The organism is Curvibacter gracilis ATCC BAA-807, assembly GCF_000518645.1.
In the GTDB taxonomy this organism is placed as follows: domain Bacteria; phylum Pseudomonadota; class Gammaproteobacteria; order Burkholderiales; family Burkholderiaceae_C; genus Curvibacter; species Curvibacter gracilis.
In genome coordinates, this window is sequence record NZ_JADZ01000015.1 from 57,672 (window position 1) to 113,458 (window position 55,787).

A 55,787-nucleotide genomic window follows, 5' to 3' on the forward strand; every position below is an offset into this window, starting at 1 on the left:
CGATGGAAGCCGCCGGAGATCATGTCGTGGCGCAGCGCTGCCAAGCGGCTTGTCGCCGCCACACCCGCCGAGCGCGCTGCCATGGCGCCTCGCCGGTTATTCGAGGACGGCCGCGCGCCCTTGGAGTCTCGAAAAACAGAGCCCATGGCCCCATGCGAAGGGGAGGAGACGGGCGCTTGAAGACCCAACCGCCATCCGGTCAGGACGCAGCCCGACACCGGACGTCAGATCCGGTGCGGCCGCCTGCGGATCGTGCTCACGCCGCCGGGTAGCTGCGCCCGCCAAAGATGGCCGTTCCCACGCGCACCATGGTGCTGCCGGCGTGGATGGCGGCCTCCAGGTCGCCGGTCATGCCCATGGACAGGGTGTCGAACTGATCCGCCCCCGGCAGGCCTGCGGCGCGCACCGCATCGAACAGGGCCCGGGCACGCAGGTGCACCTGCTTTTGCGCCTCGAAATCAGGCTGGGGTTCGGGGATGGTCATCAAACCGCGCAGGCACAGGCGCGGCAGCAGTGCCACCTCGCGGGCCAGGGCCAGCACCTCGTCGGGCGCCACACCCGATTTGCTGGGGCCGCCGTCGATGTTGACCTGCAGGCAGATCTGCAGCGGCGCCTGCTCGGCCCCGCGCTGCTCGCTCAGGCGTTGGGCGATCTTCAGCCGGTCCACCGAGTGCAGCCAGTCGAAATGGGCCGCCACCAGCCGGGTCTTGTTCGATTGCACCGGGCCGATGCAGTGCCATTCGGGGCGCGGGCGCAGGGGCTCGGGGGGGGCGTCCAGGGCCTCGATCTTGGCCACGCCTTCTTGCAGATAGTTCTCGCCAAAGGCGTGCTGGCCGGCCGCGGCGGCCTCGCGCACCGCCTCGGGGCCAAAGGTCTTGGACACGGCCAGCAGGCGCACACTGCCCGGTGCGCGCCCGGCTGCCTCGCAGGCGCGGCGGATGCGCTCCTGCACAGCTTGGAGGTTGTTACCAATCATCGTCATAATTACCCGGGAGCGTAGCAAACTATCAAAGAGGAAAGAGGGTTTCCGTGGATATCACCCAGCTGCTGGCATTCAGCGTCAAGAACAAGGCCTCCGACCTGCACCTGTCGGCGGGCTTGCCGCCGATGATCCGGGTCCACGGGGATGTGCGCCGCATCAATGTGGACGCGCTCGACCACAAGACCGTGCACGCCATGGTGTACGACATCATGAACGATTCGCAGCGCAAGGCCTACGAAGAGTTCCTGGAGGTCGACTTCTCGTTCGAAATCGAGGGTCTGGCGCGCTTCCGGGTCAATGCCTTCAACCACCAGCGCGGCTCGGGGGCGGTGTTCCGGACCATTCCGTCCAAGATCCTGACGCTGGAGCAGCTCAACGCGCCCAAGATCTTTGCCGACCTGTCGCTCAAGCCGCGGGGCCTGGTGCTGGTGACCGGGCCGACCGGCTCGGGCAAGTCGACCACGCTGGCGGCCATGGTCAACTTTCTCAACGAAAGCGAGTACGGCCACATCCTGACGGTGGAAGACCCGATCGAGTTCGTGCACGAATCCAAGAAATGCCTGGTCAACCAGCGCGAGGTGGGGCCGCACACCCTGAGCTTCAACGCGGCTCTGAAATCCGCCCTGCGCGAAGACCCGGACGCCATCCTGGTCGGTGAAATGCGCGACCTCGAAACCATCCGCCTGGCCATGACGGCGGCCGAGACGGGCCACCTGGTGTTCGGCACCCTGCACACCTCGAGTGCGGCCAAGACGATCGACCGGATCATCGACGTGTTTCCGGCCGAAGAGAAGGAAATGGTGCGCGCCATGCTGTCGGAATCGCTGCAGGCCGTGATTTCGCAGACCCTGTGCAAGACCAAGGACGGCCAGGGCCGGGTGGCGGCGCACGAGATCATGATCGGCACCAGCGCCATCCGCAACCTGATCCGCGAGGCCAAGGTGGCGCAGATGTACTCCGCCATCCAGACCGGCAACAGCGTGGGCATGCAGACCCTGGACCAATGCCTGACCGACCTGGTGCGCCGCAATGTGATCAGCGCCGCCGAGGCCCGCAGCAAGGCCAAGACGCCGGAGAACTTCCCGGGCTGAAATCGTTTGCGAACACCACAACAACACACAGGGAGTCACCCATGAAAGGCATCCTCGGACTGCTCAAACAGAAAGCCGCACAGCGACCGGAGGATCCCCAGGACTCGGTCCTGTTCTCGACCGCCTTTGCCGGCCAGGGCGTGGACTCGGCCATGCTGGTGCCCTGGGAGGCCCGCGCGGTCGAAGTGGGCGCCAAGCGGCTGTCGGCCGCCCAGGGCAGCAAGATGCTGCAGGCCCTGTGGGCACGCGACAAGTACATGGCGCAGCTGCCGACCGATGGCATCGAGCGCATGGAGCGCTTCTTCGACTTCGCCACCGTACCGGCCAACCGCGACCTGATCCTGCAGGACGAGTACGGCAACTTCATGGTGGTGCTGCTCAACGGCACCATTGCGGTGGACCGGGTGCAGCCCTGGGGCGAGCACCTGCGCCTGGCCGAGACCCGGCCCGGAGACATCCTGGGCGAGATGTCGCTGCTCGACAGCGGCATCCGCTTCTCGGCCTGCACCACGCTGACGCCCTGCGACGTGGCGGTGCTCAACGCCGATGCCCTCGACGAGATGATGACCCAGGCGCCCCAACTGGCCGCCAGTCTGGTGGCCTTGCTGGCCCGCAAGCTCTCACTGCGCCTGCGCGTGGTGAGCGCGCGGCTCAGCGACCACCAGAAATAGACACAGCCCCCACAGCAGGACTTCCCCACATGGAACGCGATCAGGCGAGCAAATTCATCAACGATCTGCTCAAGCTCATGGTGAGCAGGAACGGCAGCGACCTGTTCATCACGGCCGAGTTTCCGCCCGCCATCAAGGTGGATGGGCGCATCACCAAGGTCTCGCCCCAGCCGCTGACCTCGGTGCACACCGTGGCCCTGGCCCGCTCGATCATGAACGACAAGCAGGCGGCCGAGTTCGAGCGCACCAAGGAGTGCAATTTCGCGATTTCGCCGGCCGGCATCGGCCGCTTCCGCGTCAACGCCTTTTTGCAGCAAGGCAAGGTCGGCATGGTGCTGCGGGTGATCCCGATGACCCTGCCCACCATTGACGACCTGGGCCTGCCCCAGGTGCTCAAGGAGGTGGCCATGACCAAGCGCGGCCTGTGCATCATGGTGGGCGCCACCGGCTCGGGCAAGTCGACCACCCTGGCCTCGATGGTGGACTGGCGCAACGAGAATTCCTACGGCCACATCATCACGGTCGAAGACCCGGTCGAGTTCGTGCACCCGCACAAGAACTGCGTGGTCACCCACCGCGAGGTGGGCCTGGACACCGACAGTTGGGAGGCCGCGCTCAAGAACACGCTGCGCCAGGCCCCCGACGTGATCCTGATGGGCGAGATCCGCGACCGCGAGACCATGGAGCATGCCGTGGTGTTCGCCGAGACCGGCCACCTGTGCCTGGCCACGCTGCACGCCAACAGCGCCAACCAGGCGCTGGACCGCATCGTGAACTTCTTCCCCGAGGAGCGGCGCGATCAGCTGCTGATGGACCTGTCGCTGAACCTGCGCGGCATGATCTCGCAGCGCCTGATCCCCAAGCAGGACGGCAAGGGCCGGGCCGCCGCGGTCGAGGTGATGCTGAACACCCCGCTGATCTCCGACCTGATCTTCAAGGGCGAGGTCTCCGAGATCAAGGAGATCATGAAGAAGAGCCGCAACCTGGGCATGCAGACCTTCGACCAATCGCTGTTCGATCTGTACGAGAGCAACGTCATCACCTATGAAGACGCGCTGCGCAATGCCGACTCGCTGAACGACCTGCGCCTGCAGATCAAGCTCAACAGCCAGCGTGCCCGCAACCAGGACCTGTCGGCCGGCACCGAACACTTCGCCATCGTCTGAATCCGCGCCGCCGGCAGCTCCCAAGGGGGCGCCGGCGGCTTTTCTTTTTCGAAACCCCACCCACGCTTTCACACCACCATGTCCAGCACCAACGCACGCACTTACGAAGCCACCCCCTCCCTCAAGGTCGCCTTTCTCGGCCTGGGCGTGATGGGCTACCCCATGGCCGGCCACCTGGCCCTGGCCGGTCACCAGGTCACGGTCTACAACCGCACGCCGGCCAAGGCCGAGGCCTGGGTGAAGGAATTTGCCGCCGCCGCCGCCCCCCGCGCTGCGGCCACGCCCCGCCTGGCCGCCCAGGACGCCGACCTGGTGTTCTGCTGCGTGGGCAACGATGACGACCTGCGCTCGGTCACCCTGGGCGCTGACGGCGCCTTCGCCGGCATGAAACCCGGCGCCGTGTTTGTCGACCACACCACGGCCTCGGCCGAGGTGGCCCGCGAACTGGCCACCGCCGCGCGCCAGATCGGCCTGCGCTTTGTCGATGCCCCGGTGTCCGGTGGCCAGGCCGGGGCCCAGAACGGCCTGCTGACCGTGATGTGTGGCGGCGAAGCGGCCGCCTTCGAAGCGGCCCGCCCGGTGGGCATGGCGTTTTCACGCGCCTTCACCCTGCTGGGTGAAAGCGGCGCCGGCCAACTGGCCAAGATGGTCAACCAGATCTGCATCGCCGGTCTGGTGCAGGGCCTGTCCGAGGCCATTGCCTTCGGCCAGAAGGCCGGGCTGGACATGCCCCAGGTGCTGGACGTGATCGGCAAGGGGGCGGCCCAGAGCTGGCAGCTCGACAACCGCGGCAAGACCATGGTGGCCGACCAATTCGAGTTCGGCTTTGCCGTCGACTGGATGCGCAAGGACCTGGGCCTGGTGCTGGACGAGGCCAAGCGCAACGGCGCGCGCCTGCCGGTGACCGCGCTGGTGGATCAGTTCTACGCCGATGTGCAGCAGATGGGGGGCCGCCGCTGGGACACCTCCAGCCTGATCAAGCGCCTGCGCTGAAACAAGAAAGCCGGCCCCAGGCCCCTGGGGCCCGGCAGCCGGCCTGCTGGCCAGGGGCAGCGCGCCCCGGCCCCGATCAACCGCCCGTCTTGGCCGGCTCGGTGTTCTTCGGCGGGGTGGGCATCTGGGTCTTGAGCTCTTCTTCGGTGATGATCTCAAACAGACGAACCACCTTCTGCACCCCATCGACACCGCGGGCGATCTCGGTGGCCCGGTTGGCTTCGCGCTGGGTCACGCGGCCCATCAGGTAGACCACCTGACGCTCGGTCACCACCTTGAACGAGTTCGAGATCAGGTCACGCGCATCGACCAGGCTGGCCTTCACCTTGCCCGAGATCAGGGTGTCGCGCGAGCGGTCGCTCAAGGGGCTGGCAATGCCCACCACCAGTTCGTTGTAGACACCGCGCACATTCTCGACACGTTGCACGATCTGCTCGGCCTTCTGCTTGGCTTCGGCCGTGGTGGCCTCACCGGTCAACAGCACCCGTCGGTTGTAGCTGGTGACATTGACATGCAGACCATCGCCCAGCGCCTCGTGCAGGCGGTTCACCGAGCGCAGTTCGATGCCCTCGTCTTCCACCTGCGCGCCGGAAGTACGGCGGTCGGTCGCGACCATGCCGGTCATGACGGCACCGCCGGCCACCAGCGGGAAGCAGGCCGTGAGCTGACTCACCAGGGCGGCGCCCGCCAGGGCAGCCAAGGCCACCCGTGTCAAACGTTGATTCATGTTGGAAGCTCCTGTTCACCAAGTAATTGGGCGTCCACCCCGTCGCAGATGCAATGCAGCACCAGCAGGTGGACCTCCTGGATGCGCGCCACGCGATCGTGCGGGACGCAGATATGGACATCGGTTTCGCGCAGACCCGCGCCCAGCGCACCGCCGCTGCGCCCCGTCAGGGCCACCACGGTCATGTCGCGCTCATGGGCGGCCTCGACCGCCGCCTGCACGCTGGGCGACTGGCCGTCGGCCGACAAGGCCAGCAGCACGTCGCCGGCCAGGCCCAGGGCCCGCACCTGGCGCGCGAACACCTGGCGGTAGTCCTGTTCGGCCTGGGCGCTGAGGGCGGCCGCGTCCGTGCCCAGGGCCAAGGCAGCCAGTTCGGGGCGTTCGCGCTCGAACTGGCCCACAAAGCTGGCGGCCGCATGCTGGGCCAGGGCCGAGGAGGCGCCGTTGCCGCAGACCAGGACCTTGCAGCCACTGGTGACACAGGTCATGACCGCCTGCACGGCGTCGGCAATGGGCTTGCTGAGGATCTGGGCCGACTGGTATTTCAGGTCGGCACTGTCGATGAAGTGCTGTTGGATGCGTTGCTCGAGCATGGGCGCCGATGATACCCCCGCACCATGCCCGCTTGATGGCAGAAACCAGGGTTGTCGGGCGGGTCAAGCGGCCGCGCGCCCCCGAGGCCATCAAGAGGCATCGAACGCCGCCTGCAGCCAGTGCACCGTGCCTGGCGCATCGCCCTCGACCGAGACCACATCGAAACGGCAGGGCGGCGGCGTGGCCAGGCGCATCAGGTAGTGGCGTGCCGCCAGCACGATGCGGGCCTGCTTGGTGGCGCCCACGCTGGCGGCCGCACCGCCATGGGTGTCGGCACGCCTGCGCCGCACCTCGACAAAGACCAGCGTGCCGTCGCGCGCACGCATGATCAGGTCGATCTCACCGCCACCGCGCCCGGGCGTTCGATAATTGCGCTGCAGCAGGCGCAAGCCCGCCGCCTGCAGGTGCTGCAAGGCCTGCTGTTCGGCGAGTTCGCCCTGTGCCCGCGTGGTCGGGCGGGCCGGCCCAGCCGGCTTCTTTCCAAGGAATCCCATTGAGCGCCTCTTTTGTTTCCGCCCTGAATGCCGCCCGCGAGGCGGCCGCCCCGCAGCATTACCCCCAGGGTACCCTGTACGTGGTGGCAACGCCGATCGGCAATCTGGCCGACATGACCTTGCGTGCCCTGCACGTGCTGCAACTGGTGGATGCGGTGGCCTGTGAGGACACCCGCCACACCCAGGCCCTGCTGCGCGCCTATGGCATCGACCGGCCCGGCGCCCAGTTGCTGGCCGTGCACCAACACAACGAGGCCGAAGCGGCCCAGATGGTGATCGAGCGCCTGCAGCGCGGCGAGCGCATCGCCTACGCCAGCGATGCCGGCACCCCGGCGGTGAGCGACCCGGGCGCCCGCCTGGTGCAGGCGGTGCAGGCCGCCGGCCTGCGCACCGTGCCCCTGCCTGGGGCCAGCAGCGTGACCACCCTGCTGTCGGTGGCCGGCGTGGCGGCGCAGGCACAGCAGGCCAGCGGCTTTGTGTTTGCCGGCTTTCTGCCCACCAAGGCCGGCGAACGCGACCACGCCGTGCAGGCCCTGGCCGGCGAAGCGCGGGCCGTGGTGCTGCTGGAGGCCCCGCACCGCATCGAAGACCTGGCGCGCGCCTTGGCCGTGCTGGGCCCACGCCGCGTCACGCTGGGGCGTGAGCTGACCAAGCAGTTCGAAGAGGTGGCCACCCTGCCCGCCGAGGGCCTGAGCGCCTGGCTGGCGGCCCAGCCTCAGCGCACCCGGGGTGAGTTCGCGGTGCTGATCCACCCGCCCGAGGCCGTGGTGCAGGACCATGGCGACGAGCTGCGCGTGCTCAAACTGCTGCTGGCCGAGCTGCCCCTGAAGACGGCAGCCCGGCTGTGCGCCGAGATCACCGGGGGCTCGAAGAACGCGCTCTACCAGCAGGCCCTCGAACTGAAGAAAGGCCAGCCGGCCGAAGAGTGACGGGCTTCAGCCCGGCATGCCCGGCAAGGGCTTCTTGCGCCCAGGCTTGCGCCGGGCCGCAGGAGCCGCCGGGTCTGAACCCGGGCCCGCATCGGCCGCAGCATCAGACGCCACCTCAGCGGACGGCAAGGGCTGCAGCTCCTCGCAGGTCAGCGGGTCGACCTCGGCCGAGCCCGGCGCACCAGGGGGGCAAGGCGACAGGGCTTCGGGCACGATCTGCGGCACCAAGGAGCTGGTGGGCCAGGTGCGTTCGGCCTCGGCCAGCATCCAGCGGGTGCGCTCGATCAGGAAATCCAGAAACGCGCGGGTGCGCGCCGGCACGAACTTGCGGCTGGGCATGGCCGCATACAGCGTGAAGCGGGCCGTGATCCAGGGCGCCAGCACACGGCGCAGCTGCCCGATGCGCAGGTAGGGCGCGGCCAGGTCCATGGGCAGGGCGCACACGCCGGCGCCATTGAGGGCCGCCTGCAGCACGGTGTCGGTGTGGTCGGCCACCATCACCGGGTCGACCTGCAGGTCCAGCACCCGGTCACCGTCCTCGGGGTTCATCAGACGCCACACCCCTGGGCGCATGCTGGGCAGGCGCAGGCGCAGGCAGGCGTGCTGGCGCAGGTCTTCGGGCTGGCGGGGGGTGCCGGCGGCGCGCAGGTAGCGCGGCGAGGCGCAGACGATGCCCACACTCGACACGATGGGGCGGGCAATCACATTGGCGTCGTACTCGCTACCGGCCCCCAGCAGGGTCAGGTCAAAGTCTTCGATGGCCAGCTCGCTGGCCGAGGCCGTGTGGATGTCCAGCGAGACGCGCGGGTGCAGGCGCCGGAACTCGGCCACCTGGGGCGCCAGGATGTGCACCGCCATCACCGGCTGGGCCTGGATGCGCAGCAGACCGGCCACCTCCTGGGTGTGCTCGCGCATCGAGGCCTCGGCCTCTTCGATGTCGCTCAGGATCAGGCGCAACCGCGTCAGGTAGGCCTGTCCGGCCTCGGTGAGCGCGTTCTTGCGGGTGGTGCGCTGCAACAGCCGCGTGCCCAGGTGCTGCTCCAGATCGTCCACCAGGCGCGTCACCACGGCGGGCGACAGGTCCATGCGGCGGGCGGCGGCGGCAAAACCGCCTTCGTTCACGACGGCCTGAAAAACCTTCATTGACTGCAGGCGGTCCATGGGGCGGCTCCAGAAATGGTTGACGTGGCAAAACGTCCATTATTTCTGAAACCACCCCCTTTCAACCCAGGTTGGCTGGTGAATTGCAGCGCTGGCCCCCAATGCCGGCGGTCACCGGCAGGGCAGCCCCTGAGGCAGCCGGGCCGGTCAGCCCTTCGCCATGACCACAAGTTTGCCTGCAGGGTCACCGATTCACATTCTGTTCTTCCAGAGAATCGCCCTTAAAACAGAATAATTTTCTGAAATTACTCAATTCACCCTAGAATTTTCCGGATGGACAGAATCGATCGGAAAATTCTTCAGGTGCTGCAATCCGATGCGCGCACCAGCCTGCAAGACATCGGGCAGGCCGTGGGCCTGAGCCCCTCGCCCTGCTGGGGGCGCATCCGCAAGCTCGAAGAGGCCGGCGTGATCGAGGGCTACACCGTGCGCCTCAACCCCCAGGCCCTGGGCCTGAACGAGACGGTGCTGGTGCAGGTCACGCTCGACAGCCACTCGGACAACACCCTGGAGAAGTTCGGCGAAACCCTGGCCGCCATCCCCGAGGTGGTGGAAGCCCTGCTGGTGTCGGGCGAGTACGACTACCTGCTCAAGGTGGCGGTGCGCGACACCCGCGACTACGAGCGCTTTCTGCGCGAGCGCCTGTACCAGATCAAGGGCATACGTCACAGTCAGTCGCGTTTTGTGTTGCGCACGCTCAAGAAAGCCGATCTGCCGCTGGGCCTGTGACACCCGGCAGCACCGTGGCTTGTTTATGATCGCGGGTTGCGCCCGGCGTGCCATGGCCGCCCAGGGCTCTGAATTTCAGCCTGTCATCCATTCAACCCCGATCCCAAGCGGATCCCCCACCCAGGAGACCCCATGTCCAGCAGCCAAGACAACGACAGCCAACAACGATTCGCCCTCGGTTTTCTCGCCGTCCTGATCCTGCTGGTGGTGGGTTCGGTGGTGGGCACCGTGGTCACCAAGTTCGGCGTCCGCCACCCGGCCCCGGCTGCCGCAGAAGCCCCAGCCGCCGTGGCCGATGCCGTGGTGGAAGTGGCCTCGGTCAAGGTCGAGAACGGCGTGGTCAAGTTCTTCTTTGCCACCAACAGCGCCGACGTGGCCGAAGGTGCGCAACAAGCCCTGGCCGAAGTGGCCCAGGGCCTGGCCGCTGGCCGCAAGGCCGCCATCTCGGGCTTCCATGACGCCACCGGCTCGGTCGAGCAGAACGCCGAACTGGCCAAGCAACGCGCCATCGCCGTGCGCGAAGTGCTGAAAGCCCTGGGCGCCAGCGAAGAAGCGATCGAACTGCGCAAGCCCGAAGTCAGCACCGGCACCGGCACGGAAGCCGAAGCCCGCCGCGTGGAAGTGATCCTGCTGCCGGCCAACTGATCAGCCCCCAGGCCTCACGCCCCGAACAGCCCGGCTTGCCCGGGCTTTTTCATGCCTGCGTCGCCCCTGAGGAACGGTCAGCCGCCACCAGCGCCTTCACCGGCTTAAAAACGCCCGCCGTATATCGTGCGATACGTTCGAGGGCCTGGAGAATATGCTCCAGGTAGTCAGGCACACGCAGCGCCTTGTTCATACCGCAACGGCCTCGGCGAGCACGGCGCCGCGGAATTTCTCTGGCAGCGCCTTCGGGGTCAGCACATCGACCGACACGCCCAGCAGCTGTTGCAACTCGACCTGTATCGCGGCCACATCCATCAAGGTCGTCTCAGGCGTCGGGTCAATCAGGAGGTCCAGATCACTGCCATCGGTGTCCAGCCCGTGCAGCACCGAACCAAACACGCGAGCGTTGCAGGCGCGATGCAAGGCCACCACGCGCCGGATTTCGGAACGGTTCATGGCCAGAGCGACGGAGGGCTTCATACACGCTCCTACAACGGAATTCGGTTGGACGCCAGAAGCCGGTATTTCGCACCGGCTCGGCGGGCCCATTGTGCCAAATGTGCCAAATGAGGAAACGGCGCAGCGAACTCAGGCTCCCCTCAGCCCATGTGCCCGTACGCCAGCCCGGAGGCCACGCCGCCGAACAGGTCGCCTTCGACCAGGGGCACGCCCGGGAAGGCCTGGGCCAGGGCCTGCTGGAACGGGCGCAGGGCCGATGAACCACCGGTGAGGTACACGGCACCCAGTTGCTGCGGCTGCAGCCCGGCCGCGCTCACGCATTGCAGGGCGCAGGCCACCACCTGTTGCAGCAGCCCGTCCAGATGGCGGGCCAGGTCCTCGGGGCTCAGGCTGGCCTGCAGGCCGGCCTCGATCAGGGACAGGTCGATGGTCTGCGGCCCCTGGCCGGACGAGCAGCCGATCTTGGCCTGCTCGACGCTGTTGGCCAGGCGGTGGCCGTGGCGCTCGCGCAGCACGGTCATCAGGCGTTCGTGCAGGCGCAGGTCGCTGTAGTCGACCTTGAGCTCGGCCGCCTCGCGCACCGCCTTGGGCGTCTGCTGCCAGTGGATCAGGTGCCAGGTGGCCAGGTCGAAGAACACGCGGCTGGGCACCTCGCGCCCCTTGGGGCCCAGGTGGCGGTAACCCAGCAAGGGCATGACCTGCTCCAGGTTCAGGCGCTGGTCGTAGTCGGTGCCGCCGATGTGCACCCCCGAGGTGGCCAGGATGTCGGCCGTGCGGTCGGCCTGGGCGATGCGCTGCGGGCCCAGGCGCACCACGGTGAAGTCGGAGGTGCCGCCCCCGATGTCGACCACCAGCACCAGGGTCTCGGCGCTCAGGCGGCGCTCGTAGTCGAGCGCGGCGGCAATCGGTTCGAGCTGGAAACCCACCTCGCTGAAGCCGCAGCCGGCGGCGGCCTGCAGCAGCATGTCCTGCGCCAGCTGGTCGCGCTCGGCGTCGTCGTCCACGAAGTGCACCGGGCGGCCCAGCACCAGGTGGCGCGGCAGCCCACCCAGCTGGGCCTCGGCGCGGCGCACCAGCTCGCCGAGGAACATCGAGATGATCTCCTGGAAGCTGATCTGCTGGTCGTTCACCGCCGTCTTCTCAAGCAGCAGCGGGCTGCCCAGCAGGCTCTTGAGCGAGCGCATCAGCCGGCCTTCGGTCTCGCTCAGGTAGCAGGCCAGGGCGTCGCGCCCGTAATGCACGGTCTTGTCTTCGGCGTTGAAGAACAGGGTGGTGGGCAGGGTGGTGGCCTGCCCCTCCAACACCATGAGGCGGGCGTCCTGCCCCGGCTGGGCCCAGGAGGCGGCCGAGTTGGAGGTTCCGAAGTCGATGCCCAGCGTGCCGGGAAGTGTGCTTGCCATGAAATACCTGAACGCCCCGGCCGCCCCACAGGCCCGCCGAGAACAAAAAAATCGAAGGCCGGGATTGTGTCACAGCCCTGGCGGGGCCCACGCAGGCTACGCTTGGGCCACCATGTCGAAAGCTACTCCCTACCCCGCGATGCCCCCTGCCCGCCAGGCCTGGGCCGTTTGTGCCGGCCACTTCCAGCCGCTGCACCGCCATGACCTGGCCCTGATCCAGACCGCGTTGCGCCACGCCCAGCGCGTGGTGGTGGTGCTGGCCGGCGCCTGGCTGGCGCGCAGCCCGGCCCACCCCTTGAGCTGGGGCGAGCGCGCCGACCTGATCCGCGCCTCACTGCCGCCGCGCGAGGCCGAGCGCCTGCGCTTTCTGCCCCTGCGCGAGCTGGGCGAGGCCGATCGCAACGCCCAGGCGCTGCGCGACGGCGTGGCCCGCCTCAGCGGCGAGGCACCGGACACAGTGCTGCGCGTGCTGCCCGCAGGCACGCCCGAAGCCGCCTGGTGGCAGGCCATGGCGGCAGCCCCGGTGCTGCAGGCCGACGCCGTCGAAGCCAGCCCCTGGCCCGATGAGGCCGCGCTGCGCGACCTGTGGTTCAACGCCGACAGCCCCGCGCGTGGGCTGGCCCGCCTGGCGCCCCTCCTGGCGCCGGACACCCTGAAGGCGCTGGGCGATCAGGTCGACACCGCGCGCTACGAAGCCTTGCGCGCCGAATGGCGCACGCTGCGCCAGCAGCGCGAGGCCTGGGCCGTGGCGCCCTACCCGCCCGTGTTCGTGACGGTGGACGCGGTGGTGCGCTGTGCCGGCCACGTGCTGCTGATCCGGCGCGACCGCCACCCGGGTGCGGGCCTGCTGGCCCTGCCCGGCGGCTTTCTGGAACAGCAGGACACCCTGCTCGAATCAGCCCTGCGCGAGGTGCAGGAGGAAACCCGGTTGGCGCTGCCCCTGGCCGAGTGGCGTGCCGCCCTGCAGGGCGTGGCCGTGTTCGATGCCCCGGGCCGCAGCCAGCGCGGGCGCACCATCACCCATGCGCACTTCTTTGACCTGGGCAGCCGCCCCCTGCCCGCCGTGAGCGGGGACGACGACGCCCGCGAGGCCCTGTGGGTGGCGCAGCAGGACCTGGCGGGCCTGGAAGAGCAGTTCTTTGACGACCACTTCGTGGTGCTGGACCACTTTCTGCACCTATTGCCGGGTTGAGGCCGCCGGGGGCTCTGACGTCACGGCGGGCGCCGCCAGCGCCCAGAACGCGTCCAGTTCGGCATCCAGCCGGGCCACCACCGAGGCATCCAGCGCGCCGCGCTCGGTGTGCTCATGCACGATGGCCATCACCTCGGCGGGTGACAGGCCGGCCCGGTAGGGACGGGTCTGCACCAGGGCCTGGAACACATCGGCCACGGCCACGATGCGCGCCTCGATCGACAGCTCGCCGGCCAGGTGGTAGGGGTAGCCCGAGCCATCCACGCGCTCATGGTGCTGGGCCGCCCACAGGGCGACATCTTCCAGGCCGTGGATGGTGCGCAGGATGCTGTAGGTGTCAAAGCTGTGGCGCTTCATGACAGCGTACTCCTCGGGCGTGAGGCGGCCTGGCTTGTCGAGCAGCTCGTCGGGCACGCGCAGCTTGCCCAGGTCGTGCAGCAGGCCGGCCAGTTCGAGCATCTCGCAGCGCCGCTCCGCCAGGCCCAGGCGCTCGCCCAGGGCGCGCGAGAGCCGGGCCACGCCCTCGGAATGCTCGCGGGTGAAGGGGCTCTTGGCGTCGACGATGACCGAAAAGATGCGCACCAGGCTGCGCAGCTCGGCAAAGGGCACGGCGCGCACCTGGTCGTGGGCGATCCATTCGTGGGCATAGCCGCGCACCTGCTCGCTCTCCAGGCTGAACCAGAAGGCCTCGCTCGCCGAGGCCTGCAAAAAGGCATCCACCAGCTCGGGGCAGAACCAGTCACCCCGCCGGGCCGCGATGGCCTGGCGCGTGTCCTCGCGCCCGTACAGGATGTTGGACTGGTCCTTGAGCGCGGCCAGGGTCAGGATGTCGGTGCGGTCCACCAGGTAGATGCAGTTGGCCGCCAGCTTGACCTCGTCACTGAGCGGCAGCGCCTGCAGCGCGCTCCAGTGCGTGTGGTGGTGCAGCACGATGTCGGCCAGCGAGGCCAGGGAGGGGCAGCTGCGCAGCAGCTCGGCCCCGATGCGGCAGTGCTCGGCCTCGCCCTCCCACTCGAACTGGGTCAGGCGGCGGTGGATGTAGGTGCGTGACACCCCGCTGTCGTGCAGCATGCCGGCCTGGAACAGCCGGTCCAGGCGCTCGGGCGCCCAGCCCAGCACCTTGGCGCACTCCACCGCCATATAGGCCACCCGCTTGCCGTGGTGGATGTGGGTCACCCCCACCAGATCGAGGGCATCGGACAGCGAATAGATGACGTCGCGCAGATTGACCTGGAATGTGGACATGGACAATGGGCAAAAAGTGACGCCCCATCGTCCGCTGGGGCCCTGGCACTGTCAAGCCGTTCGGGCAAACGTTGGTCAGCGAGCCCGTCAAAAGCGGTCATCCAGACCTTGCGGTGAGCTTCTCAGTCTTCCTGACAGAGGCCGCCCGGCAATATCGTCAACCCACCCTCAACGCAACACACTCGACATCGCCGCCAGCGCATTCAGGCTGCGCACCGCGTCCTGCACGCTGGCGCAGGGCAGGCTGAGGGTGTCGCCGTCTTCGCGCTGCACGGCGGGCCAGAGGCTGAACACATCGGCCAGGGCCGGGGTCTGGCATTGCACGCGCAAGGTCAGCGGCCCCGGCAGCGTCCAGGCCGGGGGAGCCCCCTCGCCCTGCAGGCGCAGCAGGGCCTGGCGGCTGGCCTGTTCGATCTCGGCGCAGGCGGCCTGGGGCGACAGCGAGCGACCACTGCGCGCGCCATCCGACCACTTGAGCACACTCATGTCGGTGTGCGGCAGCAAGGCGGTCACCTCGTCGGCCAGCACGTTGCAACCGCTGACCAGCAGCACCGGCACGCCCAGCTCGCCGGCCAGGGCCGCGTACAGGCCCACCTCGCCCAGTTCCAGGCCGCCCAGCCAGACGCGGGCAAAGGCGAAGCTGTTGCTGGTGTGGGCCAGCACACCGCGGGTCTTGGCGCGGGCGTGCCAACCGATCATGAGCACGCCGTCCACGTCCTGTTCCACCCCCGCCATCATGCCCAGGGTGCGCGGCTTGCCCTGGATCAGCTGGGCCCGCGGGTCCAGCAGGTCGGCCAGCAGGTTGCCGAAGTGACCGTGCGAGTCGTTCACCAGCACCTCGCCGGCGCCGCCGGCCAGGGCGCCGCGCACGGCGGCATTGGCCTCTTCGGTCATCCAGCGGCGGGCGCGTTCGTATTCGCCGTTGCCGGCCTGGGTCTGCTCGGGGCGCCAGACACCGGCCACGCCTTCGATGTCCATGGAAATCAGGATCTTGGGTGCAGACATGGCTTCAGTCTTTCGGGTGGAGCAGCGCCCAGGGCGCTTGGGTCAGCAGTTCAGGCGCCACGGAAGTGAGGGCGTGGCGGTGGTGGCCGTCGCGCCCGCTCAGGGGCACGGCCGCCCACAGCGCGTGCACGATGGCCTGCTCGGTGGCCTCGGCGGCGGCCTGGAAGAACAGGTCCAGCGCGCTTTCGTGCAGCAGGGTGACGCTGGGCATGGGCTGGTCGGCGCGCTGCGGCAGGCGGTAGGCGGTGGAGAAGGCCAGGGCCACATCGCCGCTGCCGTGGCCGTAGTCCGAGCCGGTGCGCGCCAGGCCGGCGGCCGAGCGCCGGGCCACGCGCTGCAGTTGGCGGGCATCGAGCGGGGCATCGGTGGCCAGCACGATGATGATGGAGCCACGCTCAGGCCCCGGCGCCTCGGCGCTGGCGATGCGCTGCTGCAGCACCGGGCCGATGCGGCAGCCGGCCAGGGTCAGGGCCTCGGGCCGGCCCTGGTTGGCCAGCACCAGGGCGCCCAGGGTGTGGCGACGCCCTTGCCACTCGAACTGGCGCGAGGCCGTACCGATGCCGCCTTTGAGCCCGTGGCAGGACATGCCCCGCCCGGCGCCCACCGCGCCCTGGGCAAAGCAGGCGCCCGCACCCGCCTCGCGCGCGGTCTGCAACGCCTGCAGCACATGCGACTCCTGCAGCGCCAGGGCCTGGGCATCGTTGAGCCAGCCGTCATTGCACTCGAAGACCAGCGGGTTCAGGGTGGGCAGGCTACGCGCCAGCTCGGGCTGGTGGGCGATGGCATCGCGGATCAGCGCGGTGCTGGCCGTGCCCACGGCGAAGGTGCTGACCAGGGCGATGGGTGATTCGATCTGGCCCAGCTCCTGCACCTGCATCAGGCCGGCGCTCTTGCCAAAGCCGTTGATCACGGCCAGGCCCGCCGGCAGCTTGTTGAGGAACAGATCGCCCGTGGCGGGCAGCAGCACGGTGACGCCGGTCTGCACCGCCCCTTCGGACAGGGTGACGTGGCCCAGCGACACGCCGGCCACATCGGTGATGGCGTCCAGCGGGCCGCTGGCCAGGGTGCCCAGCTGGGGCGCACCGAGGAAGCTGCGTTGCATGGCTCAGTTCCGGTCGAGCTTGGGGTCGAGCGCGTCACGCAGGCCGTCGCCCAGCAGGTTGAAGGCCAGCACGGTGACGAAGATCGCCAGGCTGGGGAACAGCGCGATGTGCGGGGCATTGAGCATGTCGGCCCGCGCCTCGTTGAGCATGGCGCCCCACTCGGGGGTGGGCGGCTGCGCCCCCAGGCCCAGGAAGGACAGGCTGGCCGCGGTGATGATGGAGGTGCCGATGCGCATGGTGAGGTACACCACCACCGAGGACACTGTGCCGGGCAGCAGGTGGCGCAGCATGATGACGGCATCGGTGGCGCCGATGGAGCGCACCGCTTCGATGTAGGTCTGGTGCTTGAGCGCCAGCACATTGCCACGCACCAGGCGGGCAAAGGCCGGCACGCTGAACACGGCCACCGCCACTATCACGTTGACCATGCCATTGCCGAGGATGGCCACGATGCCGATGGCCAGCAGGATGCCGGGGAAGGCGAACAGCACGTCGGACATGCGCATCACGATGCGGTCCCACCAGCCTTCGTAGTAGCCGGCCAGCAGGCCCAGGCCGGTGCCGATCACCGCGCCCACCGCCACCGAGATGAAGCCGGCGGCCAGCGAGATGCGCGTGCCCAGCAGGATGCGGCTGAAGATGTCGCGCCCCAGGGCGTCCACGCCGAACCAGTGCGCCGCGCTGGGCGGGCTGTTGAGCGCGTCGTAATCGAAATAGCCTTCGGCGTCGTAAGGGGCCAGCCAGGGGGCCAGCACGGCCACGGCCACCAGCAGCAGCACAAAGCCGCCGGCCCACAGGGCCACACGCTGGCGCTTGAACTGGCGCCAGAACTCTGCCGCCGGGGTGCGGACCTGCTGGGCAGCCACGGGGCTGGCGGGGGTGGGTTGTTCAGTCATTTACTTGAATCGGATGGTCGGGTTGATCAGGGCGTACAGCAGATCGACCACCAGGTTGATCAGGATGAACTCGAGCGAAAACAGCAGCACCAGGGCCTGGATCACGGGGTAGTCGCGCATGTCCACCGCGTCGACCAGCAGGCGGCCCATGCCGGGCCAGTTGAAGACCACCTCGACCACGATGGAGCCGCCCAGCAGAAAGCCGAACTGCAACCCCATCATGGTGACCACCGGGATCAGCGCATTGCGCAGCCCGTGCTTGACCACCACCACCGTCTCGGACAGGCCCTTGGCGCGGGCCGTGCGCACGTAGTCTTCTTTCAGGATGTCGATGAAGGAGCTGCGCGTGAAGCGCGCCATCACCGCCGCCACGCCCGCGCCCAGGGTGAGCGAGGGCAGGATGTAGTGGCGCCAGCTGTCGGCCCCCACCGTGGGCAGCCAGCCCAGTTGCACCGAGAACAGCTGCATCAGCAGCATGCCCAGCGCGAACGACGGAAACGAGATGCCCGACACCGCCAGCGTCATGCCCAGCCGGTCGGGCCAGCGGTTGCGCCACACGGCCGACACCATGCCCAGCACCCCGCCCAGCAGCACCGACCACACCATGGCCGCCACCGTGAGCCACAGCGTGGGCGCAAAACGCTCGGCGATCTCGGTGGACACCGGCCGCTTGCTGCGGATCGAGGTGCCGAAATCGCCCTGCAGCGCATGGCTGAAAAAACGCAGGAACTGCTGGTGCAGGGGCAGGTCCAGCCCCAGATCCTGCCGCACCAGCTCCACCGTCTCAGGCCCCGCCTCCGGCCCCGCGGCCAGCCGCGCCGGATCGCCCGGCAACAGGTGCACAAACGAAAACACCAGCACCGCCACGATCAGCAGCGTCGGCAACAGCCCCAGCAGGCGCCTGAAAAGGTAATGGATCATGGATCTCAAGCTCAATCAAAAACAGTCCCGACAGGCTCACGACCTCCGGTGAGATCCTGACTCTGATTTCAGGAACACGTCCTGAGTCCGTCCTTGGCGCGGCACGGACAACACCCTGCACTTCCCGTTCAGAAGGCTGCGGAGCAAGCCATGCCAGCAGACACCGCGGAGCTGGCTTTGCCAGGCCGCTGGTGTTGTCCCCCCTCAGGGGGGATGGCGCCGAAGGCGACTCAGGGGGGATTATTTCAACTCGATTTCGTCGAAGTTGAAGTTCCAGTCCGGCATCACATAGAAGCCCGCCAGATTGCGAGCCCGCACCGACAGCGAGCGCTCGGTCACCAGGAAGGCCCAGGGCGCGTCTTTCCAGATCTGCTGCTGGGCTTCGGTGTAGAGGCGGGTCTTCTCGGCGCGGTCCGTGGTGTTCAGGGCCCGGGCGATGTTGTTGTCCACCACCTCGTTCTTGTAGTACGCGGTGTTGAACAGGCGCGGCGGGAAGGACTCCGAGGCCAGCAGCGGGCGCAGCGCCCAGTCGGCCTCGCCGGTGGACGACGACCAGCCCACGTAGTACATGCGCACCGGGGCGGTGGCCGGGTCTTGCGCGCTTTCCACGCGCTCGACGCGCTGGCCGGCCTCCAGGGCCTGCACCTGCACCTTGATGCCGACCTGGGCCAGTTGCTGCTGCACGAACTGGATCACCTTCTGCGCCGTGGTGTGGTTGTAGGCGCTCCACAGCGTGCTCTCGAAGCCATTGGGGTAGCCCGCCTCTTTCAACAGCTCACGCGCCTTCTTCGGGTCGTAGGGCCAGGGGCCCAGCTTGACCGAGTAGTCCACGCCCTTGGGGGCCACCGAGTCCATCGGGTCGGCAAAGCCCGAGAAGGCCACCTTGGCCAAGGCTTCCTTGTTGATGGCGTAGTTGATGGCCTGGCGCACCTTCGGGTTGTCGAAGGGCTTTTGCTGCATGTTGAACGAGATGTAGCGCTGCACGATCGAGGGGCCCTGGGTCACCTCCAGGCTGGGCTTCTTGCTCAGGTTCTCGACCGCTTCGGGCGGCAGCGTGAAGGCGAAGTGGGCCTCGTTGGTCTGCATCATGGCGGCACGGGTGTTGTTGTCCACCACCGGGCGCCAGGTGATGGTGTCCACCTTGGGGTAGCCCTTCTTCCAGTAGCCGTCGAACTTGGCCACCTTCATGTAGTCGGTGGCCTTCCACTCGACGAACTTGAAGGGGCCGGTGCCCACCGGGTTCTGCGCGATGCCCTTGTTGCCGTACTTGGCCAGGGCCGCAGGCGAGATGATCACGCCCGAGGGGTGGGCCAGGGTGTTGATGAAGGGCGAGAAGGGCTCCTTCAGCGTGAAGCGCACCGTGGACGGATCGACCACCTCGGTCTTGATGATGTTCTTGTACAGGTTGTAGCGCTTGAGCTTGTTGTCGGGGTTGGTGACGCGGTCGAAGGTGACCTTCACGGCCTCGGCATTGAAGTCGGTGCCGTCATGGAACTTGATGCCCTTCTTGAGCTTGATGGTGTAGACCAGGCCGTCCTTGCTGACGCTGTTGCTCTCGGCCAGCACCGGTACCATCTTCATGTCCTTGTCGAAGCTGTACAGCCCCTGGTAGAAGGACTTGGCCACGGCCTGCGACACGGTGTCGTTGGCGTCATAGGGGTCGGTGGTGGTGAAGCTCGAATAGAGCGCCACCACCACGTCCTTGGAGGCGTGGGCGGACGAGACCGACAGGCCGGCCAGCACCAGGGCGGCGGCGAGGTGATTCAGTTTCAGTTTCATGGCGAGGACACTCCTTGATGAATAAGAAGAGGAAGAAAGGAAATCAGTAGGCTCCGCCCACGCGGTGGCGGGCCACGAAATGCCCTGGGGCCACCTCGTGCAAAGGGGCCACCTCGGGCGGATTGTCCAGCGCCCGGATGGGGCTGGGAATGTCGTCCGACAACAATTCGCGCACGGGGCGGCGGCTGGGGTCGGCAATCGGCACCGCGCTCATCAGGCGGCGCGTGTAGGCGTGCTGCGGGTTCTCGAACACGGCGCGGCGCGGCCCGATCTCGACGATCTGGCCCAGGTACATCACGGCCACGCGGTGGCTGATGCGCTCGACCACCGCCATGTCGTGCGAGATGAACAAAAACGCGATGCCGAACTCGGCCTGCAGGTCGAGCATCAGGTTGATGATCTGGGCGCGGATCGACACGTCGAGCGCCGACACCGCCTCGTCGGCGATCACCACCTTGGGGTTGAGCGCCAGGGCGCGCGCGATGGCGATGCGCTGGCGCTGCCCGCCCGAGAACTCATGCGGGTAGCGGTGCGCCGCCTCGGGTGGCAGACCCACTTTCTGCAGCAGCCACTGCACCCGTTGCTCGGCCTCGGCACGCGTGGCCAGGCCATGCAGCAGCAGGGGCTCCATGACCGAGAAGCCCACGGTCAGGCGCGGGTCCAGCGAGGCAAAGGGGTCCTGGAACACGAACTGGATGTCGCGCCGCAGCGCGCGCAGGTCGGCCCCCTGCAGGCCGGCGATGTCGCGCCCCGCCACCTGCACGCGACCGGCGCTGAACTCCAGCAGGCGCGCCAGCGAGCGGCCCGTGGTCGACTTGCCACAGCCCGACTCGCCCACCAGCGACAAAGTCTCGCCCGGTTGCAGGCTGAAGCTCAGCTGCTCCACCGCGTGCACCTGGCGCGTGACCCGGCCCAGCCAGCCGCCGCGCAAGGGAAAGCGCGTGACCAGGCCCTCGACCTGCAGCACCGGGGGCTGGTCGCGGCGCACGGTGTCGGCCGCCGACAGGCTGGCCACGCTGTCGCTGGCCTCCTGGCCCGGCAGGGCAAAGCGGGCCGGCAAGGCGTGCCCCTGCATGGCGCCCAGGCGCGGCACGGCCGCCATCAGGGCCCGGGTGTAGGGCTGCTGCGGCTGGGCGAACAGCGGCTGGCAGGCGCCCTCTTCCACCTTGTCGCCCCGGAACATCACCAGCACGCGGTCGGCCACCTCGGCCACCACGCCCATGTCGTGGGTGATGAAGATCACGCCCATGGCAAGGTCGCGCTGCAACTGCTGGATCAGCGTGAGGATCTGGGCCTGGATGGTCACATCGAGCGCCGTGGTGGGCTCGTCGGCAATCAGCAGCGCGGGCTTGCAGGCCAGGGCCATGGCGATCATGACGCGCTGGCGCATGCCGCCCGAGAGTTGGTGCGGGTGGCGCGTGAGCACGTTGCGTGCCTCGGGGATGCGCACCAGGTCCAGCATGCGCAGCGCCTCGGCCAGGGCTGCCGTGCGCCCCAGGCCCTGGTGCAGACGGATCGATTCGGCAATCTGCTCGCCCACGGTGAACACCGGGTTCAGGCTGGTCATGGGCTCCTGGAACACCATGGCCAGGTCGGCGCCGCGCAGGCTGCGCATCTGGCGGGCGCTGGCGCGGGCCAGGTCCACGCGCTCGCCGCTGCGCCGGGTGAGCCACATCTGGCCGCTGTCGATGGCGCCGCCGCCCTGCTCCACCAGGCGCATCAGGGCCAGCGAGGACACCGACTTGCCCGAGCCCGATTCGCCCACGATGGCCAGGGTCTCACCCGCATCGACATGGAAGCTCAGGCCCTTGACGGCCTGCAGGCGGCCTTGTTCGGTGCGGAAGCTGACGCGCAGGTCCTGCACCTCCAGCACGCGGCGCGGGCTGTCGGCGGGGGTGATGGGCAAGGCACTCATGCGGGGCTCCGGTCGTCTTCGTCGGCGTAGATGGCCACCACCGGTGGCTGGCCAGGGCGGGCCCAGCCACGGTACATGCCCTCGGTGTTGAAGGGCAAGGCGATGCGGCCCTGCGCGTCCACCGCGATCAGGCCGCCGCGCCCGCCCAGCGGGGGCAGCTTGTCGTGCACCACGCGGCGGCAGGCCTCGGCCAGGCTGAGGCCGGCGTACTCGATCAGGGCCGACACATCGTAGGCCGCCATGCCGCGGATGAAGGCCTCGCCCATGCCGGTGCACGACACGGCCACGGTGCGGTCATTGGCGTAGTTGCCCGCGCCCACCAGGGGCGAGTCGCCCACCCGGCCGGGCAGTTTGTTGGTGACGCCGCCGGTGCTGGTGGCGGCCGCCAGGTGGCCGTGCGCGTCCAGCGCCACCGCGCCCACGGTGCCCATCTTGGCGCGCTCGTCCAGCGGGGCCGGGGCCTGTGCGGCCAGCAGGTTCTGGGCATCGTGATCGAGTGCGGCGGCGCCGCCGCGGGCGGCCTGCACGCGGTGCAGCTGGGCCAGGCGCTCGGGCGTGTCGAACCACTCGGGCGCCACGGTTTCGCAGCCGCGCTCGATGGCGAAGCGCTCGGCCCCCTCCCCGATCAGCAGCACCGGGCTGGCCGAGGCCAGCACGGCGCGCGCGGCCAGCACCGGGTTGCGCAGGCGTGTCACGCCGGCCACCGCCCCGGCGGCCAGGTCGCTGCCGCGCATCACGCAGGCGTCGAGTTCGTGGCGCGCGTCGGCGGTGTACACCGCGCCGCGCCCGGCATTGAACAGAGGGCACTCCTCCAGCAGGCGCACGGTCTCGGTCACCACGTCCAGCGCCTCGGCGCCCCGGGCCAGCAGGGCCTGGCCCGCCAGCAGGATGTCGTTCAGGGCGCCGCGGTAGCGGGCCTGCTGCTCGGGGGTGATGGCGCCACGGGTCAGCGTGCCGGCACCGCCGTGCAGCACCAGCACCGGGACCGGGCGGGGAGAAATGGAAGAGGCTGTGGGCAGCATGGACGGGGGCTCAATCAGTCAATCGTTTGGAGGGGCGGGGTCGGTCACGGCCCTCGGTGGGGGCATCGAGGTGCAGCCAGGGCATGACGCTCTGGGTGAGTTCCTGGTGCCGCTGCACGGCCGCGTCGCTGCGCCGCGCCACCGCGGCCACCAGGGCCTCGATCAGGGCCAGGGCGGTGGCGTTCGAGGTGGCCGCCACCTGGCGCTGGATGTGGGCATACAGGGTGCAGTCGGCCAGCTCCACCAGGGGCGAGGCGGGCTTGTCGGTGAGGGCCAGGATGCGCACGCCGCGCTCACGCGCCAGCCGGGTCAGCTCGACGGTATCGCTGACGTAGCGCGGAAAGGCCAGGGTGATCAGCAGATCACGGGGCCCGCGCCGGAACAGTTGTCGCGCCGCGTGCGAGGGGCCGCCGGCCTGGGCCAGGCAGCTCACGCCGCTGCAATAGGGTTCGAGTTCGTGCTGCAGCAGACCGGCCAGGAAGGCGCTGCTGCCCCAGCCCAGGGTCATGACCTGATCGGCTTGCAGCAGCAGTTCGACGGCCTGCTCGCAGGGCTGGTCCTGCAAGGCCTGCAGCGTGTGGTCGAGGTTGTCGCGGGTTTCCTGCAGCGAGGCGGCCATGGTCTGCACCGTGCCGGCAGGCTGCTGCAGGTTGCTGCGCAGACTCTCCACCGGCGCCAGCACCGACTCGAAGCCACGCGCCAGCTCGGCCCGGAACTGCGGGTAGCCGGCAAAGCCCAGCGCCCGGGCCAGGCGGTTGGCGCTGGCCACCGACACCTCGGTCTCGCGCGCAAACTCCTCGATGCTCAGCGTGGCGGCCCGGAAAGGGTGGGCCAGCACGGCCCGCGCCATGCGCTGCAGCGCCGCCGGCAGGGACGGCGCCTGACTGGCCACGTGCTGCAGCACCGGCAGACCGGCAAAGCGGCCTGCCCAATCGGCAGCGGAGACGGTGGCTGGGTCACGGGGCATGGTGCGAAGAGAGAAAAGGGGAGAAAAGGGGCGCTGTAAAGAAGTTTTCAGATAACTGAAATACTGTAAAGCAATTTACAGGCCTGCCGCATGGGGTTCTTCCCGGGGTTGTTTCCAGGGTTCCGTGGGGGTGGAGCGTGCTTTGGCGCACCGATCGGGGGCATGACGGATGCAACACGGTGCGCAGGCGAAAAAAAACCCGGCAGTTGCCGGGTTTTCCAAACTGGAGTTGAAAAGGTATTGCGTAACAATCAACCAGCATCCAGCGCCTGAGGGGCATTTGTCCCCAGGGTCTGCACTTCCGGACAGCGAAGAATCGCTGGCGCGACTCCGGAAGACGACCCGGGGCGACCCATCGGCGCCCACATTCTTCCCTGCATGCTTATCAGCCCTTCAGCGCCCTGACGCGCCGTTGGCCCCGGCTTGGCGACAAATGGGCTGAGAAGCCCTCCGAATGTAACAATCCGATACGAATTCCGCAAGCCCGGCAGGCGCTTCGCTCAGGCCAATGTCATCAGGCTGGCATTGCCACCCGCCGCCGCGGTATTGACGCTGAGCGCGCGCTCGACCCACAGCCGCTCCAGGGGAATCGCCACCTCGCCCGGCAGCAGGCCGGTGATGCCGACAATCGGGCCCGGGCGCTGGGCCACCCGCAGCGCCACCTGGCGCAGGGCCGCAGGCTCACCCTGGTGCAGCACGGCATCGAAGTGGGTTTCGGGGCGGGTCCAGTCGCTGCACAGCACGACGCGGCCCTGCACGGCGTCGGGCAGGCGCTGCAGCAAGGCCTGGGCACTGTCGGGCCAGACGGCCTGGCTGCCCACGGCCAGCACGGCGGCCAGTTGGCGCAGGCGGTCGTCGTCCTGATCGGCCAGGCACAGCACGGCCTCGCGCGGCAGCAGGGTGTAGACATTGCGCTCGCCGGTCGGGCCGCACAGCAGGCGGGCGTGCCCGGCGCGGGCCTGTTCACCCCATTCCACGCAGGCCGCCGCCACGGCCGGCTGAGCGTTGCGCCCGGCCCACTCGGCCAGGGCCTGCAACGCGGCCGGCGACACCTCCGGCAGGTGGCCCGTTTGCGCCGGGGCGCCTTCGCCGGCCAGGCTGCGGGTCAGGGCCGCCTCGGGGCGCTGCGCCAGCAGGCGGTACAGGTACAGGGGGCCGCCGGCCTTGGGGCCGGTGCCCGACAGGCCCTCCCCGCCAAAGGGCTGCACGCCCACCACGGCGCCCACCATGTTGCGGTTCACATACACATTGCCGGCGCGGGCCCCGGCCACCACGCGCTCGATGGTTTCGTCGATGCGGGTGTGCAGGCCCAGGGTCAGGCCGTAGCCCGTTGCGTTGATCTGGTCCAGCAACTCGGGCAGGGCCTCGCGGCGGTAACGCAGCACGTGCAGCACCGGGCCGAAGACCTCGCGCTGCAGCTCGCTGAGGCTGCCGAGTTCGATCAGGGTGGGTGGCACGAAGTGGCCGTGACGGGTGTCGTCCAGCCCGCCCCGGCCCAGGGGCTGCTGCACACGGCGGCCCTGGGCACGCAGGGCATCGATGTGGCGCAGCAGGCCGGCGCGTGCCTCGGCGTCGATCACCGGGCCCACGTCGGTGTGCAGTTGGTCGGGGCGGCCCAGGCGCAACTCGGCCATGGCGCCGGCCAGCATCTCCAGCACGCGGTCGGCGGCCTCTTCCTGCACGCACAGCACACGCAGGGCCGAGCAACGCTGGCCCGCGCTGTCGAAGGCCGAGGCCAGCACATCGCTGACCACCTGCTCGACCAGGGCAGAGGAGTCCACGATCATGGCGTTCTGGCCGCCGGTTTCGGCGATCAGGGGCACGGTGCGACCGCTCGGGCTCAGGCGGCCGGCCAACTGGCGTTGCAGCAGGCGAGCCACCTCGGTGGAGCCGGTGAACATGACGCCCTGCACGCGCTCATCGCCCACCAGGGTGGCGCCCACGGTCTCGCCGCGGCCGGGCAGCAGTTGCAGCACGGCGTCGGGCACGCCGGCCTGGCGCAGCAGGCGCACGGCCTGGGCCGCCAGCAAGGGGGTCTGCTCGGCCGGCTTGGCCAGCACCGGGTTGCCGGCGGCCAGGGCCGCCGCCACCTGACCCGTGAAGATGGCCAGCGGAAAGTTCCAGGGGCTGATGCAGACCACTGGGCCCAGCGGCCGGTGCGGCAGATCGCCCAGATCACGGCGCGCCTGGGCGGCGTAGTAGCGCAGGAAATCGACCGCCTCGCGCACCTCGGCCACGGCATTGGCGCAGGTCTTGCCGGCTTCGCGCACCAGCAGGCCCATCAGCACGCCCAGTTGTTGCTCCATCAAATCGGCCGCTTGCTCCAGGGCCAGGGCACGCTGCGCCGGGGCTGTGGCGGCCCAGGCCGGTGCGGCCTCGGTGGCCGCCTGCAGCGCCCATTCCACGCCCGCCAGGGTGGTTTCCTGCACCCGGCCGACGCGGTCGCGCAGGTCCGCCGGGCTCAGCACCGGTTGGGCGGGTTCGGCCCACTCGGCCTGGGCCTCGGGGCCCGCCAGCAGAGGCTGGGCCTGCCATTCGGTGCGGGCACTGCTCAACAGATCGAGGTGCAGTCGGGCCAGCGCGGTGTCGCAAGCCAGGTCCAGGCCCTGGGAGTTGCGGCGCGCGGCGCCGTACAACTCGGGCGGGGTGGCGATGGAGGGATGTGGCAGGCCCAGCGTGCCTTCGCGCAGGGCCATCTGCTTGACGGTCTGCACCGGGTCCTGGACCAGTTCGTCCAGCGAGAGGGTGTTGTCGGCAATGCGGTTCACGAAGGAGGTGTTGGCGCCGTTTTCCAGCAGGCGGCGCACCAGGTAGGCCAGCAGGGTTTCGTGGTTGCCCACCGGCGCGTAGATGCGGCAGGGGCGGTTCAGGCGGCCGGCGGCCTCCGGGCCCACCACCTGCTCGTACAGGGGTTCGCCCATGCCGTGCAGGCACTGGAACTCGTACTGCCCAGGCTGGTAGCGCGCCGGGTCGGCCAGTTGGTAGATGGCGGCCAGGGTGTGGGCGTTGTGGGTGGCGAACTGCGGGTAGATGGCCTCGGGCGCGGCCAGCAGGCGGCGCGCACAGGCCAGGTAGGACACATCGGTGTAGGCCTTGCGGGTGTAGACGGGGTAGTCGCTCAGGCCATCGAGCTGGGCGCGCTTGATCTCGCTGTCCCAGTAGGCGCCCTTGACCAGGCGCACCATCAGGCGGTGGCCACTGCGGCGGGCCAGGTCGATCACGTGGTCGATCACCTGCGGACAGCGCTTCTGGTAGGCCTGGATCACGAAGCCGATGCCGTTCCAGCCGGCCAGTGCGGGCTCGAAGCACAGGCGCTCCAGCAGCTCCAGCGAGAGCTCCAGGCGGTCGGCCTCTTCGGCGTCGATGTTCAGACCGATGTTCTGGCCCCGCGCCTGCAAGGCCAACTGGCGCAGCACCGGGTAGAGCTCGGCGTGCACGCGGTCATGCTGGGCACGGCTGTAGCGCGGGTGCAAAGCCGACAGCTTGATCGAAATGCCTGGGCCTTCATACACGCCGCGCCCGCCCGAGGCCTGGCCGATGGCGGCAATGGCCTGCTGGTAGTCGCGCAGGTAACGCTCAGCATCGGCCGTGGTGAGGGCGGCCTCGCCCAGCATGTCGTAGGAGTAGCGAAAGCCCTGGGGCTCGAGGGTGGCGGCATGGCGCAGGGCCTGGGCGATGGTCTCACCGGTCACGAACTGCTCGCCCATCATGCGCATGGCCATGTCCACGCCCTTGCGGATCAGGGGCTCACCACCGCGCGCGGTCAGCCGCCCCAGTGCGGCCCCCAGGCCGCTTTCGCTGTGGGTGGATACCAGCTTGCCCGTCAGCAGCAGGCCCCAGGTGGCGGCGTTGACGAACAGCGAGGGGCTCTTGCCCAGGTGGCGCGCCCACTCGCCATGGGCGATCTTGTCGCGGATCAGGGCATCGCGGGTGGCGGCATCGGGGATGCGCAGCAAGGCCTCGGCCAGGCACATCAAGGCCACGCCCTCCTGGGACGACAACGCGTACTCCTGCAGCAGCCCCTGCACCAGGCCAGCCCGGCCGCCGGCGCTTTTGCGCTCACGCAGGTGACGCGCCAGGCGTTGGGCCAGTTGCTGGGTGGCCTCGGCCAGGGGCTGGGGCAGTCGGGCCTGCGCCAGCAACTCGGGCACCACCTCGGTCTCGGGGCGGCGCCAGGCCGCGGTGATGGCAGCGCGCAGCGGGCTGGCCGGCTGCAGGCCCGGCGTGAAGGGCTGGAAGGGGGTGCAGGTGTCGGCAGCGGGGCTCAGGGGCGGGCGGACGGACATGGTGAGGCTCCTCGGATTCGGTGAATTGCGCTATCTTCTTAGCCATTCACATGAATATTTATCCATAATTTGCACCTATTACCGAATAAATCACCACGAAAAACACCTGCCGTGCGCAGGTCAAGCGAGCACCGCACAATGGATGGCATGAAACCACTGCAAGACATTGCCCTGTCCATGCTCGACCTGGTGGCGGTGCGCGAAGGCGGCACCGTGGCCGACGCGCTGGCCATCGCCCTGCGCACCGCGCAGCATGCCGAAACGCTCGGCTTCACGCGCTACTGGCTGGCCGAGCACCACAACATGAGCGGCATCGCCAGCTCGGCCACTGCCGTGCTGGTGGGCCACATTGCCGGCGGCACCGAGCGCATCCGCGTGGGCTCGGGCGGCGTGATGCTGCCCAACCATGCCCCCCTGGTGGTGGCCGAGGCCTTCGGCACCCTGGCCGAGCTGTACCCGGGCCGCATCGACCTGGGCCTGGGCCGTGCGCCGGGCACCGACGGGCTGACCATGCGGGCGCTGCGCCGTGACCGGGTGGAGACCGAAGAAGACTTTCCGCGCGACGTGGCCGAGCTGCAGCGCCTGCTGGGCCCGACGCAACCCGGCCAGCGCCTGATCGCCATGCCGGGCGCCGGCACCAACGTGCCAATCTGGCTGCTGGGTTCGAGCCTCTTCTCGGCCCAGTTGGCCGCCGAGCGCGGCCTGCCCTACGCCTTTGCCTCGCACTTTGCGCCGCGCATGCTGCTGCAGGCGGTGGACTTGTACCGGCGCCTGTTCAAGCCCTCGGCCACACTGGAGAAGCCGCATGTGGTGATCGGTGTGCCGCTGATTGCCGCCCCCACCGATGAAGAGGCCGAGTTCCTGGCCAGCAGCACCTACCAGCGGGTGCTGGGCATCCTGACCGGCGACCGGCGCCGCCTGCAGCCCCCTTTGCCGCACTACCGGGCCCAGTTGGCCCCGCAGGAGCGCGCCGCGATCGATGATTTTCTGGCCGCCGCCGTGGTGGGCGGGCCGGGCACCGTGCGCGAAGGCCTGGCCCGGCTGGCCGACCTGACCCAGGCCGACGAGTTCATGCTGGTCAGCGATGTGTTCGACCCCGCGCTGCGCCTGCGTTCGCTGGACATTGCCGCCGCAGCGCTGCGCGGCTGAACCGCCCCCCGGGCGCTGCGCGCCCGGTTCTTGCATGCACGCCAACTGGCCATGACGGCAGCCAGACCGGCCCGCCGGATGTGCACGGCCCCCCCTCCCCAGGCCCCGAGTTTTCCACTCAAGCATTGATCTGAAATTCTTGGAATTTCGGCAACTCTGCTATAGACTTGGCTCGTTTCAATCACGAAACTATGTTTTACCTAAGAAACGAAACGGATTGGAGAACGTCATGAGTGCATCAGCGGCCGCCGAAGGCGTGCAAACCGCGTACCACCCCCCTGAGGGCATGGATCTGGGGCAATGGCTGAAATCACGGGTGGCCACCCGTGCCACCCGCCGCTACGACTGGGAGGCCTTGAAGTTCCAGGCCGACTTCGACCCCAAGTACGCCCGGGCCCAGATGCGCTACGTGGGCACCGGTGCCACCGGCGTGGCCAGCGACGAGAACACCGTGGTGGCCGAGCACTTCACCTTCTCCACCATGATCCTGCCGGCCGGCGCCGAAGGCCCGCTGCACATCCACACCGATGCCGAAGAAGTGTTCTTCGTGCTGCGCGGTCGGGTGAAACTGATCGCCGAACTGAACGGTGAAACCTGGGAAATGGAAGCCGGCGAGCGCGACTTGATCTCCTGGCCGGTGGGCGTGTACCGTGGCGTGATCAACATCGGTGACGAAGAGGCCCTGATGTGTGTGATGGTGGGCAACCCCAAGCCGGTGACCCCCACCTACCCGCCCAGCCACCCCCTGGCCAAAGTCAAGCGCTGAGCCTGCGCAACGCACCCCCACGAGGAAACAACATGAGTGTTCTGGGCATTGACGAAATCACCTTCGGTGCGGCGGATCTGGCCAAGTGCCGCCAATTCTTCAGCGACTGGGGCCTGCACCTGGTGGCCGAAGAGCCGCAAGAGCTGGTGTTCGAGTCGCTCAACGGCTGCCGCGTCAAGGTGGCCCATTCCGACAAGCCCGGCCTGCCCGCCGGCATCGAGGCCGATCCCACGCTGCGTGAAGTGGTATGGGCCGTGGGCTCCATCGCCGAACTGGAGGCCCTGCGCACGCGCCTGGCCGGCCAGCCCGGCTATGTGGACGACGGCCAGCGCATCGGCTGCACCGACCCCAACGGCCTGGCCGTGCGGGTGCAGGTGACCCGCAAGCGCGTGCTCGACCTGCCCTGCGCCCAGACCAACACCTGGGCCACCCGCGGCCGGGTGAACCAGCCCAGCCCGGCCTACGACCGTGCCACGCCGGTCGAGGTGGGCCATGTGGTGTTCTTCGTGAAAGACCTGGCGGCCACCACCGCCTTCTACGAGCAGCATCTGGGCTTTGTGGTGTCCGACCGCTACCCCGGTCGCGGCCACTTCATGCGCTGCGCCCCCGAGGGTGGCCACCACGACCTGTTCCTGCTGCAACTGCCCGAACCCCGCGCCGGCCTGAACCACGTGGCCTTCACGGTGCGTGACCTGCACGAGGTGATTGGCGGCGGCATGCACATGTCGCGCTGCGGCTGGAGCACCGAACTCGGCCCGGGCCGGCACCCGATCTCCTCGGCGCTGTTCTGGTACTTCATCAGCCCGGCCGGCGCCCTGGTCGAGTACTACACCGACGAAGACGAGCTGACCGCCGACTGGCAACCCCGCGACTTCACCCCCGGCCCCACCGTGTTTGCGGAATGGGCCATCAAGGGCGGCATCGACGGCCAGACGCGACGCCAGGTCAACGCCGACGCACCGAGCGGCCGTTTCATGACAGACCGCCCCAAAGACTGATCGCCGCACGATCCAACCCCACCTGACACCAACCGAAGCATCCGGAGGTTTTTGATGAGCAACACCCCCCCTCTCTACAACGAAACCCATCAGCACCGCGACGCCGCACCGACCGCGTACGAAAACCTGCTCGGTGACTCGATCGAGCGAGGCTTCGCGCAAGGCCTGCACGAGATCGAAGCCCTGATCGACTACCTGAACAAGGCCGGCCCGGCCGGCCCCAACAGCCAGCCCTGGACAGTCGAGACCTTCAAGGCCGAAATGGCCCGCCTCGGCGCCTGATTCACCCCCACCCTGGAGCACATCAAGATGCAAACGTCCAACGTCTATTTCCAGCAAGACCCGGTCGACGCCGCCCTGGCCGTGGGCCTGAAAGACCTGTGGTTCCCGGTCTGCCCCTCGTCCTTCGTGAAGGAAAACCCGATCTCGCTGCGCCGCATGGGCTACAAGATCGCCTTGTGGCGTGACCACGAGGGCAAGGTCCATGCCCTGGAGGACCACTGCCCGCACCGCGGCGCACCGCTGTCGCTGGGCGTGATCCTGGGCGACCGCCTGGCCTGCCCCTACCACGGCGTGGAAGTGCGCCACGACGGCACCGTGACCAGCGTGCCCGCCATGCCCGGCTGCAAGCTCGAAGGCTCGCGCACCACCCGCATGTTCCACGCCGTGGAAAGCAATGGCGCGATCTTCCTGTTCAACTCGACCGAGCCGCAGATCGACACCCCGCCGCCGCTGCGCCTGCCCGAAGAGCTGACCTCGCCCGAGTGGTCGTCCTTCCTGTGCTACACCGAATGGGGCTGCGACTACCGCTATGTGATCGACAACGTGATCGACCCCATGCACGGCACCTACCTGCACAAGCAGTCGCACACCATGTACGAAGGCGACGTGACGGCCGAATTCCACATCCGCGACACCGACACCGGCTTCGTGTTCGAGAAGAAGGGCCAGCGCAACGTCAACTTCGACTGGACCGAGTGGATCGACACCGGCATCCACCTGATGCGCCTCGAGATCCCCTACCCGAAGACCGGCGGCCCTGGCGGCAACTTCGCCATCATCGGCAGCTACACCCCCATCAGCCGCCAGGCCTCGGGCGTGTTCCACTGGCGCTGCCGCAAGGTGGATGGCTGGCAGCGCGACACCTGGCGCTTCCTGTACAAGAACCGCCTCGAGCAGCGCCACTGGAATGTGCTGGAGCAAGACCGCGTGGCCGTCGAGACCATGGAGCCCGATGCCAACCAGCGCGAGTTCCTGTACGCCCACGACATGGGCATCGTGCGCCTGCGCCGCCACCTGAAGGGCCTGGCCCAGGCCCAGATCGACCGCGCCGCCACCCCGGCCTGAGGCCGCACGGCCCGATGCGGGCCGGCACGACCTGAAAGCCCCCTGAAAACGCCCACCAAGCGCCCCTGACCGCATCTGGCAAGCCCTGGCTACCAGCCTGCCTCGGGGGCGCGGCGCTCTGTGACCGACATTAAACTCAAGCCCTCCCGCCCCCCACCCACAGCCCCGTCACGGCCATGTCGAATCTACTCAAAGCCTACATCCACGCGCTTCGTTATGAGGCCGAGGACATCCACAGCGTCGAACTGCGGCGCGCCGGCGGAGGTGAACTGCCCGAGTTCGCCGCCGGCTCCCACATCGACCTGCACCTGCCCAACGGGCTGGTGCGCAGCTACTCGCTGCTCAACGCCGCCGGCGAGCGCCACCGCTATGTGCTGGGGGTGCTGAAAGACCGGCGCAGCCGAGGCGGCTCGCGCTGCGTGCACGAAGCCCTGCGCGTGGGCCAGGCGATCGACATCAGCGAGCCGCGCAACAACTTTGCGCTGCACGAAGACGCGGGCCACTCGGTGCTGGTGGCCGGTGGCATCGGCGTCACGCCCATCCTGTGCATGGCCACGCGCCTGAAGCAGCTGGGCCGTTCCTTCGAAGTGCTGTACTTCGCCCGCTCGCGCAAGAGCGCAGCCTTCATCGCCGAACTGCAGGCCCTGGGCGCCCCGCTGCACCTGCATTTCGATGACGAACAGAACGGCCCGCCTGACCTGAAAGCCCTGCTGGCCGCCCGGCCGGCCCAGGCCGACACCCATTACTACGCCTGCGGCCCCGCCGTGATGCTCGACGCCTTCGAAAAGTTCTGCGCCGAGCTGGGTTACGCCAACGCCCACATCGAGCGCTTCGCCGCCGTCGAAGTGGCCGCCGCCTCGGACGCCCGCCAGAGCTACACGGTGGAGCTCAAGCGCAGCGGCAAGACCATCGCTGTCGAAGCCGGCCAGAGCCTGCTGCAAGCCCTGAACGCCGCCAAGGTGAACTGCGTGACCAGCTGCGAAGAAGGCATCTGCGGCGCCTGCGAAACCCGCGTGCTAGACGGCCAGCCCGACCACCGCGACTCGGTGCTCAGCACCGCCGAACGCGCGGCCAACAAGGTGATGATGATCTGCGTGTCCGGCTGCAAGAGCGAGCGCCTGGTGCTGGATCTTTGAGCAACTTCGCCTGAGGCGATCTGACAGACGGCAGCTGCTATGGCCGCGGCCGTCTGTTCAACGCGGCACCGGGCGGACATGCTGTAGACCATGAAAGCCCTCAAAAGCCCTCTGGCCAAGCAATTGCTGGCCAACCGCGGCGCCAGCGCCCAACTGCGGCACCTCGTCGCCCGCAGCGGTGCGGAAATCCTTGGGGCTCAGGCGCAGCCCCGATCCCAGGTCAGCACCCTTGAATGGCAGGACGGCACACGTACCGTGCGCTACCAGGTGACACGGGTACCGAAGGCAGGCTGAAGCGCGACGGCCATGAACGTGGCGTGACCCGCCATGACCGTCGTCATCCTGATCTCAGAACGTGCCCGGGTAAGAGCCCCCATCCAGCAACACGTTCTGCCCGTTGATGTACCCCGCATGCACGCTGCACAGGTAGGCGCAGGTGTTGCCGAGTTCCTCGGGCTGGCCCAGGCGGCGGGCCGGGTGGCGGGCGATGCGGGCGGCGCGCACGGCCTCGGCGGTGCTGCCTTCGCGCCGCGCCTGGGCTTCGAAGTTGCCGGCCAGGCGGGCCGTGTCGAAGGTGCCGGGCAGCACGTTGTTGATGGTCACGCCGCGCGCCACGGTGCTGCGCGCCAGCCCGGCCACAAAGCCGGTCAGGCCGCTGCGCGCGCCATTCGACAAGCCCAGGCCATCCACCGGCGCCTTGACCGCGCTGGAGGTGATGTTGACGATGCGGCCGAAGCCGCGCGCCATCATGCCGTCCAGCGTGGCCTTGATCAGCTCGATGGGCGCCAGCATGTTGGCGTCCAGGGCCTTGATCCAGTCCTCGCGCTGCCACTGGCGGAAGTCGCCGGGCGGCGGGCCGCCCGCGTTGGTGACCACGATGTCGAAGTCGGGGTGGGCGGCAAAGATGCGGGCGCGCCCTTCGGCGCTGGCCACGTCGGCGGCCACCCACTCGGCGCGGCCCGGGCCGAGGGCATTCAGACGCTCGGCCGCCTCGCGCAGCGGGCCTTCGGTGCGGGCCACGATGACCACCTGCACGCCTTCACGCACCAGGGCGGTGGCACAGGCCAGGCCCAGACCGGAGCTGGCGCCGCACACCAGGGCCTTGCGGCCCGAAATTCCAAGATCCATGACTCAGTTCTCCATGATCAGCGCCGCGCCAGCGCACTCAACAGGCGTGGCGCCCGGCGGATGCTTCAGGCCGTGGCCCAGGGCATGGGCGACTCGTTCAGCCCCCAGTACCAGCTCTTCTGAGCCGTGTACTCCAGGATGCCCAGACGCCCCTTCTCGCGACCGGTGCCGCTCATCTTGACGCCACCGAAGGGCGTGCTGACCGAGAACACCTTGTAGGTGTTGACCCAGACCGTGCCGGTCTGCAGGGCCTGGCCCAGGCGCCAGGCCGTCTTGTAGTCGCGCGTCCAGATGCCCGAGGCCAGGCCGAACACGTTGTCGTTGCACTGGGCGACCAGGTCGGCCTCGTCGCGCCAGGGCAGCAGGGCCAGCACCGGGCCGAAGATCTCTTCCTGGCACATGCGGGCGCTGTTGGCCAGGCCTTCGATCACGGTGGGGGTGTAGTAGCTGCCGCGCTCGAACAGAGCGCCCTCTGGGCGCACGCCGCCGGCCAGCAGTTGCCCCCCCTCGTCCAGGCCGAGCTGCACATAGCGCTCGACCGAGGCGCGGTGACCCTGGTTGACCAGAGGGCCCATCTGGGTGCTTTCGCTGGACGGGTCGCCCACGCGCAGCGCCTTCACGCCGGCCAGCAGGCGGGCCTTGAATTCGGCATAGACGCTTTCATGCACAAAGGCCCGCGAGCCGGCGATGCAGGATTCGCCGGAGGAGCTGAAGATGCCGTACAGCACCCCGGCCACGGCGTGGTCCAGGTCGGCATCCGCACACACGATGGTGGGCGACTTGCCGCCCAGCTCCAGCGAGGTGGGCATGAGCTTTTCGGCCGCCAGGCGGGCAATGCCCAGGCCCACGGTGGTGCCCCCGGTGAAGGCGATGCGCTTGATCAGGGGGTGCTTGACCAGGGCATCGCCCACGATCGAGCCCTTGCCCGGCAGCACGCTGATGATGCCGTCGGGCACGCCGGCCTGCTGGGCGATGCGGGCCAGCTCGATGGCCATGCGCGGGGTGATCTCGGCGGGCTTGAAGACCACGGCGCAGCCGGCGGCCAGCGCCGGCGCCAGCTTCTGAGCCTCGCTGGCGATGGGCGAGTTCCAGGGCGTGATGGCCCCCACCACGCCCAGCGGCTCGTGCGCGCTGAGGGTGAAGTAGTCGCCCCGCGACGGCGTGAGCTGGTCTTCCCAGGTCTCGCAGGCGGCGGCAAAGAACTGGAAGGTGCCGGCGGCGCTGGCCACCAGGGCCCGGGTTTCCTTGATCGGCTTGCCGTTGTCCAGGCGCTGCAGCTGGGCCAGCTCTTCACCGCGCTCGCGGATGCCGGCGGCAATGCGGTGCAGGATGGCGGCGCGCTCATGTCGCTTGAGGCCGGCCCACGAGGGCTGTTGGCGGGCACGTTCGGCGCATTGCACCGCCTCGTCCACATCGGCCGCGGTGGCCGCGTGCAGGGTGGCGACGGTGCTGCCGTCGTGCGGGTACTCGGTGGCGTACTCGGGGCCGGAGGCGTCGCGCCAACGCCCGGCCAGCAGGGTTTGCAGTTTTTCGCTCATGGGAGGTCTCAGACAGTGACGGCGGCGCCGCGGTTGTGCAGGAAACGAAGGCCCGACAGCACGGTCAGTGCCGAGGTCTTGGGGTTGTCGGCCAGGGGCTTGCCGCGCATGGTCAGCTCCATTTCGCCGAACTCGCCGCGCACGCTGATCTGGTGGATGTTCTCGCTCACGGTGGGGTCGGCGATCAAACGCACCCGGGTGGCGTCCAGGCCCAGGCCGGCCAGGGAGATGGTGGCGGCCACGTTGGCGTTCTTGGGGTAGAGCTGGGCCGCCTCGCGGGCCGTGGCCTCCAGGATCACGGTGGGCTCGGTGATGGCGGCAAGATCGCACACCGCTTCGGCCGGTGTGCCGCGCCAGCCCGAGGGCGGCTTGCGGCCGGTGTAGCGCACCTCGGTGAGGCCGGCCAGGCGTGCGGCCGCGATGGCATCCACCCCACCGATGGCACCCGACAGCAGGTGCAGCTGGGTGCCGCCCTGCTCGGCCGCTGCGGCCAGCTGCTCGGCCATGCCGGGGCCCGACAGGGCACCGATCGACAGCACCGCGCATTCCACGCCGCGCTGCAGCGCCGGCACCACGTGCTCGATCAGGGCCGCATGGCCGGCGCATTCCAGCACCAGGCTGGCCTCGGCGGGCACTGCCGTGGTCACGGTGGCGGCCTCACCCACCACGGCACGGGCCTCGTCCAGGCCAGCGGCCTGGACCACGATGTGGGTGATGCGCACACCGCTGTGGCCGGCCATGCGCTGGAAGATGGATCGGCCGATCGCCCCGAAGCCGATCAGGGTGACGGGCTGGGTGGCGCGTGCAGGACGGGCCTGAGTGCTGGCGTTGCTCATGCGGACTCCTTCTTGAGGATGGGGCCGGCGAACTTGGCGGCGAACGGGCCCCAGGCCTTCATGTCCACTTCGACCACCACCGGGCCCTTGGCAGCCAGGGCCTGGCCCAGCACCTCGGCAGTGCGCGCCGGGCTGTCGAGCAGGAAGTGGTGGGCCTTGAGGCTGGCACAGAAGTTCGCGAAATCAGGGGTGTGCAGCTCGACATAGCAATGGCGGCTGCCGTAGATGTCGTCCTGGATGTTCTTGATCACGCCATAGCGGCTGTCGTTCATCAGCAGCACCACCAGATCGGCGTTCTCCTGCACGGCGCAGGCCAGCTCGCCCACGTTGAGCATGAAGCCGCCGTCGCCCACTAAGGCCACGGTCTTGCGGCCGAGCTGGTGTTCGGTGTTGGCCACCGAGGTGCCGATGGCCATGGCCAGGCCCTGGCCGATGCCGCCGCCCAGGGCGTGCACACCGGCGCGGGGGTGGTCCAGCACCGGGGCGCGGTTGCCCCACATGCTGTTGGACAAGGTGATGTCGCGCACCCACCAGAGCTGCTTGCCGACGGCGGCGGCCAGCTGGTTCTTGAGCTCGGTGTAGGCACCCAGGGTGTCGTCCACATGGGCGGCGGCGGCGGCGCGCGCCTTCTGCACGTCGGGCACCAGTTGCGGGTCGACCTGCATGCGGCCTTCGAGCAGATCGGCCAGCGCGTTCAGCGTGAGCTCGGCATCGCCCTGCACAAAGTACTGGCTGTTGTAGCCACGGTTGTGGGCCAGGGCATTGGCGTCGATGCGGTAGAGGGCCTGCGGCAGCTTGAGCTTGTAGCGCAGGGTTTCGTTGCTGCGCAGGCGCGAGCCCACCACCAGCAGGGCGTCGCAGCTCTGGTACAGGTCTTCGGCGGGCTTTTGCAGGTTGTACGAGCCCAGGCTGGCGGGGTGGTCTTCAGCCAGGATGCCGCGCCCCTGCACCGAGGTCACCACGCCCCAGCCCAGCTTCACGAAGCGGGCCACGGCGGCGCTGGCACCGCGCGCACCGCCGCCCAGCCACAGCAGGGGGCGCTTGGCACCGGCCAACGCATCGGCCAGGGCCTGCACGCTCTCGGCCTCAGGCTGCACCGGGCGCAGCGGCAGCGGGCGCAGATCGGCCGGCAGGTCGAGCAGGGTGGCCTGCACGTCGATCGGGATTTCGATGCTGACCGGGCCGCAGGGCGGGGTGAAGGCCAGGCGGGCCGCCTCACGCAGCGTGGCCAGGGCGGTCTCGGCGTTGCGGATGCGGAAGGCCGCCTTGCCGACCGACTGCAGCATGGCCAGTTGGGCCGGGGCCTCGTGGATGTAGCCGAGGTCGCGGTCCAGGTAGGGCGACTCGATCTGGCCGGTCAGGTGCAGCATCGGCGTGCCCGCAGTGAGGGCCTCGATCATGGCGCCGGCCGCATTGCCGGCACCGGTGCCGGTGCTGGTCACACACACCCCCAGGGCGCCGCTGACACGGGCGTAGGCATCGGCCATGTTGCAGGCTCCGGCCTCGCCCCGTGCCGACACGAATCGGATCTTCTGACGCCGGTGGAAGGCGTCGAGGATGGGCATGTTGTGGATCGAGATCACGCCAAAGGCGGCGCGAACACCACATTGCTCTAGGAATCGGGCGGCAAGTTCGCCAACGGTGATGCGATGGGGGGCTGCTGTGGTCATGGTGTGGGGGGTGGGAGGGGGTTGACGTTCATGCCGCCGCGCTGCGGCAGGTGGCTGATGCGTTGGGTGACCTGGGCAGCGGCTTGCTGCACCAGTTGGACCAGGCTGCGGGCCTGATCGGCCTCGATCTGCTGCGCAGGCACGGTCAGGCTGACGGCCGCCACCACCTGGTGGCGGTCATTGAAAACAGGGGCGGCGATGGTCGAGATACCGGTCTCGAAGCCACCCTGGCTGATGCCGTAGCCGTTGGCCATGTCCTGATCGATCAGGGCCTTGAGCTGCACCAGGGTGGTGGGCGTCTTGGGGGTGAAGGCGTGCAGTGCCGGCTCAGGGTAGAGCTGGGACAGGCCGGCCATGTCGAGGTTGGACAGCAGCAGGCGGCCCAGCACCGTGGCATGGGCCGGCAACCGGGCGCCGACCTGGATCGAATGGAACACGGCCTGGCGGCCCATGGCCTTGGCCACGAACACCACCTCGCGGCCATCGCGCACCACCAGGTGGGCCGAGTAGCCGCTCTGGTCGCGCAGGCCTTCGATGATCGGAATGCCGTGCTCGGTGAGCTCCATCGAGGCCAGGTATTCGAAGCCCAGGCGCAGCACACCGATGCTCAGCTTGTAGTTGGGGCTGTCGCTGACGCGCTCGACAAAGCCCATCTGCTCCAGGGTCTGCAGCAGGCGGAACACCGAGGCGCGCGGCACATCGAGGCGGCGCGACAGCTCGGCGCCGGTGAGCTGCGGCTCCTGGCGGGTGAAGCAGCCCAGCAATTGCAGGCCACGGGCCAGGCCCGGGACAAGGTAGCGGTCGCTTGCGTTGTTCATGTGTTGGTTCTCCTGGTCTCTCGATCTGTGTTCAGGGGGTGGCCTGCAGCAGGGCATTGACCGCATCGGCGGCCTCCAGCGCGCAGGCATGGCCCACCGGGCCCAGTGAGAGATAGGGAGCACCCACCCGCTGCGCCAGCGCTTCGCAGGCGGCCGCCGGGGTGATGGTGTCAGCGCTGCCACTGGCCACGGTGACCGGACAGGTTACCGCAGCCAGCAGGCTGTCGAGATCGGCGTTGGCCAGCAGTCGGGCGGCCTGGGTGTAGCCCGTCGGGTGGATGGCCGCCATGATCGATTTCACATAGGCCACCAGGGGGGCATCGGCCTGGGCCGAGAGCATGGCGGCGCCCCGGTGCTCGGCCATGCCGGCCGGGCCCAGCCGCTCCAGATTGGCCAGGCGGTCGCGCAGCTTGGTCTCGCGCACGGCGGCATCGGCCAGGCCGTAGCCCAGCGCCGGCGAGAGCAGGACCAGCCGCTCCACCGCCTGCGGGCGCTGTGCCACCGCCGCGGCCGCCATCAGGCAACCCAGGGAGTGGCCAGCCAGCCGGATTGGTTGCTGCGCCAGGCCCAGGGCCTGCAGCCATGGCCAGACCCGCGCGCCGTAGTCGGCGGCCGTCGGCCATTCGGCTTCGACCGGGGTGCTTTGGCCGTAACCGGGGGCGTCCCAGGCCAGCACGGTGAAGCGGCTTTGCAGGGTTTGCAACTGGCGCATCCAACTGCCCGAGGCCGACCCAATGCCGTGCAACAGCACCAGCAAGGGGCCTTGGCCCGCCCGGCGGTAGGCGATATCGCCCCCGGCGGTCGACACCACCTGGGCAGGCCACTGCTGTGCCAGTTCTTGCAGCGTCATGTTCGTGTCGCCTGCTTCAGCGGCCCAGGTCGCGCTTGATCTTGGCCAGGGGCGAATCCGGCGGGTAGACCGGGGTGATGGGCTTGGGCGAGCCCAGCATCACGCACATCAGCGCGTCTTCGTCGCCGATGTTGTGCTCTTCGCGGTACACGCCGGGTGGCACCGAGATCAGATCGCGCTCGCCCACCACGGTCTCCCAGCGTTGGCCGTCTTTTTCGCAGATCACTTTCATGGCGCCGCGCATCACGAAGAAGATCTCTTCCACGTCGTAATGGATGTGCGAGGGGCCGATGTTGCCCGCCGGGATCACCATGGTCGAGAAGGTGAAGTGGGCCGAGGGCACGGTGTTGTTGTCAGCGGCCACACCGGTGCCGCCGGTGCCCACGTAGCGCATCTGGGCACGGCGGTACTTGGGGTCGAAATCGGCCTGGAACTTCAGCGCGTCCCAGTCGTAGCGGCGGGTGGAACGGCGCGCCACGCGCGACTCCATCCACTCGGCAAAGCTCTGGCCCGGGGCCTGCATCATGGCCTGCTGGATTTCAGCCTCGGGCGGGATGCGCGCATCCTGCAGGCCGCGTTCGTTGAACACCGGCTCGTTGGCCGCGGGGGTGTGGGGTGTGCTCATGGGGACTCCTTGCAAAACAATGCGGTGGGTTGGAAGGGGGGGTCAGTTCATGACGAAGCCGCCATTGACCGGCAGCACCTGGCCGGTCACGTAGCCGCTGCCTTCGGACAGCAGGAACAGCACGGTGGCGACCACATCGTCAGGCACCTGGGCCCGGCTGATGGCGCGGCCTTCGCTGTACAGGCGGTGGCGGGCTTCGGGCACGTATTCGGTGGCCTCGACCAGGGTCAGACCCGGCGCCACCGCATTGACGGTGACACCGTGCGCGCCCAGTTCGCGCGCCATCGAGCGGGTCATGGACATCACGGCGCCCTTGCTGGCCACATAGGCCATCAGGCGCGGGGCCCCCCACAGCGCAGTGTCGGAGGCGATGTTCACCACCCGGCCCCGACCCGAATCCTGCAGCCAACGCTGTGCGGCCACCGTCACCAGCCAGGGGCCGCGCACGTTGACGGCCATCACCCGGTCCCAGGTGTCGACTGTGATGTCGGCCATGTCCTTGCCGCCCGAGTTGGTGATGGCGGCGTTGTTCACCAGGCCATCCAGGCCGCCCAGGCGCTCGGCCGCAGCGGCCGTGGCCTGCTCGATCGCCTGCGGATCGGACACATCCATGGGCAGGTAATGCGCCACGGGCTGGGCCCGGCCCTGGTTCAGTGCGGCGGCCAAGGCTTCGCCACGTTCATGCAGCACATCGGTCAGGGCGACCCGGGCACCGGCGGCCACACAGGCGCGGGCAAAGGCCTCGCCCAGGCCGCGGGCACCGCCCGTGATGAGGATGCGGTGGCCTTCAAGAGAGGGAACGCTGGTCTGATTCATGCTTCGATTCCTGTGTCTGCCGTGCGCCGCCCTGTCTTGGTGATCGGGCTTCAGCGCGGCCTTTTTCAGTCTCACTTATGAAACGTTGATTCGTATTTGAATCGCAATTGTGTCACCAACCCACAATCCCACCCCTATCCCGACTATCACACAGGGTTTTTGAAACACCAAGAAGGGTCGCCGATGCCACTTTTTCAGGCGGCCAACACAGGCATTCGTCCATGCGCCAGATCAACAACACAGATGTGACCACCCCATGAATACGTGCTTTTACTTATTTGAAAAACGGGGGGTACTTCGTATTCTCCCTCAAATAGTTTCATCTATTGATCACCGTTTCGTATATAAAACGAAAGGCCCCCATGCTCACCCCAGGTTCTGTTGGCTCCCTCAGCCCGCCACAATGCGGCGGCAAGGGTTTGACATGAAGCGTCCCGTCCTGGCCCTGGCACGCCGTTGGGCGGTGGCGTGCTGCGCCGTGCTGGGCACCTCCAGCCTGTGCCACGCGGCCCCCGGCGAGCTCTCGGAGGCCCAACGCAGCCTGGCGGCAGCGCCGTTCACGCTGGTGGCGCCCTTCCCGGCCGGTGGCCCGGTGGACACGCTGGCCCGCATGCTGGCCAACGGCCTGGGTGAGCGCTACAAGCAGGCGGCCATCGTGGACAACCGCACCGGCGCCAATGGCAACATCGGCATCGAGGCGGTCAAGCGGGCAGCCCCCACGGGCCACACCCTGCTGGTGGTGCCGGCCGGCAACCTGACCATCAACCCCACACTGATGCCCCGCCTGGGCTACGACGTGGAGGCCGACTTCAGCCCCGTGGCCTCGCTGGCCAAGGCCCCCAACGTGCTGGCCGTGAACCCCGCGGTGCCGGCACGCAGCATCCGCGAACTGATCGCGCTCAGCCAGGCCCATCCCGGCACCTTGAGTTACGCCACGCCGGGCGTGGGTTCGGGCCTGCACCTGGCCGGCGAGCTGTTCAAGCAACAAAGCGGCGCCGACCTGCTGCATGTGGCCTACAAGGGCTCGCCGCCCGCGCTCAACGATGTGCTTGGGGGCACGGTGCCGGTGATCGTGGGCAACCTGCCCACCCTGCTGCCGCACATCCAGCAGGGCAAGCTGCGCGCCCTGGCGGTAACCGACCCCGTGCGCGCCCCCCTGCTGCCCGAGGTGCCCACGCTGGCCGAGGCCGGCGTACCCGGCGTGGCCGTGACCTCGTGGTACGGCGTGATGGCCCCCAAGGGCACGCCCGAGGCCGTGCGCACCCAACTGGCCACCGACATCGGCCAGATTCTGAACACGCCCGCCAACAAAGCCCAACTCGAAAAACAAGGCCTGGTCGTGTGGATCACCGCAGGCGCCGCCTTTGGCGACGTCATCCGAAAAGAGACAGCGACCTGGCTGCCCGTCATCAAGAGCCGAAAGATCGAAGCCCAGTGACGGGCCGTGCCCGATTCAAGAACCCTCACCGACCCACCCCACCACATCTCCCAGGACCCTCCCCATGCCCACCCCCACGTCCACCCGCTCTGCCCTCACCCGCCGCCATGCCCTGGCCCTGACCGCCGCCGCCCTCGGGCTGGGCGCGGTCGCCCAACCCGCCCTGGCCCAGGGCGGCTACCCCAACAAGCCCATCACCCTGGTGGTGGCCTACCCCGCCGGTGGCGACACCGACGCCATGGCGCGCCTGTTCGCCGAGAAGCTGCAAGGCCGCCTGGGCCAGCCTGTGGTGGTGGACAACCGCCCCGGCGCCAGCGGCATCATCGGCAGCGCCTTCGTGTCCAAGGCCCCGGCCGATGGCTACACCCTGCTGCTGGCCCCCAGCACCTTCTCGATCGCCCAGTTGGTGATGAAGACCGGCCCGGGCTCGGGCTACGACGTGCTCAACGGCTTCACCCCCATCATCCAGACTGTCACCATGCCCATGTTCGTGGCCGCCTCGGGCGCCAGCGGCATCAAGGACATCAAGGATCTGGTGGCCCAGTCCAAGGCCAAGCCGCTGACCTATGCCACCCCGGGCAGCGGCTCGCCCATGCACATCCTGGCCGCCATGTTCACCAAGGCCAGCGGCGCCGACCTGGCCCACGTGCCCTACCGCGGCGTGGCGCCGGCGGTGAACGACGTGCTGGGCGGCCACGTGCCGCTGACCTTCATGACCCTGGGCCCCGTCGCCCCGCACCTGGCCACGGGCAAGGTCAAGCTGCTGGGCGTGGCCGACACCCACCGATCCACCCTGGCGCCGGATGTGCCCACCCTGGCCGAGCTGGGCTACAAGGACATCGAACTCACCGCCTGGCAAGGCCTGTTCGGCCCCAAGGGCCTGAGCGCCGACATCGTGAAAACGCTCAACACCCACATGAACGACATCCTGAAGATGCCCGATGTGGTCAGCAAGGTCGGCACCTTCGGCGGCCTGCCGCTCGGGGGCGACCCGGCCCGTCTCGAAAAGAGCAACGCCGCCGATCTGGCCCGCTTCGGCAAGGTCGTGAAGGACTTCGGCATCCAGGCCGATTGAGCCTGGCACCCACCACGTTCCCCCGCCCGGCTGGGCTGCCCTGGCCGGAACTCCCCACGACGAAGCAGCGCTTCGTTTCCTCAATCGGCACATCTCTTGGAGGAGAAGCCCATGAAAAAATCCCTCATCGTTCTGGCCGCCCTGGCCGCAGCCACCGGGGCCTCGGCCCAGACGGCCCCCAGCTCGTCGGTGACCCTGTTCGGCACCATTGACGTGGGCCTGGCCCGCGTCACCGGCGACACCCTGAGCCGCACCGGCCTGTCCACCAGCGGCGCCAACATCAGCCGCATCGGCTTTCGCGGCACCGAAGACCTGGGTGGCGGCCTGGCCGCCGGCTTCTGGCTCGAAGGTGGCCTGGACGTGAACACCGGCGCCGGCAAGACCAGCGGCGCCTTCAGCTTCAACCGCCGCGCCACCGTCAGCCTGCTGGGCAACTTTGGTGAAGTGCGCGTGGGCCGCGACGATTCGGCCACCTTCCTGAACACCCTGATCTTCGACCCCTTCCTGACCAACGGCGTGGGCGGCACCGGCACCTTTGTCATGAACGGTGCCCCGATCCAGATCAGCAATGCGGTCAGCTACTTCCTGCCAGCCAACCTGGGCGGCTTCTATGGCCAGGCCCAGGTGGCCTTCGGCGGCCAGGCCTCCAACTCGACCACCCCCAACCTGGGTGACTACCGCGGCCTGCGCGGCGGCTACCGCCAGGGCCCGGTGCATGTGGCCCTGGCCACCGGCAAGCTCAAGGGGGCCTCCGCCGCCGCCGACGTGACCGCCAACAACATCGCCGGCTGGTATGACTTCGGCGTGGTCAAGCCCTCGTTCATCTGGGCCAGCGAGAAGACCGCCACCACCAAGATCACGGCCTTCCAACTGGGCGCCAGCGCCCCGATCGGCGCCAGCGAACTGCGCGCCTCGGTGGGCCGCTACGACACCGCCGGCAACAACGCCGACTGGACCAAGGTGTCGCTGGGCTACGGCTACAACTTGTCCAAGCGCACCCAGCTCTACACCAGCTACGGCCACATCAGCAACAAGGCCGGCGCCCAGCGCGCCATCAACATCCAGGGCCTGGGTGCCGCCGGCACCTCGCTGGGGGGCACCTCCAGCGGCTACGAAGTGGGCATGCGCCACTTCTTCTGATCGAAGGTTTCTCCGAGGTTGACTTGGCCTGCCACGGCCCGGGGTTTTTCCCTGGGTCTGGCAGGCTTTTTTGCGATCGGGCGCCCCGTGTCCTGTGAAAGAATCAGGCCACCGCCGCTGCCCCTCTGCCCCGTGCCACGACGCCGCCCCACCCTGTCAACCGAACCGCCAGAACTCACCCCTGCGCCCGCCTGCCCCTGGGCCGATCTGGACGAGCACGGCAGCGGCCTGTCGGTGGACAACTTCATCAGCTCCTGGATGAACCAGCTCAGCCACGCACTGCGCCGCACCTTGACGCTGAGCTATGCCGAGCCCTTTGGCGTCAGCGTGGCCGAATGGCGCATGCTGCGCCTTCATCGTTCACGAGGGCCAGCTGTCGTTCTCACAACTGGCCCAACTCTCCAGCACCGACAAGGCCCTGGTCAGCCGCACACTCAAATTGCTGGAGCAGCGGGGTCTGGTGCAATTGCAGGCCAGCGGGAGAGGTCGCGCGCGCAAGCTGATGTGCCGCCTGAGCCCCGCAGGCCTGGACCTGCATGACCAGATGATCCGCGTGGCCCGCGAACGCCAGGCCGCCATGCTGCGTGTGCTCAGCCCCACCGAGCGGCAAGGGCTGTACCAGACGCTGAACAAACTCAAGGCCGAATGCGCTCGACAGGACAGACTGCATGACGCCGCCCACCAGGACAGTGCCCCGCTTCGCGACAAGGTTGCCAGATCGTCCCCACCTGATGGGCTATAAACAACTTTGCATCGACCGTCACAGCCCGTCATTTCCGTGCAAGCCACCTGAGGCCCAATCGGACAAAAAGCAGGCCTCACAGCCCGCAGAAAGAGACGCATGAGTGAGCCCAGCCGCAGCAGCTACATCCTGCGGGCAACAGCGTTCTACCTGCTCTTCGGGCTGGGCTGGATCGTGCTGTCGGACCGCGTGCTGCTGGCTCTGGCCAACCCGCTGGACCTGGCGGCCCTGTCGGCGGCCAAGGGCATCTTTTTTGTGCTGGCGTCCGCGGCAGCCCTGTTCATGGCCTTGCGCTCAGTGCCGGGAGGCCGGGTCGTGGCCAGCGATTCAGGGCTGCCCGAGCCGGCGCCTCGGATCAGCACCGGCCAGCGTTGGCTGCGCTACGGATTCGCTTTGCTGATCACCGGCTGCATGCTGCTGGTCCATCAGGCCATGACCCCCATGGATGCGGGACACCCGCAATTCATCCTGTTCGTGCTGCCCATCGCCCTGAGCGCGCTGGTGGGCGGCCTGGGCCCGGGTTTGCTGGCCACGTTCACGGCGCTGATCGGCGTCGATCTCACGTCACAGCCTGCACTGCACAGCCTGGCCGCTTCGCCGCAAAACCAGTTCCGCTGGGGCCTGCTGCTGCTCAATGGGCTGGTGCTGAGCCTGCTCAGCGATCGCCTGAGGCGTGCCAGTGCGCGCTTGCAGCGCAGCAGCCGGCTGCTCCATGCCGTGGTCACCGGCACCTCGGACGCCGTGTTCGTGAAAGACCCCCAGGGACGCTACCTGCTGGCCAACGGTGCCGCCGGGGCCTTCGTCAACCAGGCCCCGGAGAGCATGCTGGGCGTCACCGATGCGCAACTGTTCGACGCCGCCTCCGCAGAGCACTTGCGCGAACTCGATCGGCAGGTGATGCAGAGCGCCGAGGTGCAGACCCACGAGGAGAGCCTCACCACGCTGGAGGGGCAGCAGCGGGTGTTCATGGTCACGAAAGGCCCCGTGGTCGACGAAGCCGGCACGGTCAACGGTCTCTTCGGTATCGCGCGCGACATCACCCACCTCAAGGCCGATCAGGAACGCCTGCTGGCGAGCGAGGCGGCGCTGCGCGACCGCGAACAGCAACTGGCCCGGGTGCTGCAGGGCTCAGACCAGGGTTATTGGGACTGGCACCTGCCCAGCAACACCTTCCTGGTGAGTGAACGCTGGGAGACCATGTTGGGTTTCGAGCCCGGCGAGATGGACGTGGCCACCAGCCGTTGGCCCGAACTCGTGCACCCGGAAGACCTGCCAGCCGCACTGGCCTCGATCGAGCGCCACCTCAAGGGCGAAAGCGATGCCCATGTGGTCGAGATCCGCTGCCGCACCAAGCCAGGCGGCTGGCGCTGGATCCTGTCGCGCGGCAGCATCGTCACGCGCAGTGAGGACGGGCAGCCCCTGATCATGGCGGGCACCCACACCGACATCACCGAACGCAAGCAGTCGGAACTGGCGCTGCGCGAGGCCAGCGTGGTGTTCGAGAGCAGCCACGAAGCCATCATGATGGTCAACCCGGAGGGGCTGATCACCAAGGTCAACCCCGCCTTCACGCGCATCACGGGCTTCTCCGAAGCCGAGGTCAGCGGGCGCTCCCCCCGGCTGCTGGCCTCCGGCCAGCATGGCGAGCCCTTCTACCAGGAGCTGTGGCGCGCCCTGCAGCAGCACGACTTCTGGCGTGGCGAGATCTGCAACCGGCGCAAGAGCGGTGAGCTGTACGTGGCGCAGGAGACGATTTCGGTGGTGCGCGATCCTCAGGGCCAGGTGCTGCACTACATCGGGGTGTTTGCCGACATCAGCCAGCTCAAGGCCCACGAAGCCGAACTCGACCGCGTGGCGCACCACGACCTGCTCACCGGCTTGCCCAACCGCCACCTGCTGTCGGACCGCATGGGCCAGTCGATCCTGCGCTCGCAGCGCAGCGGTCACCCCAGTGCGGTGTGCGTGCTGGATCTGGATGGCTTCAAGAGCATCAACGACCGCCATGGCCACAGCGTGGGCGACCAGCTGCTGCTGGGGCTGAGCACCCGCCTGCAGCAAGTGCTGCGCGCCGAAGACACGCTGGCCCGCACCGGGGGCGACGAGTTCGTGCTGGTGTTGTCCGAAGTCGGCTCCACCGAAGAGTGCACGCTGATACTCGACCGCCTGTTGCAGGCCGTGCGCCAGCCCTTCGCACTGGCGCCCGACCTGAACCTGGGCGTGAGCGCCAGCATCGGCGTGAGCCTGTACCCGGCCGACAATGCCGACCCCGACACCTTGCTGCGCCATGCCGACCAGGCCATGTACCTGGCCAAGCAGGCCGGCAAGAACCGCTACCAGTTGTTCGACCCCGAAAGCGACCGCCTGGCCCAGGCCCACCGGCAAGGCCTGGAGACCCTGGAGCGGGCCCTGGCGCAAGGCGAGTTCGTGCTGCATTACCAGCCCAAGGTGGACCTCGACAGCGGCGAGGTCATCGGCGCCGAAGCCCTGATCCGCTGGCAACACCCCGAACGTGGCCTGCTGCCGCCGGCCGACTTTCTGCCGCAGCTGCACGGCAGCGCGCTGGAGCCATCGCTGGGCGAATGGGTCATTGCCAGCGCCCTGGATCAACTCAGCCACTGGATCGCTCAAGGCCTGCCCATGAAGGTGAGCGTCAACATCAGCGCCAACCACCTGTTGCAACCCGAGTTCTGCGCCCGCCTGGCCCAGGCCCTGGCCCGCCACCCCGAGGTGCCCCCCGCCCACCTGGAGCTGGAGGTGCTGGAGAGCGCCGCCATCGCCGACATGGGCCAGGCTGTCGAGATCCTGCGCAACTGCCGGGCCCTGGGTGTGTGCTTTTCACTCGATGATTTCGGCACCGGCTACTCCTCGCTCACCTACCTGCGCCAGTTGCCCGTGGACACGCTGAAGATCGATCAAAGCTTTGTGCGCGACATGCTCACCGACCCCGACGACCTGCGCATCGTGCAAAGCGTCATCCAGTTGGCCGGCGTGTTCCATCGCCAGGTGATTGCCGAAGGCGTGGAAACCCTGGAGCATGGTGCCCGGCTGCGCCAGATGGGCTGCCACTGCGCACAAGGCTATGGCATCGCCCGCCCCATGCCCGCCCAGGACCTGCCCGGCTGGTGCGCCGCTTGGTTGCAGGCCCAGGCCTGGCAACACCTCTGAGCTGGCCTCGAAGGCCTGAAGGACCCCCCATGCTGTCCCACATCTTTGTCGGCATCACCGACTTCGACCGCGCCCTGCGCTTCTACCGCCCCGTGCTGGCCAGCCTGGGCATCGAAGAACGCTTTTGTGAACCGGAACGCCCCTGGGCCGGCTGGCACAGCGCCGGCGGCCAGCGCCCCCTGTTCGTGATCGCCCGCCCCCACGACGGCCAAGCCCCCAGCCCCGGCAACGGCCAGATGACCGCCTTCCTGGCCCCCACCCGAGCCGCAGTCCACGCCGCCCACGCCGCCGCCCTGGCCCACGGCGGCACCTGCGACGGCCCCCCCGGCCCCCGCCCGCACTACCACGCCCACTACTACGGCGCCTACTTCAAAGACCCCGACGGCAACAAACTCGCCGTCGCCTGCCACACCCCCGAACATCAACCCTGAAAAGCCCCCACAAAGGGACAGAGACCAAAGAACGAGGGGGCCGCCAGGCCCCCTTCTTCATTCAGCAGGCCTGAAGCGAAGAGGTCAGCCTGCCGCCGGGCCGCCCCAAGGCAGGCTGCGGCCCCCTTGGGGGGCAGGGAGTGACACGAAGTGCACGACCGTGGGGGCCATTTATTCAGGCCACCCCACCCTGGCCAACGACTCGTTGTCCCAGCCCTTGCGCCCCGTCAACTCCTCGCCCACCCAGTCAGGCAGATCCACCGCGGTCTGCTCGCTCGGCAACTCAACCTCCACCGTGTACAGGCCCTCCAGCCCGCCGTGGTAGCGGTCCACCTCGAAGGTATGGCCCTGGTGCTCGATGAAAAAGCGCGTCTTCTCCAGGGCATAGGCGCCCGGCTGGCGCGCCATCTGCTGGGCATCGGCCACCGGGATCTCGTACTCCCACTCATGGCGGGTGGCTGCACTCAGGGGTGCACTCTTGAGCGTGAGCCAGGCCCGGTCCTGCGATACCCGCACCCGCACCAGCACCGCGCCCTTGGCCAGGTAAGCCTGCAGAAAATGGGAGCCGCTCAGGCCCTCCAGGATTGCCGGGGTCCTGAGTTTGAATTTGCGTTCGATTTCCAAGGCCATGGTGATTTCCTCCTGAAGGCTGCCGCTGCTTTTTGAATGAGGCCCGATTGTGTCGCACCGCCACCCCAGCGCCAGGCTCGTGAGCCCCACATCGTCATTTCAGACGATTGAAAGTCATTCACAAGACAGCCAAGCTACAAGCCCATGCCGGATGATGGACAAGTCATCCGACCCAACGCCCTCTCACCCACGGCCCCACCCAACCTGCCCCACCGCTGCCATGAACCTGCATGACGCCATCGCCTCGCGCCGCTCGGTGCGCGACTTTCTGGACACCCCGGTCCCCGAAGCGGTCATCCGCCGTGTGCTGGAGCAGGCGCTGCGTGCGCCCTCCGGGGGCAACCTGCAGCCCTGGCACCTGCATGTGCTCACCGGTGCGCCGCTGGCCGACTTCAAGGCCCAGATGCAGCAGCGCCTGCAAGACGAGGCGGCCGGCAGCGCGGCGCCCGAGCCCGGCGAATACACGGTTTACCCGCCCGAGCTGGTCTCACCCTACCGCGAGCGCCGCTTCCAGGTGGGCGAAGCCATGTACGCCGAGCTGGGCATCCCACGCGAGGACAAGGCGGGCCGGCTGCGCTGGTTTGCGCGCAATTACGCCTTCTTCGGGGCCCCGCTGGCCTTGTTCTGCAGCGTGGACCGCCGCATGGGCCCACCGCAGTGGTCCGACCTGGGCATGCTGCTGCAGACCCTCATGTTGCTGTTGCGCGCCGAAGGCCTGGACAGCTGCGCCCAGGAGTGCTGGGCGCGCTACCCCCAGACCGTGGGCCAGACCCTGAAGTTGCCGCCCGAGCGCATGCTGTTCGCGGGCATGGCCATCGGCTACGCCAACCCCGAGCACCCGGTGAACCGCCTGCAGACGGCGCGCGCGCCCCTGTCCGAGGTGGTGGAGTTCATCGGCTTCTGAGCCCGCACCGAGGGCTCACACCGACCCAGCCCTCCCGCTCAGGCCGTGGGCAGGCGGTGGTCCTTGAACTGCTCGCGCAATTTCGTCTTCAGCAGCTTGCCGGTGGCGGTGTGCGGCAGGCTCTCGACAAACACCACGTCGTCGGGCAGCCACCACTTCGCAATGCGGGTGCTCAGGTGCGCCAGCACGGAGGCGGCATCCACTTCGGCGCCCGGGCGCTTGACGGCCACCAGCAGCGGGCGCTCCTGCCACTTGGGGTGCGGCAGGCCGATCACGGCGGCCTCCAGCAGGCCCGGGTGCGAGCAGGCTGCATTCTCCACGTCGATGGACGAGATCCACTCGCCGCCCGACTTGATCACGTCCTTGGCGCGGTCCACCAGTTGCAGGTAGCCATCGGGGTCGATGGTGGCCACATCGCCGGTCGGGAAATAGCCCTCGGCATCGAGCACCTCGCCCCCTTCGCCGCGGAAGTAGCCGCTGCAGATCCAGGGGCCACGCACATGCAGGTGCCCGTAGGCCACGCCATCCCAGGGCAGGGTCTGGCCGGCAGCATCGACGATCTTCAGGTCCACCCCCCAGACGCCCCGGCCCTGCTTGAGCTTGACCTTGAGCAGCGCATCGCCGTCCAGCTCGGCGTGCTTGGGCAGCAGCTTGCTGATCACGCCGATGGGGCTGGTCTCGGTCATGCCCCAGCCCTGCACCACCTCGGCGCCGAAGTCGCGCTCGAAGCGTTCGAGCACCGCGCGCGAGACCGCCGCCCCGCCGATGCCGATGCGCTTGACCCCGATCTCGCGCGGGTCGATCTGCGGGTGGGCATCCAGGTACTGGAACAACATGAGCCACACCGTGGGCACCCCTTGCGAGAAGGTGCAGCGCTCGTCACGCATCAGGTTGTAGACGCTCTGCCCGTCCAGGTGCGGCCCGGGCAGCACCAGCTTGGCCCCCACCATGGCCGCCGCATAGGGTGTGCCCCAGGCATTGGCGTGGAACATGGGCACGATGAGCAACACGGTCTCGGACGAGCTGATGCCGAAGGTGTCGGGCGCCAGCTCCATCAGCGTGTGCAGCACGGTGGATCGGTGCGAATACAGCACCCCCTTGGGGTTGCCCGTGGTGCCCGAGGTGTAGCACAGCGAAGAGGCCGACTTCTCGTCGAACTCGGGCCACACATAGTCGCCGTTCTGGGCGTCCAGCAGTTCCTCGAAGCACAGCAGGTTCGGCACCTCGATGGCGGGCATGTGGGCCCGGTCGGTCATGGCCACGAAGGCGCGCACCGACTTGAGCCGGGGCGCCAGCTGCGCCACCAGGGGCGCAAAGCCGATGTCAAAGAACAGCACCTGGTCTTCGGCGTGGTTGATGATGTAGTCGATCTGCTCAGGGAACAGGCGCGGGTTCACGGTGTGCAGCACCGCCCCCATGCCCGACACCCCGTAGTACAGCGCCAGGTGCCGGTACGAGTTCCAGGCCAGCGTGCCCACCCGGTCACCCGGGCGGATGCCCAGCGCCCCCATGGCCTGGGCCACCTGCCGGGCCCGGTCGCGCAGGCCGCGCCAGGTGGTGCGGTGGGTGGGCCCCTCGGGCAGACGGGAGACGATCTCGGTGTCGGGGTGGAAGGTGGCCGCGTGCTCGATCAGCGACGAGATCAGCAGCGGGCGGTCCTGCATCAATCCTTGCATGGGGAAGTCCTCCTTGAGTTCCGGTTCAACCGCCGTACAGGCCGCCAAAGGCTTCGTAGTCCTTGCCATTGAAGCGCTGCAGCACCTTCTTCTCGATCGGGTAGAAATCGTCGGGCCCGGTCTTGACCTCGATGCCCGGGTACAGGCCCGGCGGCGTGAAGTTGAGGCTGGCGGCCTGCTTCATGATGTTTTCGCGCGTCAGGTTGTCGCCGGCCTGGCGCAGCACCTGGGCCAGAGTGGCGGCCACCGAGTAGCCCAGCACATTGAGGGTGTCCTCCGGGTCGCCTGCCGGGTAGTACTGCTTCATCACCGCCACGTACTCGGCCACCTCCTTCACGCCCTTGGCCGCCGGGTCGGACGGGGCCAGCAGGTAGGTGGAGGAGATCACGCCGGTGGCGTTGTCCAGGCCGGCGGGCTTGAGCACCGAGCTCAGGGACTGCGACACGCTGACCAGGTAGTGCGTGGGCTTCCAGCCCAGCTCGGCGGCCTTGCGGATGGCCTGGGCTGCGAACTTGGGCGTGCTGATGTTGAAGAACACATCGGCCCCGGACGACTTGAACGTGACCATCTGGCTGTCGATGGTGGGGTCGGTCACCTCGTAGGTCAGGTGCTGCACGATCTGGGTCTTGGCCTTGTCGCCCAGGGCGTCGGTGAAGCCCTTCATGAAGTCCTTGCCGAAGTCGTCGTTCTGCATCAGCACAGCGATGCGCGCATTGGGCTTGGTGGCCAGGATGTGCTGGGCGTAGGCCCGGGCCTCGGCCTGGTAGGTGGGCTGCCAGCCCATGGTCCAGGGGAAGTTCTTCGGGTCGCCAAAGCGCGTGGCGCCGGTGTTCACGAACAACTGCGGAATCTTCTTGGCCGTCAGGTAGCGCTGCACCGCCATGTTCTGCGCCGTGCCCAGCGAGGCGAACATCAGCAGCACCTCGTCCTGCTCGACCAGCTTGCGCGTCTGCTCCACCGACTTGGCCGGGTTGTAGGCATCGTCCAGGGCCAGGAAGTTGATCTTGCGCCCCTTGATGCCGCCGGCCGCATTGAGGCGGTCGAAATAGGCGGCCATGGCCTTGCCCGCAGTGCCATAGGCCGAGGCCGGGCCTGAGTAGGGAGAGAGGCTGCCTATCTTGATCTCGGTGTCGCTGGCGCCCGGGTCGTATTTCTTCTGGGCCTGCGCCACCAGAGGCAGGGCACAGGCCAGCAGCACGCCTGCGGCGGCCAACTTGAAATGCCGACGCAGGCCGGCTTGGAAGCGAGTGAACATGAGGTGTCTCCGAGGTGTTGTGGGCAGGCCGGGGCCAGGGCGCCATGCGGACAGCCTGCGGGCATCGTAGAAGCCGGCCAGGGCACTCACATCGTCGGAACTGACGATATTGCCCGGGCCCCCATGAGCCCTGCAACCCGCCCGAAGACCAGGCCTCGCTCGCCCCCTGAAAGCAGCGCACAGAAAAAGCCATGCTGGGGAATAATCGTCCGGATGACTGCTGCTGCCTCCACCTCGATCTGGGCGCCCCTGCGCCAACCCGCGTTCAGAGGCCTGTGCCTGTGTGGCGGCATCTTCTTCATCGGCAGCGGCATGCAGTCGATGGCGGCGGCCTGGCTGATGATCGAGCTGACGGGCTCATCCTTTCTCGCCGCGCTGGTGCAGACCGCGGTGTTCCTGCCCATGTTTTTGCTGGCCCTGCCGGCCGGTGTGCTGGCCGACACCACCGACCGCCAGCGCCTGATCTCGGGCTCGCTGCTGGCCTTGGCCGCGGCCTCGGCCCTGCTGGCCGTGCTGGTGCTGGGGGGCTGGGGCGGCCCCCACTCGGTGTTGTTGCTGATCCTGGTCTGCGGCTGCTGCCTGGCGGTGCTGACGCCGGCCTGGAACTCCTCCGTGATCGACCCCGTGCCGCGCGAGGAGTGGCCGCAGGCCATCACCGCCATCAGCATCGCCTACAACGCGGCCCGCGCCATCGGGCCCACCCTGGCCGGGCTGGTGTTCACGCAGCTGGGTGCCGGCTGGGTGTTCGTGTTCACGGTGGCCTGCACCGGGGTGATGTGGGAATCGATCCGGCGCTGGCCGCCGCGTCCGCACCCACCCTCGCGCCTGCCGCCCGAGCGGCTTTGGGGCGGCACCCTGAGCGGGCTGCGCTTTGCCTGGCACTCGCGCATGGTGCTGGCCCAACTGGTGCGGGTGATGGCCTACAGCGCCGCCGGCTCGGCCCTGTGGGCGCTGCTGCCCGTGATCGCCCAGCGCCAGCTGGGCACCGGGGCCCAGGGCTTCGGCCTGCTGATGGGCTGCATGGGCACCGGGGCGGTGCTGATCGGCCTGGTGATCGGGCGGGTGCGGGCCCGCTTCGGCCTGGACCCGTTGATTGCATTGAGCAGCGCGGTGTTTGCCGCCGCCATGCTGCTGGCGGCCTGGGTGCGACAGTCGGCCGTGGTGTACCTCGCCATGGCCTTCGGCGGGGCAGCCTGGATGGCGGCCCTGTCCACCTTCAACAGCGCCACCCAGGCCAGCGCCCCACCCTGGGTGCGCTCGCGCGCCGTGGCCCTGCACATCG

At 68.5% G+C, this 55,787-nt stretch carries 52 protein-coding genes (1 of these 52 only partly in view); 23 read left to right on the plus strand and 29 right to left on the minus strand.

Annotated elements, in window-relative coordinates; translation table 11 throughout:
• Positions 1-256 precede the first annotated feature (256 nt).
• Entirely contained in the window at positions 257-982 is a 726-nt protein-coding gene (locus L880_RS0113290) for a YggS family pyridoxal phosphate-dependent enzyme (protein ID WP_027476101.1), read from the minus strand.
• Between the two features lie 47 nt (positions 983-1,029).
• On the opposite strand from L880_RS0113290, the gene L880_RS0113295 reads away from it, so the two are divergent.
• The 4 genes from L880_RS0113295 (at position 1,030) to L880_RS0113310 (ending at position 4,903) form a co-directional block, all read left to right on the plus strand.
• A complete protein-coding gene (locus tag L880_RS0113295) occupies positions 1,030-2,073 on the plus strand; it encodes a type IV pilus twitching motility protein PilT (RefSeq protein ID WP_019575766.1) in 1,044 nt (347 codons plus the stop codon).
• Between the two features lie 41 nt (positions 2,074-2,114).
• Positions 2,115-2,744, plus strand: coding sequence for a cyclic nucleotide-binding domain-containing protein (locus L880_RS0113300; RefSeq protein WP_027476102.1), 630 nt, complete (start codon positions 2,115-2,117; stop codon positions 2,742-2,744).
• A 29-nt stretch (positions 2,745-2,773) separates the two neighbouring features.
• Positions 2,774-3,910 (plus strand): PilT/PilU family type 4a pilus ATPase, encoded by a 1,137-nt coding sequence (locus tag L880_RS0113305; RefSeq protein ID WP_027476103.1) that lies wholly within the window; start codon positions 2,774-2,776, stop codon positions 3,908-3,910.
• A gap of 78 nt (positions 3,911-3,988) precedes the next feature.
• Positions 3,989-4,903 (plus strand): NAD(P)-dependent oxidoreductase, encoded by a 915-nt coding sequence (locus L880_RS0113310; protein ID WP_027476104.1) that lies wholly within the window; start codon positions 3,989-3,991, stop codon positions 4,901-4,903.
• A 76-nt stretch (positions 4,904-4,979) separates the two neighbouring features.
• On the opposite strand, the gene L880_RS0113315 is transcribed toward L880_RS0113310, so the two are convergent.
• From L880_RS0113315 to L880_RS0113325, 3 genes are all read right to left on the minus strand, one after another.
• Complete coding sequence (locus L880_RS0113315; protein WP_027476105.1) at positions 4,980-5,630, minus strand: BON domain-containing protein; 651 nt, start codon at positions 5,628-5,630, stop codon at positions 4,980-4,982.
• The gene (locus L880_RS0113320; protein WP_027476106.1) at positions 5,627-6,223 is read right to left on the minus strand and encodes an SIS domain-containing protein; all 597 of its coding nucleotides are present in this window, start codon (positions 6,221-6,223) and stop codon (positions 5,627-5,629) included. Before L880_RS0113320 ends, L880_RS0113315 begins: the two co-directional genes overlap by 4 nt.
• A gap of 90 nt (positions 6,224-6,313) precedes the next feature.
• Positions 6,314-6,718 carry a YraN family protein gene (locus tag L880_RS0113325; RefSeq protein WP_027476107.1) on the minus strand — a complete coding sequence of 135 codons (405 nt, stop codon included), beginning with the start codon at positions 6,716-6,718 and terminating at the stop codon, positions 6,314-6,316.
• Between L880_RS0113325 and rsmI the strand changes: the two genes are divergently transcribed.
• Positions 6,718-7,647, plus strand: coding sequence for a 16S rRNA (cytidine(1402)-2'-O)-methyltransferase (rsmI, locus tag L880_RS0113330; RefSeq protein WP_027476108.1), 930 nt, complete (start codon positions 6,718-6,720; stop codon positions 7,645-7,647). The genes L880_RS0113325 and rsmI overlap by 1 nt on opposite strands.
• Before the next feature lie 6 nt (positions 7,648-7,653).
• On the opposite strand, the gene L880_RS0113335 is transcribed toward rsmI, so the two are convergent.
• Positions 7,654-8,808: a LysR substrate-binding domain-containing protein gene (locus L880_RS0113335; protein WP_027476109.1), complete on the minus strand. Its 1,155-nt coding sequence runs from the start codon at positions 8,806-8,808 to the stop codon at positions 7,654-7,656.
• A gap of 273 nt (positions 8,809-9,081) precedes the next feature.
• Here L880_RS0113335 and L880_RS0113340 point away from each other — a divergent pair, with 273 nt between their 5' ends.
• Positions 9,082-9,537, plus strand: coding sequence for an Lrp/AsnC family transcriptional regulator (locus L880_RS0113340; protein WP_027476110.1), 456 nt, complete (start codon positions 9,082-9,084; stop codon positions 9,535-9,537).
• Positions 9,538-9,669: 132 nt separating this feature from the next.
• Positions 9,670-10,182 carry an OmpA family protein gene (locus L880_RS0113345; RefSeq protein ID WP_027476111.1) on the plus strand — a complete coding sequence of 171 codons (513 nt, stop codon included), beginning with the start codon at positions 9,670-9,672 and terminating at the stop codon, positions 10,180-10,182.
• Positions 10,183-10,231: 49 nt separating this feature from the next.
• On the opposite strand, the gene L880_RS35630 is transcribed toward L880_RS0113345, so the two are convergent.
• The 3 genes from L880_RS35630 to L880_RS0113355 all read right to left on the minus strand — a co-directional run bounded on the left by L880_RS35630 (position 10,232) and on the right by L880_RS0113355 (position 12,041).
• Positions 10,232-10,375, minus strand: coding sequence for a hypothetical protein (locus L880_RS35630; protein WP_019575755.1), 144 nt, complete (start codon positions 10,373-10,375; stop codon positions 10,232-10,234).
• Positions 10,372-10,662: a nucleotidyltransferase family protein gene (locus tag L880_RS0113350; protein ID WP_027476112.1), complete on the minus strand. Its 291-nt coding sequence runs from the start codon at positions 10,660-10,662 to the stop codon at positions 10,372-10,374. Before L880_RS0113350 ends, L880_RS35630 begins: the two co-directional genes overlap by 4 nt.
• Positions 10,663-10,781: 119 nt before the next feature.
• Entirely contained in the window at positions 10,782-12,041 is a 1,260-nt protein-coding gene (locus L880_RS0113355) for an Hsp70 family protein (protein WP_027476113.1), read from the minus strand.
• A 112-nt stretch (positions 12,042-12,153) separates the two neighbouring features.
• Between L880_RS0113355 and L880_RS0113360 the strand changes: the two genes are divergently transcribed.
• On the plus strand, positions 12,154-13,233 hold the full coding sequence (locus L880_RS0113360; protein ID WP_245615138.1) for an NUDIX domain-containing protein: 1,080 nt from the start codon (positions 12,154-12,156) through the stop codon (positions 13,231-13,233).
• On the opposite strand, the gene L880_RS0113365 is transcribed toward L880_RS0113360, so the two are convergent.
• From L880_RS0113365 to putA, 10 genes are all read right to left on the minus strand, one after another.
• Positions 13,219-14,478 carry an HD-GYP domain-containing protein gene (locus tag L880_RS0113365; protein WP_027476115.1) on the minus strand — a complete coding sequence of 420 codons (1,260 nt, stop codon included), beginning with the start codon at positions 14,476-14,478 and terminating at the stop codon, positions 13,219-13,221. The genes L880_RS0113360 and L880_RS0113365 overlap by 15 nt on opposite strands.
• 168 nt (positions 14,479-14,646) lie before the next feature.
• On the minus strand, positions 14,647-15,483 hold the full coding sequence (locus L880_RS0113370) for a M55 family metallopeptidase (RefSeq protein WP_027476116.1): 837 nt from the start codon (positions 15,481-15,483) through the stop codon (positions 14,647-14,649).
• 4 nt (positions 15,484-15,487) lie between these two features.
• Complete coding sequence (locus L880_RS0113375; protein ID WP_027476117.1) at positions 15,488-16,585, minus strand: DmpA family aminopeptidase; 1,098 nt, start codon at positions 16,583-16,585, stop codon at positions 15,488-15,490.
• A 3-nt stretch (positions 16,586-16,588) separates the two neighbouring features.
• Positions 16,589-17,482 carry a glutathione ABC transporter permease GsiD gene (gene gsiD, locus L880_RS0113380; protein WP_019575746.1) on the minus strand — a complete coding sequence of 298 codons (894 nt, stop codon included), beginning with the start codon at positions 17,480-17,482 and terminating at the stop codon, positions 16,589-16,591.
• Positions 17,483-18,403: a glutathione ABC transporter permease GsiC gene (gene gsiC, locus L880_RS0113385; protein WP_019575745.1), complete on the minus strand. Its 921-nt coding sequence runs from the start codon at positions 18,401-18,403 to the stop codon at positions 17,483-17,485.
• A 240-nt stretch (positions 18,404-18,643) separates the two neighbouring features.
• Entirely contained in the window at positions 18,644-20,182 is a 1,539-nt protein-coding gene (gsiB, locus tag L880_RS0113390; RefSeq protein WP_019575744.1) for a glutathione ABC transporter substrate-binding protein GsiB, read from the minus strand.
• Positions 20,183-20,225: 43 nt separating this feature from the next.
• Positions 20,226-22,097 (minus strand): dipeptide ABC transporter ATP-binding protein, encoded by a 1,872-nt coding sequence (locus L880_RS0113395; RefSeq protein ID WP_027476118.1) that lies wholly within the window; start codon positions 22,095-22,097, stop codon positions 20,226-20,228.
• Positions 22,094-23,119 (minus strand): isoaspartyl peptidase/L-asparaginase family protein, encoded by a 1,026-nt coding sequence (locus L880_RS0113400; RefSeq protein ID WP_051443293.1) that lies wholly within the window; start codon positions 23,117-23,119, stop codon positions 22,094-22,096. Before L880_RS0113400 ends, L880_RS0113395 begins: the two co-directional genes overlap by 4 nt.
• 10 nt (positions 23,120-23,129) lie before the next feature.
• On the minus strand, positions 23,130-24,086 hold the full coding sequence (locus L880_RS0113405) for a MurR/RpiR family transcriptional regulator (protein ID WP_051443294.1): 957 nt from the start codon (positions 24,084-24,086) through the stop codon (positions 23,130-23,132).
• A 500-nt stretch (positions 24,087-24,586) separates the two neighbouring features.
• The gene (gene putA / locus L880_RS0113410; protein ID WP_027476121.1) at positions 24,587-28,372 is read right to left on the minus strand and encodes a trifunctional transcriptional regulator/proline dehydrogenase/L-glutamate gamma-semialdehyde dehydrogenase; all 3,786 of its coding nucleotides are present in this window, start codon (positions 28,370-28,372) and stop codon (positions 24,587-24,589) included.
• A 147-nt stretch (positions 28,373-28,519) separates the two neighbouring features.
• On the opposite strand from putA, the gene L880_RS0113415 reads away from it, so the two are divergent.
• The 7 genes from L880_RS0113415 (at position 28,520) to L880_RS0113445 (ending at position 34,062) form a co-directional block, all read left to right on the plus strand.
• A complete protein-coding gene (locus L880_RS0113415; protein WP_169737756.1) occupies positions 28,520-29,521 on the plus strand; it encodes an LLM class flavin-dependent oxidoreductase in 1,002 nt (333 codons plus the stop codon).
• 286 nt (positions 29,522-29,807) lie between these two features.
• The gene (locus L880_RS0113420) at positions 29,808-30,287 is read left to right on the plus strand and encodes a cupin domain-containing protein (RefSeq protein ID WP_169737758.1); all 480 of its coding nucleotides are present in this window, start codon (positions 29,808-29,810) and stop codon (positions 30,285-30,287) included.
• Between the two features lie 32 nt (positions 30,288-30,319).
• Positions 30,320-31,285, plus strand: a complete 966-nt coding sequence (locus L880_RS0113425) for a VOC family protein (protein ID WP_027476124.1) — start codon at positions 30,320-30,322, stop codon at positions 31,283-31,285.
• 54 nt (positions 31,286-31,339) lie between these two features.
• Entirely contained in the window at positions 31,340-31,567 is a 228-nt protein-coding gene (locus tag L880_RS0113430; protein ID WP_043329431.1) for a recombinase-like helix-turn-helix domain-containing protein, read from the plus strand.
• Positions 31,568-31,594: 27 nt separating this feature from the next.
• Positions 31,595-32,632, plus strand: coding sequence for an aromatic ring-hydroxylating oxygenase subunit alpha (locus L880_RS0113435; RefSeq protein WP_027476126.1), 1,038 nt, complete (start codon positions 31,595-31,597; stop codon positions 32,630-32,632).
• 176 nt (positions 32,633-32,808) lie between these two features.
• A complete protein-coding gene (locus tag L880_RS0113440; RefSeq protein ID WP_027476127.1) occupies positions 32,809-33,768 on the plus strand; it encodes a PDR/VanB family oxidoreductase in 960 nt (319 codons plus the stop codon).
• 90 nt (positions 33,769-33,858) lie between these two features.
• A complete protein-coding gene (locus tag L880_RS0113445; protein WP_027476128.1) occupies positions 33,859-34,062 on the plus strand; it encodes a hypothetical protein in 204 nt (67 codons plus the stop codon).
• 54 nt (positions 34,063-34,116) lie between these two features.
• On the opposite strand, the gene L880_RS0113450 is transcribed toward L880_RS0113445, so the two are convergent.
• The 8 genes from L880_RS0113450 to L880_RS0113485 all read right to left on the minus strand — a co-directional run bounded on the left by L880_RS0113450 (position 34,117) and on the right by L880_RS0113485 (position 42,049).
• Positions 34,117-34,896 carry an SDR family oxidoreductase gene (locus tag L880_RS0113450; RefSeq protein WP_019575732.1) on the minus strand — a complete coding sequence of 260 codons (780 nt, stop codon included), beginning with the start codon at positions 34,894-34,896 and terminating at the stop codon, positions 34,117-34,119.
• Between the two features lie 65 nt (positions 34,897-34,961).
• A complete protein-coding gene (locus tag L880_RS0113455; protein ID WP_027476129.1) occupies positions 34,962-36,434 on the minus strand; it encodes an aldehyde dehydrogenase in 1,473 nt (490 codons plus the stop codon).
• Between the two features lie 8 nt (positions 36,435-36,442).
• Positions 36,443-37,270: an aspartate dehydrogenase gene (locus tag L880_RS0113460; protein ID WP_027476130.1), complete on the minus strand. Its 828-nt coding sequence runs from the start codon at positions 37,268-37,270 to the stop codon at positions 36,443-36,445.
• Entirely contained in the window at positions 37,267-38,940 is a 1,674-nt protein-coding gene (locus L880_RS0113465) for a thiamine pyrophosphate-binding protein (RefSeq protein ID WP_027476131.1), read from the minus strand. The genes L880_RS0113460 and L880_RS0113465 overlap by 4 nt, the downstream gene beginning before the upstream one ends.
• The gene (locus L880_RS0113470; RefSeq protein WP_027476132.1) at positions 38,937-39,758 is read right to left on the minus strand and encodes an IclR family transcriptional regulator; all 822 of its coding nucleotides are present in this window, start codon (positions 39,756-39,758) and stop codon (positions 38,937-38,939) included. Before L880_RS0113470 ends, L880_RS0113465 begins: the two co-directional genes overlap by 4 nt.
• Positions 39,759-39,789: 31 nt before the next feature.
• Positions 39,790-40,608 (minus strand): alpha/beta fold hydrolase, encoded by an 819-nt coding sequence (locus tag L880_RS0113475; RefSeq protein ID WP_027476133.1) that lies wholly within the window; start codon positions 40,606-40,608, stop codon positions 39,790-39,792.
• Positions 40,609-40,624: 16 nt separating this feature from the next.
• Entirely contained in the window at positions 40,625-41,134 is a 510-nt protein-coding gene (locus tag L880_RS0113480; protein ID WP_031255442.1) for a cupin domain-containing protein, read from the minus strand.
• A gap of 141 nt (positions 41,135-41,275) precedes the next feature.
• Positions 41,276-42,049, minus strand: coding sequence for an SDR family oxidoreductase (locus tag L880_RS0113485; protein ID WP_019575725.1), 774 nt, complete (start codon positions 42,047-42,049; stop codon positions 41,276-41,278).
• A gap of 424 nt (positions 42,050-42,473) precedes the next feature.
• Here L880_RS0113485 and L880_RS0113490 point away from each other — a divergent pair, with 424 nt between their 5' ends.
• From L880_RS0113490 to L880_RS0113515, 6 genes are all read left to right on the plus strand, one after another.
• Positions 42,474-43,487: a Bug family tripartite tricarboxylate transporter substrate binding protein gene (locus L880_RS0113490; protein WP_051443295.1), complete on the plus strand. Its 1,014-nt coding sequence runs from the start codon at positions 42,474-42,476 to the stop codon at positions 43,485-43,487.
• 64 nt (positions 43,488-43,551) lie between these two features.
• Entirely contained in the window at positions 43,552-44,562 is a 1,011-nt protein-coding gene (locus L880_RS0113495) for a Bug family tripartite tricarboxylate transporter substrate binding protein (RefSeq protein ID WP_043329434.1), read from the plus strand.
• A 111-nt stretch (positions 44,563-44,673) separates the two neighbouring features.
• The gene (locus tag L880_RS0113500) at positions 44,674-45,702 is read left to right on the plus strand and encodes a porin (RefSeq protein ID WP_027476137.1); all 1,029 of its coding nucleotides are present in this window, start codon (positions 44,674-44,676) and stop codon (positions 45,700-45,702) included.
• A 304-nt stretch (positions 45,703-46,006) separates the two neighbouring features.
• The gene (locus tag L880_RS32380; RefSeq protein WP_342669172.1) at positions 46,007-46,444 is read left to right on the plus strand and encodes a MarR family winged helix-turn-helix transcriptional regulator; all 438 of its coding nucleotides are present in this window, start codon (positions 46,007-46,009) and stop codon (positions 46,442-46,444) included.
• Positions 46,445-46,543: 99 nt separating this feature from the next.
• Positions 46,544-49,609, plus strand: coding sequence for a sensor domain-containing protein (locus tag L880_RS0113510; protein ID WP_027476138.1), 3,066 nt, complete (start codon positions 46,544-46,546; stop codon positions 49,607-49,609).
• A gap of 29 nt (positions 49,610-49,638) precedes the next feature.
• On the plus strand, positions 49,639-50,040 hold the full coding sequence (locus L880_RS0113515) for a VOC family protein (RefSeq protein WP_027476139.1): 402 nt from the start codon (positions 49,639-49,641) through the stop codon (positions 50,038-50,040).
• 171 nt (positions 50,041-50,211) lie between these two features.
• On the opposite strand, the gene L880_RS0113520 is transcribed toward L880_RS0113515, so the two are convergent.
• Positions 50,212-50,670 (minus strand): CYTH domain-containing protein, encoded by a 459-nt coding sequence (locus L880_RS0113520; RefSeq protein ID WP_019575718.1) that lies wholly within the window; start codon positions 50,668-50,670, stop codon positions 50,212-50,214.
• A 220-nt stretch (positions 50,671-50,890) separates the two neighbouring features.
• On the opposite strand from L880_RS0113520, the gene L880_RS0113525 reads away from it, so the two are divergent.
• Complete coding sequence (locus tag L880_RS0113525) at positions 50,891-51,574, plus strand: nitroreductase (RefSeq protein WP_027476140.1); 684 nt, start codon at positions 50,891-50,893, stop codon at positions 51,572-51,574.
• 38 nt (positions 51,575-51,612) lie between these two features.
• On the opposite strand, the gene L880_RS0113530 is transcribed toward L880_RS0113525, so the two are convergent.
• On the minus strand, positions 51,613-53,250 hold the full coding sequence (locus L880_RS0113530; RefSeq protein ID WP_027476141.1) for a 3-(methylthio)propionyl-CoA ligase: 1,638 nt from the start codon (positions 53,248-53,250) through the stop codon (positions 51,613-51,615).
• A 25-nt stretch (positions 53,251-53,275) separates the two neighbouring features.
• Positions 53,276-54,505, minus strand: a complete 1,230-nt coding sequence (locus L880_RS0113535; protein ID WP_027476142.1) for an ABC transporter substrate-binding protein — start codon at positions 54,503-54,505, stop codon at positions 53,276-53,278.
• 213 nt (positions 54,506-54,718) lie between these two features.
• On the opposite strand from L880_RS0113535, the gene L880_RS0113540 reads away from it, so the two are divergent.
• Positions 54,719-55,787, plus strand: partial view of an MFS transporter gene (locus L880_RS0113540; RefSeq protein ID WP_027476143.1) — the 5' portion only. It continues 518 nt past the right edge of the window; only the first 1,069 of its 1,587 coding nucleotides appear in the window; it begins with the start codon at positions 54,719-54,721; the stop codon falls past the right edge of the window.

Excerpts from the sequence above, each read along its gene's own strand:
- L880_RS0113440 (WP_027476127.1), top strand. The coding sequence starts at position 32,809 with ATGTCGAATCTACTCAAAGCCTACATCCACGCGCTTCGTTATGAGGCC.
- L880_RS0113340 (WP_027476110.1), top strand. The coding sequence starts at position 9,082 with ATGGACAGAATCGATCGGAAAATTCTTCAGGTGCTGCAATCCGATGCG.
- L880_RS0113435 (WP_027476126.1), top strand. The coding sequence starts at position 31,595 with ATGCAAACGTCCAACGTCTATTTCCAGCAAGACCCGGTCGACGCCGCC.
- L880_RS0113335 (WP_027476109.1), bottom strand. The coding sequence starts at position 8,808 with ATGGACCGCCTGCAGTCAATGAAGGTTTTTCAGGCCGTCGTGAACGAA.
- L880_RS0113460 (WP_027476130.1), bottom strand. The coding sequence starts at position 37,270 with ATGAGCAACGCCAGCACTCAGGCCCGTCCTGCACGCGCCACCCAGCCC.
- L880_RS32380 (WP_342669172.1), top strand. The coding sequence starts at position 46,007 with ATGCCGAGCCCTTTGGCGTCAGCGTGGCCGAATGGCGCATGCTGCGCC.
- L880_RS0113515 (WP_027476139.1), top strand. The coding sequence starts at position 49,639 with ATGCTGTCCCACATCTTTGTCGGCATCACCGACTTCGACCGCGCCCTG.
- L880_RS0113355 (WP_027476113.1), bottom strand. The coding sequence starts at position 12,041 with ATGGCAAGCACACTTCCCGGCACGCTGGGCATCGACTTCGGAACCTCC.
- L880_RS0113395 (WP_027476118.1), bottom strand. The coding sequence starts at position 22,097 with ATGAGTGCCTTGCCCATCACCCCCGCCGACAGCCCGCGCCGCGTGCTG.
- L880_RS0113450 (WP_019575732.1), bottom strand. The coding sequence starts at position 34,896 with ATGGATCTTGGAATTTCGGGCCGCAAGGCCCTGGTGTGCGGCGCCAGC.
- L880_RS0113480 (WP_031255442.1), bottom strand. The coding sequence starts at position 41,134 with ATGATGCAGGCCCCGGGCCAGAGCTTTGCCGAGTGGATGGAGTCGCGC.
- L880_RS0113490 (WP_051443295.1), top strand. The coding sequence starts at position 42,474 with ATGAAGCGTCCCGTCCTGGCCCTGGCACGCCGTTGGGCGGTGGCGTGC.
- L880_RS0113535 (WP_027476142.1), bottom strand. The coding sequence starts at position 54,505 with ATGTTCACTCGCTTCCAAGCCGGCCTGCGTCGGCATTTCAAGTTGGCC.
- L880_RS0113305 (WP_027476103.1), top strand. The coding sequence starts at position 2,774 with ATGGAACGCGATCAGGCGAGCAAATTCATCAACGATCTGCTCAAGCTC.
- L880_RS0113455 (WP_027476129.1), bottom strand. The coding sequence starts at position 36,434 with ATGAGCGAAAAACTGCAAACCCTGCTGGCCGGGCGTTGGCGCGACGCC.
- L880_RS0113365 (WP_027476115.1), bottom strand. The coding sequence starts at position 14,478 with ATGTCCACATTCCAGGTCAATCTGCGCGACGTCATCTATTCGCTGTCC.
- L880_RS0113370 (WP_027476116.1), bottom strand. The coding sequence starts at position 15,483 with ATGTCTGCACCCAAGATCCTGATTTCCATGGACATCGAAGGCGTGGCC.
- gsiC (WP_019575745.1), bottom strand. The coding sequence starts at position 18,403 with ATGATCCATTACCTTTTCAGGCGCCTGCTGGGGCTGTTGCCGACGCTG.
- L880_RS0113525 (WP_027476140.1), top strand. The coding sequence starts at position 50,891 with ATGAACCTGCATGACGCCATCGCCTCGCGCCGCTCGGTGCGCGACTTT.
- L880_RS0113300 (WP_027476102.1), top strand. The coding sequence starts at position 2,115 with ATGAAAGGCATCCTCGGACTGCTCAAACAGAAAGCCGCACAGCGACCG.
- L880_RS0113530 (WP_027476141.1), bottom strand. The coding sequence starts at position 53,250 with ATGCAAGGATTGATGCAGGACCGCCCGCTGCTGATCTCGTCGCTGATC.
- L880_RS0113350 (WP_027476112.1), bottom strand. The coding sequence starts at position 10,662 with ATGAAGCCCTCCGTCGCTCTGGCCATGAACCGTTCCGAAATCCGGCGC.
- L880_RS0113465 (WP_027476131.1), bottom strand. The coding sequence starts at position 38,940 with ATGACCACAGCAGCCCCCCATCGCATCACCGTTGGCGAACTTGCCGCC.
- L880_RS0113345 (WP_027476111.1), top strand. The coding sequence starts at position 9,670 with ATGTCCAGCAGCCAAGACAACGACAGCCAACAACGATTCGCCCTCGGT.
- L880_RS0113425 (WP_027476124.1), top strand. The coding sequence starts at position 30,320 with ATGAGTGTTCTGGGCATTGACGAAATCACCTTCGGTGCGGCGGATCTG.
- gsiB (WP_019575744.1), bottom strand. The coding sequence starts at position 20,182 with ATGAAACTGAAACTGAATCACCTCGCCGCCGCCCTGGTGCTGGCCGGC.
- L880_RS0113290 (WP_027476101.1), bottom strand. The coding sequence starts at position 982 with ATGACGATGATTGGTAACAACCTCCAAGCTGTGCAGGAGCGCATCCGC.
- L880_RS0113430 (WP_043329431.1), top strand. The coding sequence starts at position 31,340 with ATGAGCAACACCCCCCCTCTCTACAACGAAACCCATCAGCACCGCGAC.
- L880_RS0113485 (WP_019575725.1), bottom strand. The coding sequence starts at position 42,049 with ATGAATCAGACCAGCGTTCCCTCTCTTGAAGGCCACCGCATCCTCATC.
- L880_RS35630 (WP_019575755.1), bottom strand. The coding sequence starts at position 10,375 with ATGAACAAGGCGCTGCGTGTGCCTGACTACCTGGAGCATATTCTCCAG.
- L880_RS0113415 (WP_169737756.1), top strand. The coding sequence starts at position 28,520 with ATGAAACCACTGCAAGACATTGCCCTGTCCATGCTCGACCTGGTGGCG.
- L880_RS0113320 (WP_027476106.1), bottom strand. The coding sequence starts at position 6,223 with ATGCTCGAGCAACGCATCCAACAGCACTTCATCGACAGTGCCGACCTG.
- L880_RS0113360 (WP_245615138.1), top strand. The coding sequence starts at position 12,154 with ATGTCGAAAGCTACTCCCTACCCCGCGATGCCCCCTGCCCGCCAGGCC.
- L880_RS0113475 (WP_027476133.1), bottom strand. The coding sequence starts at position 40,608 with ATGACGCTGCAAGAACTGGCACAGCAGTGGCCTGCCCAGGTGGTGTCG.
- L880_RS0113325 (WP_027476107.1), bottom strand. The coding sequence starts at position 6,718 with ATGGGATTCCTTGGAAAGAAGCCGGCTGGGCCGGCCCGCCCGACCACG.
- L880_RS0113470 (WP_027476132.1), bottom strand. The coding sequence starts at position 39,758 with ATGAACAACGCAAGCGACCGCTACCTTGTCCCGGGCCTGGCCCGTGGC.
- L880_RS0113315 (WP_027476105.1), bottom strand. The coding sequence starts at position 5,630 with ATGAATCAACGTTTGACACGGGTGGCCTTGGCTGCCCTGGCGGGCGCC.
- L880_RS0113520 (WP_019575718.1), bottom strand. The coding sequence starts at position 50,670 with ATGGCCTTGGAAATCGAACGCAAATTCAAACTCAGGACCCCGGCAATC.
- L880_RS0113405 (WP_051443294.1), bottom strand. The coding sequence starts at position 24,086 with ATGCCCCGTGACCCAGCCACCGTCTCCGCTGCCGATTGGGCAGGCCGC.
- gsiD (WP_019575746.1), bottom strand. The coding sequence starts at position 17,482 with ATGACTGAACAACCCACCCCCGCCAGCCCCGTGGCTGCCCAGCAGGTC.
- L880_RS0113310 (WP_027476104.1), top strand. The coding sequence starts at position 3,989 with ATGTCCAGCACCAACGCACGCACTTACGAAGCCACCCCCTCCCTCAAG.
- putA (WP_027476121.1), bottom strand. The coding sequence starts at position 28,372 with ATGTCCGTCCGCCCGCCCCTGAGCCCCGCTGCCGACACCTGCACCCCC.
- L880_RS0113495 (WP_043329434.1), top strand. The coding sequence starts at position 43,552 with ATGCCCACCCCCACGTCCACCCGCTCTGCCCTCACCCGCCGCCATGCC.
- L880_RS0113420 (WP_169737758.1), top strand. The coding sequence starts at position 29,808 with ATGGATCTGGGGCAATGGCTGAAATCACGGGTGGCCACCCGTGCCACC.
- L880_RS0113445 (WP_027476128.1), top strand. The coding sequence starts at position 33,859 with ATGAAAGCCCTCAAAAGCCCTCTGGCCAAGCAATTGCTGGCCAACCGC.
- L880_RS0113500 (WP_027476137.1), top strand. The coding sequence starts at position 44,674 with ATGAAAAAATCCCTCATCGTTCTGGCCGCCCTGGCCGCAGCCACCGGG.
- L880_RS0113510 (WP_027476138.1), top strand. The coding sequence starts at position 46,544 with ATGAGTGAGCCCAGCCGCAGCAGCTACATCCTGCGGGCAACAGCGTTC.
- L880_RS0113375 (WP_027476117.1), bottom strand. The coding sequence starts at position 16,585 with ATGCAACGCAGCTTCCTCGGTGCGCCCCAGCTGGGCACCCTGGCCAGC.
- L880_RS0113400 (WP_051443293.1), bottom strand. The coding sequence starts at position 23,119 with ATGCTGCCCACAGCCTCTTCCATTTCTCCCCGCCCGGTCCCGGTGCTG.